Source organism: Lacticaseibacillus saniviri JCM 17471 = DSM 24301 (assembly GCF_001311785.1).
In the GTDB taxonomy this organism is placed as follows: Bacteria; Bacillota; Bacilli; order Lactobacillales; family Lactobacillaceae; genus Lacticaseibacillus; species Lacticaseibacillus saniviri.
On sequence record NZ_BBBX01000007.1, the window covers coordinates 1 to 57,671 of the forward strand.

The following is a 57,671-nucleotide window of genomic DNA, read 5'->3' on the forward strand; positions in this document are numbered from 1 at the left end:
GCACCCACAGCCAATCGACTGTGAGTGCTTTTTAATTGATTTCAATAACGTGAATGCAAGCCTAATTCAAAGCCGTCATGTCGTTATTATGAAACTTTTTCGTCTTCTTCAAAGTGAATTTCAATGGATTTGGTGAGGAGATCCGAGTAACTGTAAGATACTCGCTCGAAAGAATTCTCATCTTGATCCAAGTCAACCACGAAGATTGCGGGATAAGTCTCTTTGAGTGTCCCTTTGCGTCGGGTCACTTTCTTTCTACCTGCCTGTGCGACAACTGTTAAGTTCTCGCCGATCTTATTATCGAGTTTCTGTTTGATGCTTGCTAGCGTAATTGGCATGCACTTCACCCCTTGTGTGTCAAGTATAACACGAATGATAAAAATTTGCAATTATACCACGAGACTTTTAAATTCGCAAGCATTAAAAGTCAATCACAGCAAGGGTTTAATGGTTTTATCATTGTATTTAGTTGAAACTTATTTATTTGAAACCTTCAACTAATAACGCTTCAGTTAAGCGCGCAAAATCACTGATGCTGAGCTGTTCTGCCCGTTGACTGGGTTTGATTGTAGCGGCATCCAGTGCTTTGGTCAATCGTTCCTTGATCTCAGGTTCCTTACCGTACAAGTTCTGCAGATTATTCCACAGTGTCTTGCGCCGGGCTTTGAAACTCCCCCGCACCAATTGTCAAAAGCCTCTTGGTCACTGACTTGAGCACGTGGTTCTTCACGCGTTGTTAGCTTGATGATGGCGGAATCGACATTGGGTGCTGGAACAAATGATGTTCGCTTCACTTCAAAAGCCACGGCAACATCCATGGTTTGTTGCACACCAATACTCAAGCTGCCGTAATCCTTGGAGTTTGGTTCTGCCACCAAGCGATCAGCGACTTCTTTTGCATCATCACGACGTAACTTGCAATCGGCAGGTGTGCCTCAATCAAGTGCATCAAGATCGGTGTTGTGATGTAGTAAGGCAGATTAGCGACCACCTTGAGCGTGTGTTCCCCGTCAAAATGATCCCGGATCAGTGTGGCAAGGTCGGCTTGTAAGACATCCGCCTCGACCACCGTTGCATTGGGATAAGGTGCCAGCGTCTCAGCCAACACAGGAATCAGGCGTTCATCGATTTCGAGCGCCAACACCTGATGTGCCGCTTCAGCTAGATATTGTGTCAACGCACCGATACCAGGGCCAATTTCGATGACATCATCATCTGGACCCACATCACCAGCGGCCACAATGCGGCTCAAGATGGCGGGATTGGTTAGGAAGTTCTGGCCCAGGCTCTTCTTGAGCTTGAATCCATGGCGCTTTAGGATGGCGTTGGTTTCACTTGGGGTCGCAATTCGTGGTTGTTCAGCCATTGTTGGCCTCCTCTGCATTAATTCTCAAAACGGCTTCCGCAAACATCGTGCGGGGAATCTGGAACTGGGCTAATCGACGCTCGAGCTGCTTACCATTGGCGTAACCGATATGCAGTAATTCGCCTAACCGCTCCCGGCGTTTGCGAGACTCGGCACCACCGATAAAACCAGCGGTAATCAAATCTTCCTTGGTGATCAGCGGTTCAGCATCTGGCACCTCCGTAAAGAGATGGCTCAGTGCAGCCCGCAACGCTTCTGGATTGGCGTGTTCAACCCCAAGAGAACCTTGATGGTCAGGCACGGCATCCGCACGCGGTAAGAACGCGTGTGTCACCCCAGGCACTGCCTGCGAGATGGTGCGGCGAATCTTCTCACCCGGAAAATCGGGATCGGTCAAGACAATCACCCCTCGACTAGCCTGTGCGAGTTTAATTTTTCAAGTGTGGCTTCATTGATGGCACTGCCGTTGGTTTCAATCGTATCGATTGACCCAAACGCCTCGCGCAATCGCTTGGTATCGTCGCGGCCTTCAACCACGATCATTTGTTTAATCTGTCCCATTAGTCCTCAATTCCAAAATTCGATGTGCGTTTTGCCGAGTGATCGCTGCAATGTGTTCTGGTGTGCTCTCGCGCCATTTTGCGACGGCTTCAACCACATAACGCGTATACCCCGGCTGATTCTGCTTGCCGCGATAAGGAACTGGCGTCAAATAAGGCGCGTCCGTTTCGACCAACAAGCGGTCTTCCGGAATCGTCACGACGGATTCGTGTTCCTCAGGGGCATTCTTAAAGCTCACGATACCCGAGTATGAGATATACATGCCGAGATCTAAGAACCGCTTAGCCCAAGTCGCATCCCCAGTGAAGCTGTGCATGATGCCACCGAAATCTTCAAAATGCGCATCCTTCAATATGTCATAGGTGTCCTCAAACGCATCGCGACTGTGAATCGAGACGGGAATGTGGTGCTCACGCGCAATTGCCAATTGGCGCCGAAAAACACGCCGCTGAATCTCACGTGGACTGGTATTCCAGTGATAATCCAGGCCAATTTCACCCAGTGCGACCACTTTGGGATGCTCAAGTTGCTTGAGTAATGTCGCTTCAGCTTCTGGTGTGTAGTCGATAGCAAACTCCGGATGCCAGCCCACAATCGCATATAGCGGCGCAAACTTGTCCGCTAATGCAATGGCGTCGTGGTTCATCTTAGTGTCCGACCCCACGATTGCCATTTGGGTCACACCGAGTTCCTTGGCAGCGGCAATAAAGTCGGCCTCTTGCCCCTGATAAGGTGTGTCATTCAGATGTGTGTGTGAATCAAAAATTTCCATGCTCGACTCCCCTTTTCGTTCCTATAATTATACCAGTTATCCTACTGAGATGAAGCATCTCAAATGATTTTGGTGATTATGCTATGCTAAGGGGTATAATTTGAGAGTGAAAGCAATTATAACCCAGTGATCAAAGGAGTTCTCATGGCGACCAAATCGCAACACACTAAACATCGTAAAACCAAAAAATGGCAGTCAGCAGCATTATTTCGCTCAGTCTCATCGGTTTGATTCTGGTGGGGCTCATCGGTGGTGGCACGTTTGCCTACTTCAAGTATGGTGATTCCGTCAAAGCTTCCATCCGCGCCGGCTATAAAGTCGCTGATGGCATTCACGAGGCCGATTTCCACGCGACCAAGCCGACAACTGTCTATGGCCAAAATTCACAGGTGCTAAAGGAATTCAAAAAGGCACAGTATCGCTACCTCACCTACAAAGAAATGAAGCCTGACATCTATCACGCCTTGATTGCGATTGAAGATCAGCGCTTCTACGAGCACCATGGTGTCGATATTCAGGGACTGGTCAGCGTTGCCGGTAACTATGTGCTCAGTCGCGATAAGCGTGGCGCCAGCACGATTACCCAGCAACTGATCAAGAATGTTTACCTCTCAAGTGAGCAGACCCTGAATCGGAAAGTGACCGAAATGGTGGCCGCTCAAGCGCTCGAGCAGAAGTTCTCCAAACAGCAAATTCTCGAGTTTTACCTCAATAACGTCAACTATGGTCGTGGCGCCGCGGGAATCAATACCGCCGCCTACATGTACCTGGGCAAATCCATCAATGATGCCAATTTGCTTGAAACGGCGACGCTGATTGGTGTGACCAACAATCCCGCTGCTCTCGACCCCATCACCCACACCGATGCGGCTGTGGCCCGCGGCAAGGTGATTTTGAAGGCGATGTATGATCAAAAATACATCTCCAGCAGCCGCTATCATGCAGCGCTCAACGAGACGTTCAAGCCCGACTATCATCCCAACAACGTCGATAACACCGTCAACGACAATCAGATTGCCGTGGCCTTATCGAGCGCCACCGAAGATATCATGCGGGCCAATCATTTTAAGTTCCAATATATTTTTCCTGACCAACAGACCCAAACCGCTTATCAGAGCCACTATTCAGCGGTCTACAAAAAGACCTACCAGCACTTGCTCGCGGGTGGCTACAGTCTCTACACCAACATTGATCCCAAGTTACAGCAATCGATGCAGCAAATAGTGACCCAAGCCATGGCGGGTTACACGGCGAAGAATCCGCAGACGGGTAACTTCACCAAGCAAGCCAGCATGACTGTGATCGATAATAAGACAGGTCAAGTCGTTGCCAGCATTGGTGGCCGCGGTGAGGCGACAAATAAGACTTATAACCGCGCCATTTTGTCACTGCGACAACCCGGTTCTTCCATTAAACCTTACCTCGCTTACGCACCAGCGTTTGATTCGGGCATGCTTGAAACGGATAAGATGTCCGACAAACGTCCGAACAACAACTATCCCAATAACTTCGGCAATATCAGCTATGGGACCATTACCCTCAAAAAGCGGTAGCCGTTTCGGATAACGTGATCGCCTACAAGCTTGCGCTAAAGCAACCAGATATCACGGCGCCTCTGACCAAAATGCGCTTCATCGGTCTGGACTATCGCGATAACAACCCGATCATCTCTGTTGGGGGCTTCACTCGAGGGGTTTCCAATCAAGATATGACGGCAGCTGTCGCCACGCTGGTCAACCACGGGAATTATCGTGAACCAACCAACGTGAATAAGCTGGTGCAACACAATGACAGTACCGATCAGACGCTCTATGATCATGCGGATGACGCGGCGACAAAAGTCTTTCGTGACGATGGTGCCTATCTGACGCTTGATGCTATGAAGAGCGTGCTCACCGACCCACAAGGGACTGGGGCCGCAGCCAAGGTGCCTGGGTATCGCTATGTCGCGGGTAAAACCGGGACGACCGATGACCGCAAGGATTTCTGGTTCACCGGTGCAACACCGTATTACTCGATTGCCGTTTGGATTGGTGATGATACACCGAGTGCGCAGGGCCAAGAAATTGCCACTGTCACCCAACAGATTTTCTCCCAGGCCATGAAACAGCTCGTGGCTAATAAGCCTGTCGTTGATTTTGAACGCCCATCGAGTGTGCGTGTCGTCAAGAATCAACTCATCAGCCAGGCCAGTGATCAAGCCAAGCAACTTGCAACCCGCCAGCGCCAAAACGCCGCCGTGATTGCGGAACAAAAGACTTGGTTGGCCAATCACTTCGAATCGCTTCAGTATAAGATCAGTGCTGGGCTCACGCTTCTGCAGAAGAACAACGCGAACAACAGGTCTTAGCCGATATCGATGCCATGACGGCCTTCCAACTCAAGGCTGGTCCAACCACTGACAATTGGGACGTGTTCAAGACGTATTATTACCAGCAGGCCCTCGATGATTTGAGTCGCGTCAAGCGGACTTCAAATTACAATAGTCTGCATGAGCGTATCATTGCCGTCTACGCGTCACAGGAAACCGCGCTCGATAAGCTCAAAGATGAGGTCGCACGCCAGGCCGCAAAAGAAGATGCGGATGCCGCAACACCATCGGATACCGACGATACCGATATCAATCGTGATACCGGCACGACAACCTCCGCTTCCAGCAGTAGTCGCTCATCCGACCAAGAAGCTTCAAGCAGCAGCGAATCGAGTTCGACAACAGATGAAAGTAGTAGCAGCGATGACAATGCTGCCAATAGCAGCAGCGCTAATAACAGCGAGAGTAGCAGTAGCGACACAGAAAATAATTAACGCATAGCCAGAGGGACAGCGATAAAGCCAAATGGGTTTATCACTGCCCCTCTTTTGTTTCTTCCGACCACAAGGCCCGCCTAAACCAATCGCGATCAGGTTGTAGATGCGGCCTTTTTTGATGTGCATTGGTAAGGATACGTGGCGTCTTTTCACGCCATATCCGCCAAAATAATGGCATCAATGCCCAAAATTAGGCATTTATCATTTTTAAGCAATATGCCGTCGGGCAAAGAGGTGCGAAAAACAGCGTTGGATTAAGGTTTCGCTATAAAAGTTAGCCTACCCGAATTTTTTATCGAAAATGGGTTGACATTATTTCTGAAAAGAACAATAATAACCTTTGGAAATTAACTGAGCGCTCGTTCAAAAAATATCCAACCAAATTTCAGCAGTCCTAGAAAAAGAAAAGAGGTTGCAATATGAAAGCAGCAGAAGAAGCAAAGCAAAACAAGACGTTCGCTACCACAGACCAAAACAGCAAGAGCTTGAGTGAAGTCAACGGTAGCATCAAGGTTCCCGACAACAAAGGTTTCTGGCGAACACTGCTCGCCTACACCGGTCCCGGTGTGCTGATTGCCGTTGGTTACATGGATCCCGGTAACTGGATCACGTCAATCGCCGGTGGTGCCCAATTTAAGTACACACTCTTGTCCGTTGTTTTATTTCGAGTTTAATCGCGATGCTCTTACAAGCCATGGCCGCTAAACTGGGAATTGTAACCGGAAAAGATTTGGCTCAGATGATTCGAGAGAATACCTCAAAGACAATGGGCATCGTCCTCTGGGTCATCACTGAACTAGCCATTATGGCAACCGATATTGCCGAAATTATCGGTTCGGCCATCGCGCTCGAGTTGTTGTTCAAGATACCACTGATTGTCGGCATCATTATCACCGCTGCCGATGTCTTGATTCTCTTGTTACTGATGAAACTCGGGTTCAGAAAGATTGAAGCGATTGTGGCCACGTTAGTGATTGTGATTGTTCTCGTCTTCGCCTACGAGGTCTTCCTCGCTCGGCCAGAGTTCAATCAGATTCTCGCTGGCTACGTGCCAAGTAGCTCTATTCTCACCAACAAATCCATGCTCTACCTGTCATTAGGGATTGTCGGCGCGACCGTCATGCCCCACGACTTGTTCCTGGGATCATCCATTTCACAAACCCGTGAAATCGATCGCAACGACGAAGCTAACATCGCTAAGTCCATCAAGTTCACAACCATCGATTCTAATATCCAATTGACCATTGCCTTTGTTGTGAACAGTTTGCTCCTGATTCTCGGAGCCGCATTATTCTACGGTACTAACAGCCCACTTGGGAAGTTCGTTGATTTGTTCAACGCCTTACAGAATCCACAGATCGTCGGCGCCATTGCTAGCCCCATCTTGAGTATGTTGTTCGCTGTCGCCCTGCTCTCTTCTGGCCAGAGTTCAACCATCACCGGAACATTATCCGGGCAGATTATCATGGAAGGTTTCATCAACCTCAAGATGCCAATGTGGTTGCAACGTCTCGTGACACGACTGTTGTCTGTCACTCCCGTTCTCATCTTCGCCATTTACTATCACGGTGATGAAGCTAAAATCGAAAACTTGCTGACCTTCTCCCAAGTTTTCCTCAGTATTGCCTTACCATTCGCTGTCATTCCATTGGTCAAGTACACCAGTGATAAGAAAATCATGGGCCGGTTTGCCAACCATACTTGGTCTAAGGTGCTTGCATGGGCTTCCGCCATCATCTTAGTAGTACTGAACCTCTACTTGATTGTTCAAACAATTGGCCTCATTTAGAACTTGTCAACACGACGTCAGGAGTAGATTAAATGTCTCAGAAGCAAACGAATAAGACGCTACACCAACGTGAAAAAATGCTTGTCGTCGCCAGGAAACTGTTCGCCACTAAAGGCTACGAAGCGACCACAACCCGCAAAATTAACGAGGGCGCACACACCTCTGACGGTTTGCTGTACTACTACTTTCCCGGTGGCAAAAAAGAACTGTTGGACGCCATTCTATCAGAGGCCCGCGACAAACGAACAGCCGCCATTCACGCCTTCACTTTCGCACCCGTCACGGATCTGGCCGGTACTCAAAGTGAGATCATGCGGTTCTTCAAGTTTGTCTGGGCAACCCTGATTGAGACGGAAAATTATCAGGTCTTCAATATCACCATTCAGGAAAAGACACTGTTGACCGATGAACAGACTGACTGGTTGCATCAGCTAAACCTATTGATTCTGGAGCAACTGACCGGTTTCCTCAACACGCAACGTCCATGTCTTCAGACCACGGCGGATGTGATTCCTATCATGGCTCAGAACCTTGTCGCCAACCTGCAGGCAACTATCTTCACCAACCTGGTGATGTTAGATCGACTGCATCTCCCCGATGAGAAATGGGAAGAATTGAATCAGCGCATTAGCTTCATTCTGCATAAAAACTAAAGCAAAAAAGTCCCAAGGTAAATCATTGGTTTGCCTTGGGACTTTTTTGGTTTCATGACGTGATTGAATTGCATTCCCCGTCCAATACTTGCATATTAGAGATAGCAATGACCCAATCAAGGAGGCAACATCATGCCGATTTATCTCGAAATGCCACACCTCAATCCTGACTTTCCATTCAGGTTTCTCAAAAATGATGGCAGTATTCTCACTACACCACACTGGCACAAAGAATACGAGTTACTACTCATCACACAAGGTGAAGCAAACCTCGCCATTAACGATCAGCAGTTTCATATCTATGCCGACCAGATTGCTTTTTTCAATAGTGGTGACGTGCATTACGTCGTGGCCTCTCCCAGCAGTGAACGCTATGTCTATCAGTTCGACCTCAGTTTTTTAGTGACGTACTCAGCCAACAACCCGACCTCGATTTGACACAAGCCTTCAGCCACCTCACACAGATTAGCACCTTGTGGCCCAAAGCCACACAAGAGCGGCTCGTCACCCTCTTATATCGCCTCGCCAAAGAAGCGCAAAATCCGGCACCTGAGGCAATGCTTGCTGTCAAAAGTCTTATCTATCAGTTGGTGGTCACCATGATTCGTGAGATTCCGGCCAAGGACCATCAACAAACGCCACTGGCCGCCATCCGCAGCCACCAGATTCTTGAGACCTTGAATCAAGTGTTTGGCTTCGTCGAAAAAACTACACACACAAGATTACCTTGGCTGAAGCCGCGGCATCAGTGAACTTCAGCGAATATTATTTTGCCCGCTACTTTAAAAAGAATGTCGGCCAAACCTTCATCAACTTTCTCAACGACTATCGCCTCGATAAGGCCAAATGGGCATTGATTAATACGGATGACTCAATTACCGATATCCTACTCAACGTGGGCTTCACCAGCAACAAAAGCTTCTACCGGCTTTTCAAGGATCGTCTCGGGGTCTCACCCAAGCGCTACCGGGAAGCACATAAAATCAACAGTTGAGGATGGGGCGCAATGCTCGATCCTTTTTTAGTATCCCTGCATCACACGCACTGCTATATTAGCTAATCGGCAAAAATGTAAGGCAATATATGAGAACAATTGCGCAAGCCACCGAATTGTAAGCCGTTACAGTGACGGCTACGATGAGTATGTAAATAAATAAAGCGCTTTAATATCAAACTTGAAGGGGAACACAACAATGAAACAACCATTCTTATGGGGTGGCGCGATCTCTGCGAACCAAACAGAAGGTAACTACCTCGCAGACGGCAAAGGCCCATCCAACTTCGATCAATTACCACTCGATGACCGACGACTCAAACCTGTGTATCTCGATGATCCTAATAATATTTTTAATACTGAAGAAGCGGACTACCATCCAAGTCATAATGGTATCGATTTCTATCACACCTACGCTGATGACATCGCCTTACTCGAAGAACTCGGCGTCAATTCATTCCGGTTCTCCATCTCCTGGCCACGATTGTTTGCCACTGGTGAAGAAACCACTGCCAATCCAGCGGGACTGGCCTACTATCACGATCTCTTTGATCGACTCAAGCAAGCCCATATCGAACCCATCGTGACACTGAGCCACTTTGAACTGCCATTGCAACTGGTGACCAATTACGGCGGCTGGGCAAGTCGCCACACCATGGACATGTACGTCCGCTATGCCGAATTCGTCATGAATGAATTCAAGGATGACGTGCGCTATTGGATTCCATTCAATGAAATGAACATGATCATGCACATTCCATTCATCGGTGGTGGGCTCACCTTTACCAAACAAGACAATATGCTCCAAAAAGAATACCAAGCAGCACACCATCAACTACTGGCCAATGCCCATGTCGTTGCAATCGGCAAGCGCATCAATCCTGATTTTCAATTTGGCTGTATGTTGGCCGCGGGTCGCACCTATCCATACACGCCTAATCCTAAAGACGTCTGGGCAGCCAACCTCAGTGATCGCACCGCACTTCTCTTCTCAGACGTGCAGGTACGCGGTCATTATCCAGCATACTTTGATGCCTTGTGCCGCAAGAACCACTTCACCATCGACATGGCACCAGGAGATCTCGACTTACTCGCACAAAACACCGTTGATTTCGTTTCCTTCAGTTATTATTCCAGTGCTTGTTCGGCCGCTGACACCGACGCGCTCGATACCATCGCCACTAACGGCTTCACGACACTGAAGAACCCCTACTTGGAAAACACCAACAGTGTCTGGCAAGTGGATCCACTGGGACTACGCATTACCCTCAATCAACTATACGATCGCTACGAAAAACCCATGTTCATCGTTGAAAATGGGATTGGCACCACCGACGATCAACTGGTTGATGGTCACGTCCATGACCCATATCGCATCAAGTATCTGAGCGATCACTTTGATCAGATGCAACTGGCGCAAGAAGAAGATGGTATTCCACTGATTGGTTACATGATGTGGGGCATCATCGATCTCGTCAGCGTGAGTGAAGGCAAAATGTCTAAGCGCTACGGTGTGATTTACGTCGATCGCGATGATCATGGCCAAGGATCCAACCAACGCATCCGCAAAGACAGCTATTATTGGTATCAAGATTATTTAACCCAACACATTAATCAAGGAGGATATTCCGATGAGCAAAAATTATCAACCATTGGCTAAAGCCATTATTGAAGACGTTGGTGGTCAAGCCAACATCAATTCCTTAGTCCACTGTGCCACCCGTTTACGGTTCAGTCTCAAAAAACGACGAAAAGGCCGATAAAGCCAAAATTGAGGCACTCGATGGAGTGGTTACCGTCAACATCACGCCAACACAATATCAAGTCATCATCGGTAATGAAGTTGCTCATGTCTTTGATGCGATTATCGCTGAAGGTGTGACTAATGGGGATGTTGATGACAGCGCTACCGAAACGAGCACACCAAAGAAAAACAAGGTGTCTTCGGCCAGATCGTCGATGCCATCACCGCCTGCATGACCCCAATGATTCCAGCATTAACTGCCGCTGGGATGATGAAAGTTATTTTGTCCTTAGCAACCACCTTCCACTGGATGGCAACGACGAGTCCTACCTACCGCATCCTCGATATCATGGGTGACTCCGCCTTCTTCTTCATGCCATTATTGCTCGCTATCAACGCGGCTAAGCGCTTCAAGGTCAATACGTCATTGGCCGTTGTCGTAGTTGGTATCTTCTTACACCCCGCATTCACTGCTTGGGTGACTTCCGGCAAAGCGATTTCCTTCTTATCTATGCCGATTGCACCCGACACCTATGCAGCAACTGTGATTCCCGCGCTGTTGACCGTTTGGTTGATGAGTTATATCGAACGCGGCGTCGACAAAATCACACCAAGTGCACTCAAGATTATTCTCAATCCAACACTCGTGTTACTGATCAGTGCGCCACTTGCACTCATCGTCATCGGACCTCTGGGTAGTTACGCCGGTGCTGGTTTAGCCTGGATTATCAACCTTTTACAAGGTCGCTTGGGCTTTATCATGGTCACCTTCCTCGCCGCTGCAATGCCATTCATTGTCATGACCGGGATGCACCATGCGCTTACACCTATTTTCTTATCAACTTTCGCCGCAACAGGTCACGAATCATTGATCTTAGTTGCTCAAGTTTGCTCTAACCTCGCCCAAGGTGCTGCCGCATTGGCATTTGGGTTGCGTAGCCACAAGCCAAGCGTGAAGTCATTGGCCACCGCAAGTGGGATTTCCGCGATTATGGGAATTACCGAACCCGCGCTTTATGGGATTAACCTGAAATACAAGAAACCACTGATCGGTGCGGTTATTGGCGCCGGTGTCGCTGGCTTATATGCTGGGATTGTTGGTGTCACCCTATATGTCCCCCAAAATAGTTTCATGGCTATCTTGGGCTTCTCCGGTGACAAAGGTATCGCCAATGTCATCAACGGGATTGCCATGATGGTCATCGCACTGGGCACTTCATTCATTGCTTCCTTCATCATCAGTGGCAAGCAAGATCGCGCTCAAGTTGCGACAACAGAAACACAAAAAGCCGAAGCACCTAAAGAAGCCGTTAAATCAACGGTTGCTGAAGCCTAGTGAATTAAAAAAGGAGTTTGTTCGTTATGACCGTACCCGCAATGCTACTCTCACTCAATCACGTTGCTAATCGTGATGCCGCTTATCTAGAAACCATCTTCGCACTGTCTAATGGGCACTTTGGCCTCCGGGCTGGTGATCCTTTCACTCCTTCGGCAACTGCCGGCACCATTATTAATGGCTTGTACGAAACCACCCCGATTCAATACGGTGAATCCGCGTTTGGGTACGCCACCCACCATCAAACCACACCTTTACTCCCAGACTTGCGCCAGATTGAACTGACCACCACAACTGGAACCACCTTTAAAACACAAACGTTAGTCGATAAGACGCTCGACTTGGAAACGGGCCAACTGAGTGAAACATGGCGTGTCAGTGACGGCCATCATCAGTTACTAGTCACCCTGGCAAGTGTGGTGAGCCAACAGGAACAAACCAGTGCCAGTTTGGTCTACACGATTCAGTCGGTCGACTTTACAGGTGAACTCACAATCAACAAGTCGCTCACTGCGCCAGCCCAACAAGCTGATAGCGATGATCCACGTCAATCACGACAAGTGCAAACACTGACAACCACCACTGAGCATCCTGACGGTAATACCATCGCAATGTCGATTCGTACCGAACACAGTGATCAAAGCATTGATTTGCAGCTTCAAGCCGACACCGGTTTGACCACACATGTAACCATGAATCCTGGCGCCACCTTCACTTATCAGGTGGTTGCCCAAGTGAGTCAGATTAACACCGTGATGCCTGCGGTTTCGGCAACAAATATCGCCATTGAGGAAGATGCCAAGGCCTACTGGCATGAGTTCTGGAACAGCAGTGATGTCACGATTGAAGCCAATCCCGAGTTGAATCGGGCCATTCACTACAATCTATTTCAACTCGCCGCCTCTGCGGGTCGTGATGGACGCACCAATATTCCTGCCAAAGGGTTGTCCGGTACCGGCTATGAGGCCATTACTTCTGGGATACCGAGATGTACATGTTGCCATTCTTCACTTACACCAATCCCGCGATTGCCAAACAGTTGCTTCAGTACCGACACAGCATCTTGCCACAGGCCAAACAGCGGGCCCGCACACTCGGTGTCGATCACGGTGCCCTATTTGCCTGGCGCACTATTAACGGCGAGGAAGCCAGTGCCTATTACCCTGCTGGTACAGCACAGTATCACATCGATGGTGATATCGCCTATGCAGTTGATCGCTACTACAATATCACGGGCGACCACGAGTTTATGGTCACCACTGGCCTTGAATTAATGATTGAAACCGCCCGCTTCTGGCAAGACTTCGGAAATTGGAGTCAGATCAATGGTAAGCGCCAATTCGGCTTTTATGATGTCACCGGGCCCGATGAGTACACCGCGATTGTAAACAATAATTACTACACCAATCGTCTGGCCAAGTTCAACTTGCAACGTGCAGCTGAACTGGTGACAGAATTTGCCGATCAAGCCACGGTACTGGGTGTCAAAGCGGATGAAGCAGACCAGTGGCACCAAACAGCCGATAGTGTCTACCTACCTTACAGTGAAGAACGACAAATCAATGAACAGGATGACAGTGCCTTTCAAAAGCCAGTCTGGCCATTTGAAACCACGCCTAAACAGAACTACCCATTGCTACTGCACTATCATCCACTGAATATCTACCGCTATCAGGTCAACAAACAAGCCGATACGCTGCTTGCTGATTATCTCTTCATGGACTTGCCACACGCTCAGCTCAAGCGTGAATACGCCTACTATGAGGCAATCACGACCCATGATTCATCGTTGTCTCGCTCAATCTTCAGTGTGCTCGCGGCACAATTGAATGACACCAAAAAGGCAACCGATTACTTCATGGATACCGCCCAAATGGATTTAGTTGACTTACAAGGCAACGCCAGCGACGGTCTGCACGTCGCCAATCTTGGCGGCAGCTGGTTGAGTATTGCGACAGGCTTTGGTGGCATTCAATTCAAAGATCAGTGTTTGCACATCGATAATCATTTACCGACAGCTTGGCCAGCGCTCACCATCCGGTTTTGTTATCGTGGTCGCCTGCTCGCCGTTCGCTATACCCATGAATCAACCGATGTTGCGCTCATCAAGGGCGAACCCGTTGAACTCATGGTCAATGGTAAGCGGCAGCAGATAACGACCGCAGAAAGGAGTTCACATTGAACTTATTCAAACGACACAAAACACTCAACTTATATGCACCTGTCTCAGGTCATCTGAAACCAATCACAGACGTTGCTGATCCTGTCTTCTCACAACGCGCTGTCGGTGATGGATTCGCCGTTGAACCAACGACTAGTGACATCTATTCACCCATTGAAGGCACAGTCACCTCGATTTTCCCGACCAAGCACGCGCTCACGCTGAAGGCCAAATCAGGTCAAGAAGTGTTGCTGCACATGGGTCTCGATACCGTGGAACTCAATGGTGAAGGCTTCACCATCTTGGTCACACCTGGTGAAAAAATCGATCAGTCAACCCAACTCGCGACGCTCGATCTCGCAAGTATTAAGGCGCACGACAAAATCACTGATATCTTAACTGTAATCAGCGATACCGACGTCAAATTACCTGATATCACTGCAGCAGATGTGAAGCAAGGCGATGTTATCGTCTCACAACCACTTTAAGTATCAGTCAACGTTCTTACACATACAAACAGCCTATGACAAAACCAATTTGGCTTGTCATAGGCTGTTTGTTTTACGGTCATTGTTGATTAACTGAGTTCCAAAAGGCAGAGAATTCCAGTTAACTAACATCACGCCAAATCCTAAATTCGGGATTTAGTCATGAAGTCCCTTAATCCTCACTCTCTAAACGCCTTTTGCCACATCTTCTTCCTATCAATTAGTCATCCTGACTCGAGATCGATACATCACGTGAAGACGAGCTAGAAGATGAAGAGGAAGATGAAGACGCAGACGATGTTTGTGAACTGCGATCAGCCGCCGCTTTTTCGCTGCTGCGCTTTGCTTCAGCTGAACTGACATCATCCGCAATCTTCTTGTCTGCTTCAGCCTCTGCCTTCTGGCGATCAGTCGTCAACTTATCCTGATCCGTTTGTCGCTGTTGCTGATACGCTGTCGTAACCGGTGTGAGCTTGGCCTGCAGCTCCTGGCGATAAGTCTCATCGACCAAAGCGGCCAGATCAACTTGGGCCTGCTCGTAATCCGTTTCATCCACTGGTGTTTTCACGACCCCGGTCACATAGAGTTGCGCGATGGCGTGCTTGGCCGTGGCGTTCAATTGCGCCTGCTTCTCGCCTAAAGTGATCAGCGTGGCCATATTCTGATGCCAGACGTCCTCGCGTTCCACAGCGCCCAACTTATCACGCATCGCTTGAAATTTGCTTTCCGTCATTGTGTGCTTGATCAAACGGTCGCTATGTAATTGATCGCCTTCGAGCACCGGCTTTTGAAAGGCTGCATTCAGCGTGGTTTGCAACTCAAAAGCAGTCTTGGCCTGCGTGTATCGATCTTGCAGCGTTGCTTGCTGATCACTTTGGCTCAACTTATCGAGATTCTGCGCGATGGCAGTCAGCTGTGTCGCTGTTGTCGTACGCTTAAAATAGCCCAGCTTGGGATCTGTATACAGTTGTGTTAATTGTTGATCGACGCGTTTTTCTGTTTGCGTCATCTGTTGTTGCTGAAGTGTGTTGACCTGTTGCCGCCAGTAGTAAAAGCCACCTGCAACGCCCGCAACGACAATCAATCCGACCAGCACCCACAGCCACGTTTTCTTTCGCATAGTGAACTCCTTTATTGATGGAATGACTTAATCTGTTCCGTTAACCGGTTATAATCAACCGTCACAACCAGTGGCGTTTGATTCAGCCGTGGAATCTTCACCTGATAGTGCACCAAGCCGTCTGTCGGTGTGTTGGTCAGTGCATAGCCGGTAATCGTCATCCGACTCAGATCCCCTTCACTGGCGACAAAATAGCCGCGAGGGTGCTCTTATCGCCATATGGCATCCCGTTCACGTAGGATTGTACATTGGGGTTATCGGGTTGAACCGCAGCTTTGCCCGTCAATCCTTGATAACGTTCACGATTGGTGTACTTATCAGCAAAGGCAGTCAATAGACTCGCAAATTGACTCTGACTCGCGATAAACGCATCATCCTTTGCCAACGCGATTGGATACGTCGTCGCCTTGTCTTGTGACGCCGTTAAGCCCACCAAGCGCTGATTACGCATCGATAACTTGGTCGTCAGCAATAGATATTGATCGCTATCTGCCGCAAACACACTTACCAGAGTGATTTCTTGGGTCGTCTGTTCTTGATCACGATAGATACCGGCTTCTTTGATGATTGTTTTAATGAATTTGAGGTCACTGTTGGTATTCAACACCGCGAGTTCTGTGCGCAATTGATTGAGGACGACAGTGGAAGTCGGCTGAAAATCACTCATCGCTTGTTCCAACTGACCGTCTTGCAATAACTGCGACAAGGGTGTACCAAACACGGTTGTCATCTGAGATCGAATCGTTTCTGCCTGGCTGAGTAAGGTTGCTGGCGGATTCTGTTCCAGATTCAGCGCATCAATCTTCGGCAACGTTTGAACCTGCTTGGTTTGCTGCTTCTCTTTTGGGACCAGCCACTCGAATGGAATTCTGAATTCTGGCAGATTACCGGTTGCGGCAACGGCACCACCGCCTGCCACCAACACAATAATGAATCCCCAAAAATAAACCAGCGATTGCGTGTTTTCAAATCCTCGCCTCCTCCTCACGTTGATATCTAGACAATATTATACCCGTTTTCAAGCGAAAATACTGCTCACCATTGACCATATCCCGGTAAAATAACACATCTTTTTCAGAAAAACGTTTTTTATTCCGATGCCGCGGTGATTTCCATGAAAATCGATAATGATTGTCACCATTTTAATCTATCCAAAAATGAAACGTCCTCTGGAAGCGCTTGACACAAGACTGGCGCAATGCTATTTTAAGGATGTAGTTGATTTTAAAACCCACTGGTAAAACAGGGGTATACCCTTAGGAGGAATTCTATTCATGCTTAAGTTAACAACCGGTCAACGTGCACACTTGGAACAATTATCCAATGACAACAACGTCATCTCCGCTTTGGCTATCGACCAACGGGGATCCATCAAGAAGATGATTGCTGCCGCAGCAAACAAGCCTTCCAATGAAACTGAAATTGTTCACTTCAAGGAAGCTGTTTCTGAAGAACTCACACCATACGCAAGCTCAATTCTTTTGGACCCTGAATATGGTCTGCCAGCAAGCAAGGTTCGTGCCGACAATGCCGGTTTACTTTTGGCCTATGAAAAGACAGGTTACGATGCAACAGAACCTGGTCGCTTCCCCCGATTTGATTACTGACCAATCCGCACTGCGCATTGCTGAAGAAGGCGGCGACGCAGTTAAATTCTTACTCTATTACGATGTTGATGAAAGTGATGATATCAACGATCGCAAGAAGGCATTCGTTGAACGTGTCGGGGCCGAAGCTAAGGCTAATGACCTGCCACTCTTCCTCGAATTAGTTTCTTACGATGGCACAATGGATAACGTGGCTGACGCTGCTTACGCCAAGGTTAAGCCACACAAGGTTATCGACATGACACGTGAATTCAGCAAGCCTCGCTACAACGTTTCTGTTTTGAAGCTTGAAGTGCCTGTTAACCAAAAGTTTGTTGAAGGCTTTACTGATGATGGTGTCGACGCTGTTTACTCACAAGATGAAGCAGCGAAGTACTACAAGGAACAAAGTGAAGCAACCGACTTACCATTCATCTTCTTATCCGCTGGTGTTACCAACGACTTATTCTTGAAAGAATTACAATTCGCCAAGAATGCTGGTTCAACCTTTAACGGTGTCCTCTGTGGCCGTGCCACATGGGCCGATGGCATCAAGCCATTCGCTGTTGACGGTGAAACTGCTGGCCGTGAATGGTTACGCACCGTTGGTAAAGGCAACATCGATCGTCTGAACGAAGTCTTAGCTAAGACAGCTACACCTTGGACTGACAAGGTTAGCAAGTAATTAATGACACTAAAAAGCACGGTAGCAATCTCATTGTGAGACGCTACCGTGCTTTTTTGATTCTAGTAGATGGCTTTCTCGTTCACTGAATCGTATACTAGAATTACCATAGGAGGATGATTCAATGAAAAATTATCAGCTTTATTGGTTGGCGCCGCAATTCTGGGTGGATTCGCGCTGGCACCAACTGTGAACCCTCAAGCGGCCAACACCGGCTACAATAAGATTAAGGGCTCACTGTCTGCCTTGAACGTCGATCTCAAGGTCACCGTAGCCACACCAGCTAAGAAAAAGGTGCAAACCTATACGGCAAAAGGCAAGCCTTCCAAGGTGTTACCGGCTAATACACGCTGGAACATGGTCGGGGAACAACTCGTTGGCAAGAACGATGTGCGCTATGACTTAGGCGGCGGTTACTGGGTCAAGGCAACCAGCGTAACGCCATCCATTACACCAGTCAGCTTATTCAAGAATTTCAAGACGACAACCTTTGTGGCTGGTGGCAATGGTGCAATGATAGAACCTGAGATTGGCGGCGTAGCTGGCACCCGGATTTTACGCGCCGGTAGTCAGTGGAAATACTATCAAAAGGTCTATCACAATCACAACCTCTGGTACAATCTCGGTGGCAATCAATGGACAACAAGTTTTAACTCATTCGAATAATATTTAGACAACAAAAAAGGTGTTGAGCTGCGACTAAATCGCGTCTCAACACCTTTTTTGTTAACCGACTAAACTGCCGTTTTCAAGTTGATTAGGCACTTCAATTAAAGTGATATCGCCGTCTGCGCTTTCCGCACTCAACAACATCCCTTCACTGACTTCACCGCGCAATGTCCGTGGCTTCAAGTTGACCACTGCCATCACCTTTTTGCCGACCAGTTCTTCGAAGTTAGGGTAGTACATCGCAATCCCAGAAAGAATCTGACGTGTGCCCTTATCCCCCGCGTCCAATGTGAACTTCAGTAGCTTATCGGCCTTCTTAACCTTCTCGACATTCAGGATCTCGGCCACACGGATTTCGCTCTTATCGAAAGTATCAAAATCGATTTCTTCCTTACGAGTTGCTTCATCCACGGTCACCTTATCAGGTAACTTAGGTGTCATTTGATCCTTGATGTAGGCAATCTCTTCCTCAACATCCAAGCGAGGGAAAATTGGTGTTCCCTTTTCAGCAACCTTAGCGCCTTCAGGCAAGTGCCCGAACGCCAATTGCATCTGATCGGAATCGGTTTGATCGAAGCCTAATTGACCAAAGATCTGAATTGGGGCGTGAGTCATCACTGGTTGAATCAGTAAGGCCACAACACGCAGACTTTCAGCTAAGTGTGCCATTACGCTTGCCAGTTCATCCGCTTTAGTGTCATCTTTAGCGAGTACCCATGGTTCGGTTTCATCGATGTACTTGTTCGCACGAGCGACTAAGCGCCAAACTTGATCCAAGGCATCAGAGAATTGCAGGTTGTTCATCAATTCGTGATACTTGGCGACAACATCTTCAGCAACGCTCGTCAAATCAGCATCAAACACTGTCACATTTGGCTTCAGTGCTGGAATCACACCATCTTCGTACTTGTTGATCATCGCAATTGTCCGGTTCAACAGGTTCCCCAAGTCATTGGCCAAGTCGTAATTGATCCGACCCACAAAATCTTCAGGGGTGAAGATGCCGTCGTTCCCGAATGGAATCGCGCGCATCAAGTAGTAACGCAACGCATCAAGACCATAACGTTCCACAATCATTTCAGGATAGATGGCATTGCCCTTGGACTTACTCATCTTGCCGTCCTTCATGACTAACCAGCCGTGACCATAGATCTTGTCAGGCAATGGCAAATCGAGTGCCATCAAAATAATTGGCCAGTAAATGGTGTGGAACCGTACGATTTCTTTACCAACTAATTGCACGTTAGCAGGCCAGTATTTATCAAATAAGTGTTGATCGTTGGTGCCGTAGCCCAGTGCGGAGATATAGTTCAGCAGCGCATCCACCCACACATAAACCACGTGCTTAGGATTACTTGGGACAGGCACACCCCAGTTGAAAGTGGTCCGACTGATAGCCAGATCTTCCAAACCAGGTTTGATGAAGTTATTGATCATTTCATTCTTGCGTGAAACGGGTTGAATGAAATCAGGATGCGCATCGTAGTACGCCAACAATTGGTCGACATACTTGCTCATTTTGAAGAAATAACTCTCTTCCTTGACCAATTCAACTTCGTGACCGGATGGGGCCTTCCCACCAATCACATTGCCATCATCATCGCGATAAACTTCAGCTAACTGGGTTTCGGTGAAGTATTCTTCATCGTCCACAGAGTACCAGCCGACATATTCGCCGAGATAGATGTCACCTTTTGCAATCAGCTTTTCAACCACTTTTTGAACGGTCACCATGTGTTCCTTATCGGTGGTCCGAATGAACTTATCATTGGTGATTTCGAGTAACTTCCAGAGTTGCTTGATCTGGGTTGCCATCCCATCAACATAAGCTTGAGGGGTGATGTTCAAGGCATCCGCCTTTTGTTCAATCTTCAAGCCGTGTTCGTCAGTTCCCGTAAGGAAAAAGACATCGTAGCCCATCAAGCGTTTGTAGCGCGCCAAAACATCGGCCGCGATTGTGGTATACGCGTTACCGATGTGAAGCTTGCCTGATGGATAGTAGATCGGCGTCGTAACATAAAAAGTTGGTTTTCCTGCCATAATAGTGCCTCCTGCAACAAGGTATCGTTTTAATGAGATTGTGTTAAGTATAGCATAGCTGTGAAAAGAGTGACGGAGGAATTCACGGCAAAACCAAGTTCTCGCTGTGTTTCATCAAAATAATCCCATTTGTCTGGGACCCAAGTGGTCAAAGTGAAGGCCCAGCAAGTCGATGAACTGCAGCGCATTGTCGGCCGCATCACCGCCACCATTGTTATTAAAAATAACCGTCACTTGTTTTGATGTGAGCTGCTGCGCAATCTCCCCCAGATGTGTGAGCTCATCCGTTGCATAGCGGTAATTGGTCCGTTCTTTGCGCCACTGCGCGGATCGATTCGCCCACCCGACCAAATTATGGCCGTGCAGGCGCATGATTGTCAGCTCAGAATTGGTGGCAACGGGCACCAGTGGCACACTGCCACTGACTGTCTGTGGTTCATCGACCACGACATGAATGAAGTTCAAGTGTTGCAATAAGTCGAGCGTCGATTGGCGATAGACGTCACTATACCAGCTGTCGTGACGAAACTCGATGGCAACCGGTAATGTGGGATAGAGCTGTCGCACCAGTCGCAGATAGCGAACTGATTTTTGATTTACACCAAAAACGGTGGCATCTGAAATAGAATAGCGCGCAGCTGCTTGCTTTGAATCAATGGCTGTAAGCTTGATTCCAGCGCCTGGAATTGTTCGGGCAACGTCGGTGAGTCCTCATCCATTTTGGTTTGGCCCGTCATCATGCCTGTGGCTTTGACGATAAACTGAAACTGCGGTGGCACCTGTTCCTGCCAGCGCCGCACCACATCAGGTGACTTGAGTCCGTAAAACGTGGTGTCGAGCTCCACCACAGGAAAATATTGCGCGTAATCGACCAAGGTGCTGGTCGATTTGCCCGTGGCCGAGAGTTGCGGGTGTTCAGCGACACTCGTCAGACCGACATCAATCATCTTCAATCACCAACCGTTCAAAGTGTTCACCGCGGAAGTCCGACCGATACGTGTGGCGTTCACCAGCAAGCAATGTGGGGAGCACCGCCGACAAATCCGGCACAACGCCCAAATTATCCGTCAGCAACCAGTCGCGACTCACCGTAGCCAGAATCCCCTCACGCGTTTGCTTGGGCTGGGGCAGTGACCAGTCCGTCTGCCCAGTAAAGAGATAGAGGTCGCCACGCAAACTGCCATCCACATACCAATGAATCAGGCCACGGTCATGCAGCGCAACATCAGTCAGGCCACTTTCCTCCATTAATTCTCGGTTAGCGCCCATCATTGGCGATTCATCTGCTTCAATTTTGCCACCTAACGCGTTCCACATGCCGCGATATGGCGGCTTTGCGCGATTAATCAGTAAGAAGCCACTGGCCGTTTCGACAACAATCAATGTGTAAGCTTTCGTCATTTTGGTCACTCCTTTACTCTTATGAAAGTGTACCACATCGGACATTAGAAACCGTTTTCGGCAATGTGGCGAAAAACCCGCACGCTTTTTGGGCACGTTGCCATACCGAATTAAACCGCTTTCAAATATACTGAGGGTATCAAATCGAAAAAGGAACGGTGAAACTCATGGTTGATATCGCCTTAGATCATATTTATAAGAAATATCCAAATGCTGAAAACTACTCTGTTATGGACTTCAACTTACACGTCAAGGATAAGGAATTCATCGTCTTCGTTGGCCCTTCTGGGTGTGGTAAGAGTACCACATTGCGGATGATTGCTGGCCTTGAAGATATCACTGAAGGGGAACTCAAGATTGGCGACCAAGTCATGAATGATGTGGCACCTAAGGATCGTGATATTGCGATGGTTTTCCAAAACTACGCCCTGTATCCACATATGACCGTGTTCGACAATATGGCATTCGGCTTGAAGCTGCGTAAGTATGAAAAAGAAGATATTCAAAAGCGGGTTGATAACGCCGCAAACATCCTGGGCTTAACCGAATTCCTGGACCGTAAGCCTGCCGCATTATCAGGTGGTCAACGTCAACGTGTGGCTTTGGGCCGTGCGATTGTGCGTGATGCGCCTATCTTCTTGTTCGATGAACCATTATCTAACTTGGATGCCAAGTTGCGTGTTTCCATGCGTGCTGAAATCGCCAAGTTACACCAAATGTTGAACACGACCACCATCTACGTTACCCATGACCAAACAGAAGCGATGACCATGGCTGATCGGGTGGTTGTTATGTCCGTTGGTAAGATTCAGCAAATCGGGACACCTGCCGAAGTTTATGACAACCCTCGTAACGAATTCGTTGCTGGATTCATCGGCAGTCCCGCAATGAACTTCTTCAACGTGACTTATAAGGACGGCACAATCTCTGATGGCCAAGGGCTGACCCTGAAGTTACCAGAAGGCCGTGCCAAAATCTTGAACGACCGCGGCTACAACGGCAAAGAAGTTGTCTTTGGGATTCGTCCAGAAGATATCCATACTGAACAAGCCTTCCTCGAAACTTGGCCAGGCGCCAAGGTCGAAGCCGAAGTTGTTGTTTCCGAATTACTCGGCGCAACCTCACAACTCTATAGCCGTGTTGATGGCACTGAATTCGTTGCAACTGTTGATGCACGTGACTTCCACAACCCTGGTGACAAGGTTGAAATGGGCTTTGATATCAACAAGGCACACTTCTTCGATAAGGAAAGCACCAATGCCATTGTGACGAAGGAATCCGAAGAAGCCATGACAACGGAACAGGCACAAGCTTAATAGAGTGCGAACTCACATGTTTTGACTGTGAGCACTAACGGAACCAGCGTTAAATTGCGATTTGTGCAATTGACGCTGGTTTTTGTTAGGCGGAACAGGCAGTGTGAGTGAGCACGTTTAGAGCGTGACAAGTCCCGGGTAGCAATCGAGTACTAGCAAATTTTGAACGTGGTGCCAGCCATGGCACGAGTGAAAAGTGGCTAGACGGAAATTGTTGGGACTGGGAACGCGTTTAGAGTGCGAACCCACACGCTTTGGCTGTGGCAAGTCCCGCTCAGAGCAAACAAAAAGAAGGTCCGACATTTGCCGGACCTTCTTTTTGTGCGCGTTATGGTCAGCAATCATCAACGAGTGGTGGTCTCACAAGTCATTGAACGCTATCCCGCGCAAGTAAGTATCGTCATTTCTAACCCAAACACAACCCAAGCTTTGTCATCAATCTGTCTCCAAAATCCAGATCGACTTTTCTGAGCCAGTCAGTGTGCCGCACTGTTACTCAAGAAAATTCAATTAAATCACTACCCCTAATGATCCAATTAACATCACCTAATTTACAGGGTTTCCCGAGCTTTGTCAATCACATAAAATACCGCTAAAGATTGTTTAAAAACGAATAATATGCATAATAAAAATGAAATTTTCAACCCCAATAATTCAAAACGCTGTTAATCCGGTATATCTCACTTAAAATCACCAATAATACGACACTAAGGGACACATGCGGCCTGCTTGCAAGGTAAAAATATACTCAAAAGTATCGTGACACCAATTATATGACAGAGTGATTAATTGAACTGGTCGGCGCGCGCCCATTGATGCCCACCAAGATGATAGAAGAGAACGCCATTGAATTTTTCTGCAGCAACATGCCACTTCGTTCCTGGCTGAAGCACTTTACCGGTACCATTGCTGGAATAACTTGCGCCATTCAAGACGGCGACAGGTTTTGCTCCTACCGTCACCGTTTTATCGACGGCGATATTCACATAGTTTGCAACAACCCAACGATTGCCACCCAAATTATACCAAGCCATATTGTCATACCAGTATTGATCTTTAAAAGTTGCCACACTGAAAACACGCCACTTAGTCCCATGCTTCAATGTCTGCCCCGTAATGGGTGTTCCGGTGAGCGGCGCATTCCATACCGCCACGCCATAGCCTGGCACATAATCCACTTGGCCAACAGCTTGATTGGTGTGACTGTCAGCTTTCCTGATTTCACTGCTGATGTAGTCACAGTCGCAGGTGTCGCAGCGTGAACTGGTTCGCTATGTACGGCTGCGCCAATACCTGATAAACCCAATAACATTGCTGCAATCATCATTGTCTTTTTCATCATAATTCTCTCCTTTTTTGAACACAGTTCTTCTTTCGTATACAACTAAGGAAGTTCATTTGAATCATAGACGCTTGTCTGGCGTTCATTGGCTGATGGTACCGAGCGGAAATGCGCTCATGTGGCTTTATTTAAACTGATCAGCGCGTGCCCACTGGTTCCCACCAAGATTATAGAAGAGAACACCACTGAACCGTTCTGCAACAACGCGCCACTTGGTTCCTGGCTGAATCACTTTACCAGTTCCCTTGCTTGAATAGCTCGACCCGGACAGAATGTTTACCGGTTTTGCACCAACAGTAACGGTTTTGTTAACAAAGATATCCAAGTAGGTGCCGTCAACCCATTGACCGCCGCCAAGATTATACCAAGCAACGCCATTAATCATCGCTTTTTCGAACAACCGCCATGTTGTGCCAGTCTTTAATGTCTTTCCTTTGTTGACAATCACATTAGGCGAACCCCATACAGCAATCCCATAACCTTTGACGTAATCAACCCGGCCTACAGCCTTGATTGATGTCACATCTGCTTGCCAAGGCAATACCTTCGATGGATTCACAACCCCTGTTGTTGCCGCATTCACTTGCGCTCCCTGCATTGCGGCGCCCACACCTGACAAGCCGAGCAAAGCAGCGGCAATAACCAGTGTCTTTTTCACAATAATTCCTCCTCGTTTTCGAACAAGTTTAGATGCCTCGCCATTAGCATCTCTCGTTCAACACAATTTAGATTACCGCTTTGTAACATAATTGTCAAATTACTGTAACATAAAACAAAGCCCAATATTTAGGAATAAGTGCCTATAAATAGGCGTTTATAAAAATTAAAAAATATAATCGTTTTTGTGACAAAAATGTTACAAAAAGATGCGTTGCAACAAATTGTTACAACGCACCGGTTGATGAGTTAGATGGCATCATTCAGCTCGATTGTTAATATCACCGTGAACCGTGTTGGCTTCACCTGAAATTCCGCAAAAATCGCGTCATTTTGCGCCAACAACTCACTGGCACTAGCGAGACCGACGCCGCGATTATCACCTTTGGTCGAATAGCCCATGGTTGCAAGTCGATCGAGTGCAATCGGTTGATTCGCCGCGTAGCTATTCTCAATGATGATTTCGAGTGTCTGATCAACCTCAATTAGCGCGACATTCACTTTTTTATCACTGCTCTCAGCTGCAGCTTCAATCGCATTATCAAGGAAGATGCCTAATAACCGATTGACTGTCACAGCTTGGGCTGCCAGTGATTCGATTACCATATTGGTCTCGACATCAAAATCGACCTGGTCCTGTTGGGCCGCCATCATCTTGGCCACAATCAGCCCATGAATGGCGCTATCATGGATCTGGTCAACACGAGTATCACTCACTGTTGTGGTATCTGTCTCAATCAGTTGGTCAAGTGTCTGCTCAATCTTGGCCACATCATTTTTTTGCGCCATCGCGTACAAACCGACCAACAAATTTTGATTGTCATGTTTGAATGCACGCAGTTTTTCATAGCTGTGTTCCAATTGCTGCACGTAATGTTCATTCGCAGCTAATTGTTGTGCTTGATGTTCACGAGTCACACTCGCCAAATGCGTTGAAACCACCGCCATCACCAGTAAGAGCCCCACGGTGACAATGATTGCCATCCAGAAGATGATGAGTCCCCACTGTTCAATCATGAGCCCGAACCAATCAAACATCTGCCGCAACAAGATGAAGAGTAACAACAACCCACTCAGAAGGTTCAAGAACACGCGCTCTGTCCAATCATCGATATAACGCGCCAAACGCGGTCGCACGCGATGACTAATCCAACGCACCAAGGCGTATCCAAGCGCCAATACCAGTGCAAATAGCAATGTATTGATACCAACAAACAACTTATTGTAGGCAGCCGTCGTCAAGTGCGCACGTTTGAAAATCACTTGGGTGAGTACACCCACAATATTGACAATCACGAGGTTCGCCAGCATTGCCCGCACATAATTCATGAACGTATATATCCCTGGACGCTGATGCACTCGGAATAATCCCGCATAAGTCAGGGCAAGCAAGAAAATACTGGCGCTAAACCACCAGTAGTCCGCGTACATGATGATTGGGATTGAGACGAGAGCCACACCAAGGTTCCACGAGGTTCGAATCGTCTTTGATTGTCCAAACAAAATGAGATAGAAGAAACCAATTGTAATGCCATCAATGACTGTTAACGTCAACGAGCCATAATCCACCATCTACCTTACTCCTTTTAATGTCCGCCTGGATACATGATATCATCTCCTTTCGGATCAGTGTTTCATATCTTGTAATGCTTGGTGTAATAATTTGATTGTTTGCTTAGAGCCGATCAATTCGCTGCCATCGACAAATACAATGCGATCCGTCGCCATGTCAACACTCGCAATCCGCTTGGTGTTGAGCAACGTTTGCTTGTCCAGTCGATAGAATTGTGGCAGTGCCATACTGATACGCTTCAGTGTGTCGCGAAATTCAATGACGGTGTTTGTCGCATGCAGGACAACCTTGTGAATCGCACTATCGCCGGTGGTGAAATAGTCGATTTCAAACACTGGGACGCGACGCACACGGGCCCGATCCGATATGATAAAGTAGTCCGTTTGATCATCACTGGGATGAATCTGGCGTTCACGGGCCAGATGCATATCTTTGATCAACTCTTGCTCGATATGCTTAATACCGCGATCCTTCTCTATCATATCGAGTGGTTCCACTTTATACCGGAAAATTGTTGGTGCCAACTCATCGTGGGTCGTGATAAAGACAATCTTCGCTGTCGTGTCAGCTTTACGGATTGCCATCCCGAGATCGAGTCCTTTGACCAGCGAATCAGAAAATTCTATATCAAGAATATATAATCGCGAGTTTTCTGGATCTGGGGTCTGTTCAATCAATTCCAAAACATCCGTTGGATTACTGGTGGCGAGAATCAGATCGCCAGGAAACTGATTGGCGATAATCTCATTATTCACAATCAGTTTGTAGATATTCAGCAATTCCGTGTTATCTTCACACATGACAATTTCTAGCATTTGACTCGCCTTCTTTCCAAATATACTTTTTAATGCTCATGACGCTTTCCTATCCTTTAAACGGATAGTTAGGTGTGGTAAACTTAATTCAATTAATCTAATTGAGGTGATCATCATTTTTTAGGGCAAACTATGGCCAAAGTACGTAAAGAACAAGGCTTCACGCAAGCAGAACTCGCCGATGGTATCTGTAAGCAAAATACGATCAGCAAAATCGAACGCCACAATATCGCACCCACCATTCGGACCCTTATCGCGCTATGTCAGCGTCTGGGGTTAACACTCAATGATGTTTTCTCCGAATTCTCTGCCGAATTGCAGCAAGAGCAACGCAGCCTTTTTGCGAGCGTTGAACACGATATTCTCGCTGAACAACTCACCGATGCGAACGACAAGCTCAGCTTGGTTGATCCCGCATCACTGTCACAGACAGATCAGGCCACTTATCATATGTATCAAGCACTGTTGATTACACTCAACCATCAACAACCATCTGCGTTCATGTTGGATCAAATTCTAACAGAAACGCGCAGTGATCCCTACAATATCAACACATTGATTGCTTACTTACTGAAGGCACAAAATTACGTGCAATCCAATCAACAAGAAGAAGCCCAATACTTTATTTCAATTATTGCCGATGTCACGCAGGAGAATATTGCCATTCCTGATGCCAATACTTTCCAGCGTATCACGCTATGCGAAGGCATGGCCGCCTTCTACTTGGCAGCGAATAACCTTGAGCAAGCCAATAAGTATGCGCAATGGGGGGTGGATATCAATCTCGAAACCCACCAGACCCTTTTACTCGATCGTCTCTTGATGATTCTGTCCAAGACAACGACCGATAAAGCAACCGCGAAATTACGGGAACAACAAGCTACAAGTTTAGCACAGCTGTTTCAATAATCATACGGGCGGATAACAAAAGTCATCTATTGTGACACAAATAAATAGAGGTATCTCAACATTCTCGTTGGGATACCTCTATTTTAGTTCATTTTTTAGCATTTAGGCCGCTAATGCATTATTTTGGGACTTCTTTATTGCGTCTGGCGACATGCAATTCAATCCGACGTTCAGGAATCACCCAGAGCAGCAACAACAAACTATCGATAATGATGGTCAACGGTGGCCATACCAGGGCAAAAAAAGACGGCCACAATGTTGCCAGCAATCGAGATAAACGGTTTGTTGTAGCCTCGGCCCAATAGCTTGTTGATCTCAGAGTTGGTCCCACTTGCCTTAATCAGGGACCGAATCAAAAAGTAAAACATGATATTGGTCACCAACACGACAGCCCCATACGTCATTTCTGGCGCGTAACTGTCGATGTGATGTTCGCCAACCCAGGCGGTGACAAAGGGGAACATTGAAATGACTAATAGGAATAAAATGTTACTCCACAATACCCTACCGTTAATTGATTTCACAATTTGAAACAGGTGATGATGATTGTTCCAGTACACGGCAAGGGTCAAAAATGAGACCAGATAAATGACGAAGGTATACCGCAGACTCCACAGGGCGGAAAAGCTTCCACCATCAGGTGGCGTCAATTCCAATACCATAACGGTGATAATGATGGCAATCACACCATCCGTGAACGCCTCTAAACGATTTTTAGGCATAAGCATCCAACTTTCCAAAAATTTCATCGAGCTCACCCAACACGAGTTCGGCCCGCGCCGGTAATGTGATCTGTTCGCGGTTGATGGCGACCAATTGCGCTGATGGATCAGCGTATTGAATCAAGCCCGCAAATGGATACACTTGAAAGCTGGTACCGGCAACGATGACCAAATCTGCGCGGGAAACAGCATCGATTGCGGCTTCAACGACGGGTTCCGCAATCGGTTCACCATACAACACAATCCCTGGCCGATAAATACCGCCGTCTTCTTCATGGCGGTCCGACTGCAGATACTGGGCAACGCTAGTGATATGACCACAGGTTTGACAATAGATATTGCCCAGGTTCCCGTGAAATTCGACGAGATGTTCCTTTCCGGCCAAGCGATCCAAGCCATCCACATTCTGGGTCACCACCGCACCTTTTTGGTTAGTGATACGGGCCATAACACGATGCACCACATTGGGTTTGGCGTCCGGATAGTACATGTGATCTGCCACGAAGCGATGAAATCCCTCATGATCGGTCACCAAGTGCTCGTGCGACAGCGCATATTCCGGCTGCATCTGTCCCGCATACAAACCCGTTTTGGAGCGATAATCAGGAATCCCGGACAATGTCGAGACCCCCGCTCCGGTCAAAAAAGTCACAAATTTAGCCTGATCAATCGCATGCTTCAAATCAAACATAACCTAGCCTCCTAGAGATAAGTTATCTGATGGCGTAGTCCAAGTGATAGGCTGTCAGAATGTCTTGCAGCGAGCGTTGATACAATTGCTGGAAGGCTTCTGGCGTTGTCTGCGCCTGTGTGAGCGGTAAAACAAAGGCATTCTGTTGGTCGCTCTTGCCAACTGCGACATAAGCGCGTTCCTTCGTGTCACGATCGCGATACTCACTGTGCTTGAGTTCAAACACCTGATTTAAGGTCAACCGCAATTGACGTTCGGACAAGACCGGCGGAATCGTCGCAAATTCTGGATTATTGGTCTCTTGGTAGCCAAAGCGTGTAATCATCGTGTCAAAATCAGCTAGCAAGCGCACGGCAGCACGGCGAAATGCAAATGGCGTGTCTGGTGCCTTCTCAATGATGCCTTGATACAACGCCTTAGCCTGTGGATAGGCAACTGGAAATGCCGCCTGCCATTGTGCTTGTTGCGCCTCATCACCGCCGTTCATGAAGACCAAGTGATCGGTCAGGGATAATACCCGGAAAATAAACAATTCTTCGCTATCAGGTGTTTCCGCTGGCACCGCGTCCTCAAACGCAGCGGTGACCTGGTCAACAACCTCTGGCGTAATCAAGCCATGCTCACGTTGCCACGCCACGACTAAGACATGCGCCACGGTATTATACAGGGTGGTGCTGGTCGCGTAGAGTTGATCATCTAATTGCGGTTGGCCGGTTAACAGATGATATTGAAGCTGTGGGAAATTCTTGAATTGTAACATCATGTGCATCAATTCATGACTCAAGGTGTAATCGACATTTGTGGTGTCGGTCACTTGAATCTCGATGCTGCCATCAGGTTTGATCACTTCTTGGCTATCTTCATGGCGCAAGTAGCCGCTCGCATCCCCTGAGATGACCACGTTGATCTCACCATCGTAATGCGTCTTCAAATCGTTTAATAGTGTCGCTACTGTTTCTGAATACATGGTTTTCCTCCTAAATTGACACGGCACTGGGGCGGTGATTCTGATAAGTCACGATGTGGTCAACACCCAATTCGTGCAACATCGCGACCGCATCATCAAAATGCGCGGCATATTTGCTGGCTTCGTGGGCATCACTGCCAATCGTGAACAGCTCACCACCCGCTTCCAAATACCATGGAATCACGGTCGCATACAGGGCCTGATTGTGCCAGCGATACATTGACTTAGTGTTGAGCTCAAAGGCCAGCTGCCATTCCACCATGTGCGCAAACAACTGCATCAGTTGCGGTTTGGCCCAGTCAGTGAGCTGTTCTGGGTTCACATCCAAGACGCGAAGGCCGTAATCAAAATGCGCCAACACATCCGCATCATGAAATTGTGCGAGGCCGTCGAGCATCCGCTGATAATAGGTCTGCACGTGCTGCTTTGGGTCCAGTGTCCTAAATGACGCATGTTGATAATCATGTTGCCCATCGTGATGGAAACTGAGTAATGTCAGATCGTACTGGTTAGCCGCCAGATAGGCCTTGATCTGTGGCAGTGCCGGCTGGTAGAAGCCGACTTCAATGCCCCGCAGCAGTTGATTCGGATATCGTTGCTTCATCCGCGCCATTTTGGCGAGATAAGCCGCATAATCAGGTTGACTGTCCTGAAACTGCGCGTCCGGGTTATGGAATTCCAAGTGTTCCGTGGTCACCACTGGCCGCGTGGTTTGGGTCAAATACTGTTCCAAGTCGGCGTCCGAATCAAATGAAAAATTGGTATGCAGATGCTGATCGTAATAAGTCATAGCTCCCCCTTATGGCGTGTCAAAGTGCTACCATTAAGATAACCTTACTAAGGAGGAATTTCAAATGAGAGTAGCCGTTCCTTTGAATGCGAATTATCTAGATGACCGGTATGGTAAATACGCGATTGGCGCTGACCTACATGCCGGTTACCCTGTTACCAGCTTCCCTATCAGCATCTCAAACGTGCCCGATGACACCGTCACATTTGCCCTCTGGTTGGTGGACTATGACGCGATTCCCGTCTCGGGGTTCACTTGGATTCACTGGAACGTGGCAGACATTCCAGCCACCGTCACCGAGATTCCAGAAGACGCGAGCCGCAGTGGTATCGTGCCAATGGTCCAAGGTAATAATTCGAATGCCGGCAGCCTCGTCCATGAGACTGATCCTGCCATCACGCAACATTATGTGGGACCACAACCACCCAATGGCGATCACAGCTACACATTGACCGTGTTTGCATTAGACACCAAGCTCAATCTCAAACCTGGCTTCTGGTTGAATGAGGCACGGCATGCGATGGCGGGCCACATCTTGGCACAAACGAGTGTGGAATTGAGATCAAGAGCGTGAGAAAAGAGCGTGAACCCACACGGGTTGGCTGTGAGCACTAACGGGACTCGCGAAACAATCGTGGTTTTGACGATTGTCGTGAGTCTGGTTAGGCGGAACAGGCAGTGTGGGTGAGCGCGTTTAGAGCGTGACAAGTCCCACTCAGCAATCGAGTACTAACTGAACGATTCAAATAGCGGTGCAGCAAGTTGTTGCACCGCTACTTTTGTGTCCTAAGTCCCTCCTGTGATTATTTTCGTCGTTGCTTATATTGTAAGCGCTTTATGATATAATTAGACCGTAGCGAACGAGCCACCAGCACTAGGACTAATTTTAGGAGGAATGGTTTATGACAACGCGAAATGTGATTTTATACTTAGCAGAAAGTCTCGATGGCTTCATCGCTGATAAGGACGGCAGCGTGAACTGGCTGCAAAAACGAACTCGAGTGCAGCGGACGCTGATTACCAACGCTTTTATCATTCCATCGACACGGTATTAATGGGTCGTAAAACCTACCAACAAGCACTGCGACTGGCCGGCAATTATCCTTATCAAGACAAGGACAGTTATGTCTTTTCCACCACCTTACATAATACCGACGATCCCAGCACCGTGGTCGCCGGCAACATCGCAGAATTCGTGCGCAAGTTGAAGGCCCAACCCGGCAAGGATATCTGGTTGGTCGGTGGTGCCGATATCTTCACTGATTTGCTTGAAGTCCAACTCATCGACAAAATCGTCATCACGATTGCACCCGTCTTGCTGGGTGAAGGCATTCCACTGGTCACCACACAGTTGACCAACACCCCCCTCAAACTCGAAACAACCACGCAACTCGATCAATTTGTCAGCCTCACCTATTCCGTCCTACCCGCATAAAATCCTTTCATATGATTTATCTTCCTTGAAAATATACTAAAACGCGTGCATACTGAGAGGGAACATTTATCAAGGAGGGGTATTATGAAGAAATTATCAGGATGGCTGCTGGGTGCTGCTGCTTTAAGTCTCGGGTTGATGGCACCAACGACAGCCAACGCGGCAACCACAAAACCTGTCACCACGGTTGCTAGCATTGAAAAGCCAGCATCAGGGATTGTCACCATCAATTATGTCAAAGGGTATGGCATCGCGCTGTGGAACAGTTACCAGGCGAATCGGCATGTGATCGCTAATCGGCATCTGATGACCGGCACACAATGGCGCTATTCCGCAACAGCCACGGTCAATGGCCAAGTGTGGTACAAACTGGGCACAAACCAATGGATCCAAGGGCAATACGCCAAAGTGGTTCAACAACCAAGTGTCAGCTCACCAATGGGCAAGCCTGTGACAGGTGTCGCCACAATCAATTATGCCAAGGGATACGGCATTGCGGTTTGGAATAATAACATATCATCACGGCACATTATTCCTGGCAAAAACTCATGAGTGGTACAAGTTGGCGTGTCGCCAGTGTTGCTGGCATCAACAACCAAACCTGGTATAACCTGGGTGGCCAACAATGGATTGATGGTCGCTATGTGAATTTCAAAGCCGATCAACCTTTGACGGATGCGCAATTCACTCAGCGGGCATTGCAAGATGCTGCCAAAACTTATCACATCAAATCTGGAAATCTCATCACGATGGGAATCACAACTGATGCCTCTGGTACTCGCGAGGTGGGTGTCTACGAAGATCAACACGATGGTCTCCACGTCGTCGGCTTCACACGCTATCGCCTCACTGCAAATAACGCCTTACTGCGTTACGATGCAACCAAGAATACTTGGGCAACGATTCAAACCAATGTTATCCAATAACTACAAAATAGAGCGTCTATCGAAATCTATAATTTCGGTAGACGCTCTTTATTGTTAATGGAATAAACTGGCAACCCAGTCCACAATCGCTTGGAAGAAACTGACAATGCTGTCCCAAATCTTTTGCAGGAAGTTGCGGTTTTCTTGGGTATCTAATTTGTTAGAAATCTTATTGAAGATATCCTTGGCACTGCTTTGAATACTGTTAGCGAGCTTACTTGCTTGATTCTTGAAGTCGCTGCTATCGAGCGCACCGGACTTTTGAATCTTAACCAGCAAGTTGATAATCTGTGTCCGCTGATCATTTGTGATGATGTTCTTGATATTGTTTTGCGTCAACTGACTGTCCACGATGTTACCAATCTGATTTTGTGACAGGGTTTGACTCCCATTATTGGATTGGCTGGCCATCTGTTCCTTCATCCCAGCCACCGCATTATTGAGCTGCTTATCGGAATAACCGGACTTATCCTGGTTCGCCTGCGTGATACCAGACAGTGTGTTCACTTCTTGTTGTGCCGCATTGATCTGCGAGCTATTTAAGGTTTGGCCGTTTTGCGCAAACGCGGCATAGACCCCTGCCAACGCACCGGAACCATCAATCTTGACGGCACTGGTAATGTACAAGTTGGCGTTCGCAACGCCGGCTGTCAGGGCTGCATTACGGTACTGATCAGCGGTGATGGTTGTGATGTTGTTGTCTCCGTTATAAGGCACGATTTTGACATTGATCCCACCGTTATCGGTTTTTTGAACCAACGCACTGGACCAAACACCAGAGTTGCTGGTGAAGTTACTTCCTGATGGATTGAGATACTTCACCAAAGTATCACCGTTCACTGTCAGTTCTTGCGGATTACTGGTACCAGCCGCTGAGTTCAGTGTGGATAATGTCCCTGATTTTTGTTCCTCTGTTAATGACGTCCCTAATGTTGCCACCGGTTGTGACCAATCCGCAGCAGCCACGTGCTGTTGCTTCATTGTTCCCAAGCCAAGCACTGTCACTGCTAAAAGGCCTAAACTCAAGAATAATTTCTTCATGCTTATGCTCCATTCTTATATTCTATTCGAAGTATGGCTCAATTATCGCAAAAAGGTGGTACCTGTATATCAGCACCACCAAAACTTAACGATTTCGTGAGAAGTCCAAAGATGGGACAAAAACGCGCTCCAAAGGGCAAGACACTCCGGTTAGTTCAGCTTTGCCGAATCCACAACCCGGATTCTAGCCAAGCTTTTGCTAATCCTCGTGTCTTAACCGCCCTTTGTCGCGCTCTCTTATTTCCTATCCTGTTCCGTTTGTGTGAGGTACTCAAACAGTGCGCCTTCACGCAGCCCATTTTGTGAGAAAGTCAGTCGATCAGAATCTAAGAAACCGAGCATCGTTACAACAGGCACCAATCCACCGACAATGATATCGGCCCGGACCTTGGAGAGGCCTGGAATGGCCTTGCGTTCCTCCAGATTGCTACCGAGAACTTGATTAAAGATGGCATCCACCGCTGGTACACGCATGCGATAGCCGTGAATATCTTCAAAGTTCACAATCTGTTGCTTGCGCCGTTCGATTTTGGCCAATGTCCGATTACTGCCACCCAGCGCCACAATCGGTAAATTCTGGGCTTGCCGCAACCACCAGATGCCATTGAAAATCTGGTTGACGGCCGCAATCAAATTGAAGACCTCAGTCGCCTGAATCACATCGGGATTCAAATACTGCTCAGACAAATTAACCGAACCGAACGGAATTGAGATGAGGTGACGCAGTTTGCGATTTTGAACCAGAATCAACTCGGTGGACGCACCACCGGTATCCATGATCAGTGCATTTTGCACGGGCAAGGTGTTGATGACACCCAGGTAATCGTATTCGGCTTCCTTACTGCCGGCAATCACTTCAATATCGATGCCGACTTCACGCTTCACGCGCTTCAGGAAATCCTTTTGGTTCTTGGCCTGGCGCACCGCCGCTGTGGCCACGGCCCGCAATGATAACTGTTCAAATTGATCCATGTCGGTCTTGAAGTTCTGCAAGGCGGTGATGGTACGAACCATTGCGGCTTCTTGCAAAACCTTATCGGGACCCATGCCCTCTGACAGCCGCACCATTTCTTTGAGGCGACTGACAACATGATACGTCCCATCATCCTCAATCTGCCAAACCGTCAAGCGCGCTGAGTTACTACCCAAGTCAATGACTGCAAAATGTGTCATGCTAATCCTCCTGATCTGATTGTTCCGGTGCCTTCATGGGAATGAACCGCCGCGTGTCTTGCACCTCTTCTTCTGGTGCCGCCACTTGGTTCAGTTCATCGCCCAATTCCTTGGCATGTTTAATCAAATACGCTTGTACATCGAGTTTCTCAACACCGCGCAAATCCAAGTGTTCCCATGTGCCATCCGCTTGCAGCACGCGTGTTTTGACGTTATCCGCCCACATCAAGCCGTACAGACTCAAGATGCGTTCGCGAATATCATCCTGCAAAATTGGGAAGAGCAGTTCAACGCGACGACTGAGGTTCCGGTTCATCAAGTCCGCACTGGACAAAAAGACCAGCTCCTCGCCATCGGCATAGAAACTATAAATTCGACTGTGTTCGAGCAATCGACCAACGATGGAGTGCACCGTGATGTTTTCCGAAACGCCAGGAATGCCAACTTTAAGATTACAGATACCGCGCACAATCAATTGAATCTCAACCCCTGCGGCTGATGCCTCGTATAATTTCTCAATCATCGCGGTATCGGACAGCGAATTCATCTTCATCTGAATTAAGGCCTTGCGACCCGCCTTGGCCGCGCGAATCTCCCCGTCGATACGATCGAACAAGAAGTCGCGGATACCCAGTGGGGCGATGACCAATTGATGGAAGTATGGTGGTTCCGAGAATCCTGACAACATGTTGAAGATGTTGCTGGCATCGATTCCCATGTCGGGATTAGCGGTGAATAGGCCCATATCGGTGTAAAAATGCGCCGTGACATCGTTATAGTTACCCGTTGCCATGTGCATGTACCGCCGAATACCGTCTTCTTCGCGCCGCACAACCAGTGCCAACTTACTGTGGGTCTTGAGCCCAACCAGGCCGTAAATCACGTGACAGCCCGCGCGTTCGAGCTCTTGAGCCCAGTGGACATTGTTCTCTTCGTCAAACCGCGCCTTGAGTTCGACCAGCACCGTAACCTGCTTGCCATTCGCCGCTGCTTGCTTCAAGTACTGAATAATCGGCGACTTACTGGAGACACGATACAGCGTCATTTTGAGCGCCAATACCGCGGGATCGGTGGCCGCCTGCCGAATGAATTCAATCACGGGATTGAATTTGTCATAGGGATGATGCAAGAAGAGATCGCGTTCGCGAATCATATCAAAAATAGACCGTTCACTGTATTCAGGGTCCATGTAGGCGGTGTAACTCGGGAATTGCAACTCTTCATGGCCGCTGACCTGCTTCACTAATTGATTGATAAAGGTCAAATCGATGGGGCCTTTGATTGCATAGACATCCTCTTCATCCACGTCTAACGCCTTAATCAGGCGCTTGCGGATATGTTTGTCGGTATTGCTCTCAATTTCAAGCCGCATGACCTTCCCACGTTGACGCTTCTTCAATTGTGATTGGATCTCTTTCATCAAGTCGGATGCATCCTCTTCGGCCACATCCATATCCATATCGCGCGTCACTCGAAACATTGCCGTCTCTTGAATCGTCGCCCCGACGAATAATTCGCCGACATACTGGCGCACCACATCATCGAGCAACATGAACTGATTGTCGCCATCGGGCAAACGCAGCACTCGTGAATAGACGGCCGGAATCTGCACCATCGCAAACGAACGGCGCTTATCGCCTTCCTGTTCAGGCCGTGAGAGTCGCAGGGCCAGATTCAGCGAGTTGTTCGCTAAGAATGGGAATGGCCGCGTCGGGTCAACACCCATTGGCGTGAGTACGGGATACAGTTCTTGGTGGAAATAATCATCAACAAATTGCACCTGCTTGGCCGTCAAATCCTCAAAGTGTTTGAGGTTAATGTTGAGTTCAGCGAGTTTAGGTTGCAAGGAACGACTCCATGTCGAAGCCTGCTTGTCGACCATGGTGTGTGTCGCTGCCGCAATGGCCTTGAGTTGTGTTTCTGGACTCATGCCTGCCGCATCCGGTTTGTCATAACCGACCGTCACCATTTTGCGTAATGATGCCACACGAATATTGAAGAATTCATCCAGATTGGACTGCGTAATCGCCAAAAATCTTGCGCGTTCCAATAATGGATTATTCTTATCGCGCGCTTCTTCTAACACGCGATCATTGAATGCAATCCAGCTCAATTCACGATTGGTGAAGTATTCTGGTCGCATAATTGATTCGATTTCATTAGCGAGTGTTCCTCCGTTTCAATTCAATCTCACGTCCAAAGACCTGCGTGAAAAATTGTCCCTTGAGCGCCAGCGTCCAGCGCTCCAATTCGATATCATCATTGGCACGTGCCGATAACACAACCGTATCGGGCCGCAGTGAGACACTGAGTTCTTGAATCTTCTGTTGTCGGGATGCATCCAAGCTGTCAGCAACCCGCAACAGGGCGGATAATTTCGCAATCCGCAGCCGGTCCACTGCATTGACCTCGGGCAGATTCGCCAGGTCCGTCTGTGGCGTATCACTACTGTGGAAGTGCGCAATCGTGCCGACCATTTGATGCTCAGTGGCCGTTAAGCCGATGATTTCAGAAGCCGCAATCAGATAATCCGAGTGCGCATAGTGCAGATGGGTATCGATATAGCTACCGATATCATTCACTGTGGCGGCGACTTGTAACAAGAGCCGATCACGTTTGCTCATTCCATGCATCTTTTTCAACCGGTCAAACAGTGTCAGTGCAAAATCAACCGTTGTCGCCATGTGTTTTTGATCGACCTGATACCGTGATGCCAGGTTTTGCGCGCTGGTAATAATCTCTTCATTGGGATCAAAACTGACCGCCTTGTAGCCTTGCACCAAAGAGGCATTGATTTCAACGCCATCGAGCAACTTGAGATTGGAGACAAAAATCGTCTGACTGTGTAAGGTCTGCACCAGGCGATTGATCAACAGCACGATGGGTAAGACCTGCGACACTTGATTGAGTGGCAAGTCGTATTGTTCCATCAAGAACTGATCACTGGCATGAATCACTTGGTCATAGAGCGTTTCAAACCGCTCACGGGTTGCCGCGACCGCATTTTGACCCGTTGGAATCAGGGTTTCAAGCACGGACAGACTACTCCCCATCAGAATCATGTTGGTGTAAGTCACATCGTCTGGTAGCAGCCGCATGAAATCAATGAGGCGACTATCGATAAAGTCGCGCAGGATTTCAACATAATTAGGTTCGGTGCGCTGCACATCGCGCATCACCTCATAGACCCGCAATGGGCCCAAACTAAAATTACGCGAAAATCCAAACTCACCATTGGCAAATGTTGTGAGTTCAACGGATCCAGAACTCACATCGATCAAAACCGTGCCCGTCTGCGTGACCGCTTCAAAATTAGGAAAACGCGCCATCACCGCTTGATTGCGGTAGAACGCCTCTTCAGATAAGGATAAGTGACTCACTTGCCACCCGGTGCGATTGAGCAATTGGTCTCGCACAAATTCTGCGTTGGGCGCCTCAAACACACTATGGCTGCCGACAACGTGAATCGTTTCGACACCATAGTCCGTGAACAATTGTTGAATGGCGAGCAATGCGGACACAATGGTATCAACGGTTTCAGGCGAGATCACTTCATTAACAAACACATCTTCCCCTAAACCGATGGGATATTTACCCCGCTCAATTTCTGTTAACGTTCGTAAATTGGTAATACTAAAAAAGACATTTTGAGCCCCGATGACTACAAATCCCTGTGTTGCTTTTGCCATCCCCAACACCTCTGCTTTACTTCAATTACTTCAATCATAGCACGCAAGCCAGAATGTGGGTATCGATAGCATTGGCCTCTCACTGAAAATATGGAAATCGTTTTCAAACACAACCTCAATGTGCTATGCTCGAGGTGTTAATCGGCTCAGAATTAAAGGAGGAATTTCGAATGCGAATGCTCGATTTAGGCGGTTCAGGACTGATTAGTTCCGAAATCGCATTAGGCGTGATGCGAATCACGAAGCTCGACCATCAGGGTGCCGTCAAATTATTGGAAAGTGCCCACAACGCGGGCGTCAATTTCTTTGATAACGCAGATATTTATGATGGCGGACATGCAGAAGAAGTCTTTGGTGCGGCCTTAAAAGATGCCAGTTTTGACCGTAGCGATGTGCTGGTCCAAACCAAGGTGGGGATTGTGGATCACCGCTATGATTTCTCCAAGCAACACATCTTGGAGGCTGTGGACGCGAGTCTGGCACGCTTAGGTACTGACTATGTGGACAGCTTATTGCTGCATCGTCCCGATCCACTGATGGAACCCGATGACATTGCCGAAGCTTTCTTGCAATTGCAAAATAGCGGCAAAGTCCGTCAGTTTGGGGTCTCTAATTTCAATCCAATGCAAGTCGAATTATTGCAACAAGCTGTCCCACAGCGGCTGATTGCAAACCAATTACAACTTTCCATCATGCATACTGGGATGATCGACTTTGGGTTACACACCAATATGTCCGATCCACGTTCAGTGAACCATGATGGTGGCATTCTCGAATACAGTCGCATGGCTGGCATGGCCATTCAGGCTTGGAGCCCTTATCAATACGGCTTCTTTGAAGGTGTCTTCATCGACAATCCAAAGTTCCCAGAGCTCAACAAGTTGCTGCATGAACTGGCAGACAAGTACAACACCAATGTGAACGCCATCGCCTCTGCTTGGATTCTGCGGATTCCTGGTGACATTCAAGTCATCGCGGGAACCACCAACGCCGACCGAATCGCCCAAATCGCTGAAGCGGACCAAGCACCGCTCACCGCGCAGGAATGGTATGATGTCTACTTCGCGGCAGGCAACGATTTACCATAAAGAAGAGCGTGAACCCACGCATTTGGCTGTAAAACAATACAAAAAATAGGCAGTGCCACACACCCCATGCGGGTGATGTCGCACTGCCTATTTTGGTGCTGCTTATTAATTGTTTGTTGCTCCTAATTTCACGTAGACAATCATGTCTCGTGGTTGGCCGTGTTCCCAGAGATAGTGTTTTAAAACGGCCTCTTGCTCAAAGCCACGGCGCTTGGCCACAGCTTGACTCGGTTCGTTCTCGGTATCCACAAAAATGGCGAGTCGGTCGATGTGATATTCCTCAAAAGCAATCTGTTCGACACTTGCCAACGCCTTGGTCATCACGCCACGACCCTGAAACGCACTTGCCAGCCAGTAACCCACTTCGGCCCGGCGGTTTGTGGCGTCAATCGCGTGCAGATCAATCATGCCCGCAACCTGCTGATCAACCACAATGACGGCGCCCCAGAGTTCATACCGCGCCATTTTTTCGCGGAAGGATTGAATAAACTCACTTTCATCTTGCACAGACATATTTTCTGCCCACGGCAACCATTGTGCCAAGGCACTGCGGTCAGCTTCAACTAACGCGTATAGCGCGGTCGCATCCGCCACATCTAGCATTCGGAGTTCAATGTGTGCATCAATTCTTTGGCTAAACATCTATATCGCCTCGCTATCCAGTGTTTCCAATTCCTTCTTCTTCAAGTCGCGCATGGTCTTCACATATGAGCTGACCAGCACAACCACGGAACCGAACCATGCCAATGGATTGGCAAATGACGCCCCCGTGAACGCGAACAGGTGAACTAGGACGATCCCAGCAAACGCCCGCATAAAGAGTTCAAAGAAACCGGCAATCGTTGGTACTAGGCTTTGACCCAATCCCTGCAAGGTATTCCGAATCGTGAACAGAATCGCGAGCAGCCAATACATGCTGGCATTCGCTCGGAAATAAATCTGAGCCAAGTCCGTAACCGCGGGTTGATTAGGCCCCAGGAACAGGTTCACTAACGGCTTCCCAAAGATGATAATTAAGGCACCTAAAACAGTGGACAGACCCACATTGAGTGCCAGCGTCTGATAGATGCCTTGGCGAATCCGTTTGTACTGTTTGGCGCCCAAATTCTGCGCAACATAGGTGGCCATCGTGACCCCGAATGACGATGCGGGCAGCGTTGCCAGCTGGTCAATTCGGCCGGCCGCGGTATAAGCAGCCACGGCATTGGTTCCCAGTGTATTCAGCATCACTTGCAGAATCACAGAACCAATCGCGATAATCGACATCTGGAAGCCCATCGGTAACCCAACCTTTAAGTGCCGCACGATTTCAGACCAGTCAAAGGTCAAGTCAGAACGGCGCAACACCAACAAAGGAATGCGGCGTTTGATGTAGATCCAACACAACAAGGCTGAGATGAATTCAGCCGTAATTGTCGCCCAACCGGCACCAGCCACACCCATGTGTAGGCCCAAAATAAACGTGAAGTCCAAGATGATATTGATGACAGTCGCGATAATCAGGAAGAACAACGGCGTACGACTATCGCCTAACGCCCGCAACATGTTACTGAGTAAGTTAAACGCCATTGATGCGATCGTCCCAATAAAAATCACGCGGACAAATGCGATGGCATCCGGCAAAATGGCTTTTGGCGTCTGCATCAAGGTCAATAGCGGCGCCGTAAAAAGCAGCGAGAATATCGTGATCAAAATGGCAATGATCAGACTAATCCAGATACTTGCACCAAAGCTCTTACGAACTTGGCGATCGTCCCGCGCCCCATAAGCCTGCGCGGTCAAAATGGCTAACCCTGCTGTCGTTCCTTGGGCAAACCCGATAATTAAAAATGTAATACTACCCGTAGCACCGACCGCAGCAAGCGCATCTTTACCGATCGTACGACCAACAATCAGGGCATCCATAAAACTGTAGAGCTGTTGAAATACATTCCCGATTAACAGCGGAATGGTGAACTGAATCACGAGTTTCAACGGATTCCCTTTTGTTAACGTATGCATAATATCCCCTCCAATCATTACTAACCAGCTTACCTTACCCAATTAAACCGGCCTTGCCAAGAGGGTTTTGACAAAATGTTCGCGAATATAGGTTACAGTTTGATGACAGAAAAGAGGAGAGCGTGACCACCCCGTTTAACAATCGAGTACTAACAAACTTTGAAGGTCATGGCAGGCTTTAGCCATGAGCGAAAAGTAGGTTAGACGGAGATTGTTGGGGTGGGAACGCGGTTAGAGCGCGAACCCACACGGTTTTGGCTGTGAGCACTAATAAGGCTCCCGAAACAATCGTGGTTTTAACGATTGTCGGGGGTCAGGTTAGGCGGAACGGGCAGTGTGGGTGAGCGCGTTTAGAGCGTAACCACAGGCGGTTAAAGCATGAGGACCAGCAAAATCTTCGGTAGAATCCGATCTTGGGATTCGCCGGAGATGAGCTGGCCGGAGTGCTTTGTCTGTGGGAGCGCGTTTAGAGCGTAACCAGCCCGTTTTACAATCGAGTACTAACGGACAAGTTGTTTATCGCAATGCCAAGTCCATCATGCGCGTCGGTAATAGGTGCGCCATAGGTAGTGTCATTTTGGCATCCATGCCGAGAGAATAACGTGCTTTGACACGCGCTTTGGTTGCAATTTTTGCAATCGTTGCACCCGCTTTGGATGCGGATAACGCATGTTTCAAAAAGCGGTCTGAGAACCTACTGCCTTTGAAATCATGGCACCGTATAGTGCTTTTTGATCCGATGACATTTGCTCAGCAAAAGCCAGCGATAGATCACCACTATAGGCAGCCATCTCAGTCTGTACGCCACCGGGTTCAATGACAACCACGTCAATTCCTTGGCGCGCAACCTCGCGACGTAGTGCATCACTTGCCGCTTCAAACGCAAATTTACTGGCAGCATATGCCGCATAATTGGGTAAAGCAACCTTACCACCAACTGAAGTGATATTAATAATTCGGCCCCGACTTTCCCGCAAAAGTGGTAGCAGTTGTTGCGTCAGGGCAACTTGACCGAAGAGATTCACATCTAATTGTCGTCGCCACTCTTGTAATGGCAACAGTTCGAATGGCGCATTGAGTTCAACCCCTGCGTTATTAATCAATACCTGTAGCAAACGATGGTCCGGATCTTGCCGAATGCGTTGCACTAACAGCGCGATTTGCTGATCATCAGTAATGTCGAGGACAAAAGGCTCAATGTTCTCACCTTGTAACTGCTCAGCCTCCGTCATCGACAAGACGCCTGCGATGACGTGATACCCCATTGTTGCTAACTTGATTGCTGTTGCCTTGCCTATGCCGCTCGAAGCCCCAGTTACAACCACTAATTGTTTTGTCTGAGTTGATGTCATCATTGCGCTCCTTTTTATTTATTGGTGCTAAATATACGCAATTCGCTCAATGTTGTCAATGACAACATTGAGTTGTGCTTAAAAATAGACTGTGCTAAATTTGACACATGACAAACACATCAACGAATCACAACTATCATCATGGTAATCTGCGGGCAGAATTATTGCGCGTTGCTGAAGAAAATTTGCGGGCTGATAAGCTTGATGCACTCTCATTGCGCGAATTAGCGCGACAACTCGGTGTCAGCCACGCAGCCCCTAGTCGCCATTTTAAAGACCGGCAAGCGCTCCTCGATGCTTTAGCTGAAGATGGGTTCAATCGCCTTGCAACAGCCATTCAAGAAGCGCTACAGCCCCAGAAGGTCGACTTCCAGACTGAGTTACTGCAGGCAGTCATGGCATTTGCCACCTTTGCCACAGAGAATGCCGCACTTTTTCACTGATGAATACCGGCAAACACCAGTCCAATCAATCCGCAATTAATGTGGCCTCTGAGCACGCATTTGCGCCCATTCTCGGCCTGATTATCGCCGGACAGGCCCAAGGTAGGATCAGTGCCGGCAATCCGCGCGATATCGGGTTAATCCTATTTGCGACCATTTTAGGTATCACAACAATGGTCAACGGCCAAATGATTGCTGCAAACCAACTCACCCCCTTGGTGACCACCGCGGTAGAGCAATTCCTGCGTAGTATGCAGTGAACCTTGTGCCGCAACAAAAAAAGCGTTGTAACAAGCCATTTAGGCTGTTACAACGCTTTTTATCGTTTCTGACATTAGTTTGGGTGATTAAACATCGGCACCGCCGCCACCACTGGAGCCACCGCCCCAGTCATTGCCGCCACCACCGAAGCCACCGCCGGATCCGCCTCCGAAACCACCGCCACCAAAGCCGCCGCCTCCCCAGCCGCCACGATTGTTGCGACCAGAAGATGCTAACAAGCCTAAGATGAACCAGAGTAAACCAGAGCCGCCGCCACGACCGCCACGGCCACCGCGTCCGCCACCAAATATCAGTGCGAGCACGATGATTAACGTGACGATAATGCCGAGAACCGCACCGAAGAGCCCGGAATTACCGTTCTCATTGCTGCTATTGTTATCTTGATAGCTCTCGATAACTTCGTTCGATACGCCCTGTGGATCTTTTTTGAAGCCATATTTCTTATCGATGATGGTTGTCACCGTATTGAAGACTTTCAGAATGGCTTGATCCACTTTGGCTGGGTCTTTGGACTTGATGTTACTCAGTGAATCGTTCAGGATTTGACCCGCGAGCGCATCAGGAATATCGCCTTCAAGGCCATATCCGACTTCGATACGCATGTATTCTTGCCACCGTTCTTGGCAAAGACAATCAATACACCGTTATCCTCGCCCTTTTTACCGATCTGCCATTTTTGAAAAAGATCGGGCGCATAACTACTGATAGCATCGCCATTCGTTGACTTCACAACGGCCACGGCTACCTTAGGACGTTCACTCGTTTCGCTGTATTGCCGGCTCTTATCATCGATGCGCTGCTCGGTACTCGTACTCAAGATACCGACCTGATCGAGATAGGCATGATCCATGGGCCGACTTGGGAGTGCCTCGGCCGCGTGTACGGCTGTCAGTGGTAGGAAGAAGCTGATGATGGCCATCACGATCAGCGGCCACTTGAAGCGCCTAATTTGTGTTGCCATCAGCGTTCACCTACTTTGATGAGGAATCGCCTGTCAGATCAACCGTTGGCGCTTTGGTTGCGCCAGGATCAGCCTTGAAGGTTTCCTTAGTGCCTAATCCCATCATATTCGCAAAATATTGGTTGGGAAAGAGACGACCTTTTGGTTATACGTCTTCACTTCATCGATGTAACGCTTGCGTTCAACCGAAATCCGGTTTTCGGAGCCTTCCAACTGAGTCATCAACGTGCTGACCTGATTATTACTCTTCAAGTCAGGGTACTTTTCATTGATGACACTGATCAACGTCCCGACACTTTGGCCCAACTTAGCATCGGCATCCGCCTTATCGGCCGTCGATGTCGCATTGTTATAGTTCTGGCGTGCCTTAGCGATATCACCAAACACGGTCTGTTCTTGCTTCATTGACCCCTTAACGGCATTCACCAAGTTCGGAATCAAATCTGCCCGTCGTTGCATGACATTTTCGACCTGACTCTGTTGGGCGACCACATTTTGATTCTCTTTGGCAAGTGAGTTGTACGTGGAAACCCCAAAAATACCCAAGATGACCACCACAACACCAATTACAATCCCTGTGATTGCCAGTGGACTCATTTTCTTTTGCATACGGTTCTCTCCTTTATCGCGTGTGACCAGTCACACGTCGTTGTATTCGAGTCGTCTACGATTGCGTGGCCACCCGTGGTAACCACCTTTTTCATAACGTGCTGCGACGGCAACACTCCTCGATAAGCATATTGTATCATGTTGGTCTTAGGCAGCATCAGTCTCAAGCATGAACTTAGAAGTAGTTCACACCGATTGCATCCCGGACTTCTTGCAAGGTCTGGTTAGCCACTTCATTGGCCTTTTGGCTGCCCACTTTCAGCATTTCTGCCACAGCACCCATATCCTTGGCGTATTCCAGACGGCGATTCCGGATTGGTGCCAAGACACCATCCATGACATCGACTAAGTAGCGCTTAATCTTGACATCACCTAACCCACCGGCTTGATATTGGGCCTCAATTCAGCGACCTTGGCCTTGTCATCATCGAACACGTCCAAGTAAGTGAAGACCACGTTACCTTCAACCTGACCAGGATCTTCCACATGAATATGGTTAGGATCGGTGTACATGCTCATGATCTTTTTCTTCATGGTGTCGGCATCATCCGCCAAATAAATCCCGTTGCCCAGTGACTTACTCATCTTCGCATTGCCATCAATCCCGGGCAGGCGACCTGAACCCTTTGGTGGGAAGTAGCCTGTTGGTTCAACTAAGACATCCTTGTTGTAGGTGTGATTGAAGGTGCGCACGATTTCGCGAGTCTGTTCTAGCATCGGTTCTTGGTCGTCACCAACCGGCACAGTATCCGCCTTAAAGGCAGTGATATCGGCAGCTTGGCTGACAGGATAGATCAAGAAACCAGCGGGCACACTCTGACCGAAATCCTTTTGCTTGATTTCGTTCTTAACTGTTGGATTGCGGTTCAACCGTGATACGGAAACCAAATCCAAGTAGTACATGGTTAATTCATTGAGTGCGGGAATTTGGGATTGAACCAGAATGGTCGACTTTGCGGGATCGATGCCAACAGCTAAGTAGTCCAGCGCCACTTCCAGCAAGGAATGGCGAATCTTTTCGGGATCGCGCGCATTATCAGTCAATGCCTGCATATCCGCAATCATGATATAAGGGGTATATTCCCCAGAGTTCTGAAGCATCACGCGATTGCGCAATGAACCGATGTAATGCCCGATGTGGAGCCGACCCGTTGGCCGATCGCCTGTCAAAATAACTTTCTTGTCTGTCATGAATATATCCTCCTTGGATTATCTATTACACATTATGTTGACCTAATTGGGTTCAAAAAAGGCGCCCTATGATAAACATAGGACGCCAATGCGCGGTACCACCTAAGTTGTCGCAAACACGACCACTTGCTGGCTTAAGGCGCACCCACCGTATCTTCCCATGTAAGCCAGTTTCACTACCATTGCGGTCGACATCGCAGTTTCAGCCGACTTCCTGAACACAATCCGGTAGCTACCCATTACATGCATTGAAGACTTTCGTATCAACACGTTCTCGTTGTCTTAAATCATAAGCAAGAAAACAGTCAGTGTCAACCGGCTTACTTCTTCAAAATCGCGTAGGTGCTATCTAACCATTGATTGCCACCTAGGTTGTACCAAGCGTGGCCATTAACCGTGGTCTTAGCAAAGACTTTCCAAGATGTACCGTGTGCTAACTTCTTAGCCAATGGGTACTTACCAGGTTGCTTCCAAACAGCAATCCCGTAACCCTTGACGTAGTGCACTTGAATCACACCCTTGATGGCCTGCACCTTACCATTGTTACTTGGTTGACTGGCTGGCGCTTTACTCATCACGACTTCATTTGGTGTGGTCATCATCATGTACTTCACACCGTTGGAACCCACCGTGTTTTCAGTTTCACGAGAACCAGCTAATTGATTGACTTCAAGGTTCATCCAGCTATTAGCGCTTGAGGCTGCACTTGGTGTGTATGCGCGACTCAAGTAGGCATTCAAGTCAAGGCTCAGATAAGCTGAGTTACTTGCGATGTACAAGCGGTTGTGATCGATTGAGATGCCCTGTAATTGGTTAGCCAAAATAGGCTTGATGGACATGCCCATTTCGCGAACACTGTAGCTATTACCTTGGCGAACACCTTGAGTCAACAGATAGGCCAAGCCATTTGTAGTGGTTAAGCTAGCTGCGGCTGCGGTGTAGAAGTTACCATTGCGGTCAAAAGCCAAGGTGTTAGGGCTTGAGTAGTGGTGGCTGCCAGCATCATACAAGTAGAACTTGTCGGTCTTTTCACGGACCAATGATGTTGGGTTCACTGTTGCCATCTGAACAGGGTGATTCGATAAGAATTGATCAGCTGACTTGTTACCAAAGTTATAGGCAACCAGGAACTTAATCTTTTGTGTTGCGGGATCAAAAGCAAATGCCCCACTGGAGAAGCTACCATCAATGATGGAGAAACGCATGTGGTTACCCAAAGCATTTGGATTTGTCCGCAATAATGTTGGGTTCTTCATCAACATGCTGATGGCTGTTGTATCGAGCCGCATGATGTAGCCTTGATAGAGATAACCCGTTGATGCGCCGTTAGCGTTACGACGAGATAATGCAAAATACATATTCCCGGCATCATCCATTGTGAACCCTTGTGGTGCGGCATTGGCAAAGTAAGTAATCTTCTTGCCACTTGGGTTATTGGCGCTCACGATATCGTGATTGTGCAGATAAAAGCAGTGTGCCATTGGCTGCCCGCTTGTGTCCCTGCTGTCACCTTATAACTCTTAGGTGTTGCATTACCTTGCAAATACTTCCCGTTTTCAATCCCCTTCACGCCGCGGGTATTAACCACCGCATTGGAACGGGCACTGTAATCAGGCATTTGATAGATGTTGCTGGCAGCTTGAACAGTCACCGTCTTGACAGCATTAGGTGCACTCAACACCCCAACCGTCACTAATCCTAGTGTTGCCACTAAGGAACGTGTAATTAAGCGATTTAATTTCATTTTACTCATCCTCCTGAATACACTATACCGCAAATGAATTATTTTTCACATAAAAGCCCGCTTAAAAAGCCAAAATTTCAAGCAAAATAAGTATGACTTACTATACCAATCCCCCATAAATACGGCCTAAAGCGTACGCAATCCGATATTGAATATGATTCAAAAGGGAGTGTGACCTCACCAACTGGCTGGTCGCACTCCCTTTTTGAATCATGCTAATAATAGTAAGACAGATCACTGATCGGTGTTGGGTAAGCATAAATCTGTCGGTTTACGGCATCGCTCGAGAGCTTCTGATTAATAATCCCCGTGAAGGCATTAATCATCTCATCCGCTAATGTCGACACGACAACCGCACCCACCAAATGTCCCGTTGTTTTGTCCACAATCGTTGTGGTTTGGGCAATCGGATCCTTAATGCGGTTATAGGTATACCAAGGCGTGGTATTATTGGTGACCACTTGATAACGTGTCACATCCTGTTTGGCCTCATCCAAAGAGACACCCACTTGAGCGACCTTAGTGGCGCTAAACACGATTGTTGGAATCACCGGATACTGAATCGGATCAGTTTGACCGAGAATGTGTTGCGCGACATAGCGGCCTTCAAAGCTTGAGACCGGCGTCAACTTAGGTTGTGTCTTGGCAATCACATCACCGATGGCATAGATGGAATCCACGCTCGTCTTCAGATGATTGTCGACATGAATCCCTTTGTGGTCATACGCAACACCCACAGCATCGAGATTCAAATCCGTCACAGCACTGCGACCCATTGCCGCAAAGGCACGATAGACGGTCAGTTCAAAATCATCAGCAATTAACTTCACTTGATCGCCGACTGCTTTGACTTCAGTCAGACTGACATTCTCGTGAATTTGAATCCGTTTTTGTTTGAGTTGACCGATCAATGTTTTGACGGCTGATTCGGGGAACGCCCGCAACAGGCGATCGGAATGCACAATGAGATGAACTTCCGCCCCGGCCGTGGCCGCGATATTGGCTAACTCAAGCGCAACATAACTGCCCCCGATAAACGCCATGGTGCGTGGCAATTGATCCAGATCCAAGAAATCCGTGCTGGTACCTAACAACCCAACACCGGGAATATCCGGCATAGTTGGGGTTTGCCCCGTCGCAATCACAATGTGATCCGCCGTATAGTTCTGGCCATCCACGGTCACTGTATGGGCATCCACAAGCTGGGCCTTGCCATCCACGGTGACGATACCCGCCTGGTTCAGACCAGTCTTGGTGCCACCGGGAATGCCGCTGGTGTAGCTGCGCTTAAACGCCATCAACCGCGGCCATGAAATATCAGGGATACCAACCAGCCCATTACCAGTCATGCGTGCACTCCAGTCTCGCGCTTCAACTGCTGAATACAACATCTTCTTGGGGTCGCAGCCAAAGTTTGGACACGTGCCACCCCACCAATGATTCTCAATCACTAATACGCGCTGTTCATCTGCTAATGTGTATGCGGCTGCTAACCCACCTGGGCCGCCACCAATAATTATTGTGTCGTAGTCCATTTGACGCTCCCCCTCGCACTATTGTTTATCCGCGACCAACCGTTCGTTGAGATATTGCAACACCTCTGCTGCCGAAACACTGAACGCGGGGTCACTCGTCACATTCACCCGCTCGTGTACCTGTAGCTGTGCAATCACTGTTTCAATCGGTTGCTCCGACTTTACAGATACCGTACCACTGATTGTCGCTTTGCCAAAAGTTTTTAGCTCACGAGCTGGTTGTTCCAAAATCCCATCGGAATTCGTCGTGCTGGCAAAGAATGATGAGACAAATTCATCGACCGGGTTGGTCTGAATCGCCTCTGGGGTATCGACCTGTAACAACTTACCGTGGCTCATCACCCCAATGCGGTCCCCTAACTTCACGGCTTCAGCCATATCATGAGTGACAAACACTACCGTTTGATGATACTTGTCATGCAATTTGAGCACCAAATCTTGCAGTTGCGTCCGTGAGATCGGATCCAGCGCGGAGAATGGTTCATCCATTAGAATCACTTGTGGTTGGCTCGCTAACGCTCGTAAAATCCCAATCCGCTGCTGTTCGCCACCCGACAATTCCTTGGGGTAGCGATGGCGATACTGTTCGTGTGGCAAGTCCACTGAATCCAGCAGCTCGTTGACGCGCTTGTGCACCTTGGCTTTGGGCCAGTGTTTGAGCTCCGGAATCAACGCGATATTTTGACCCACCGTCATGGTCGGAAACAGCGCAATCTGTTGCAGCACATAACCGATGTTGTAGCGCAATTCGCGCACAGGGTAGCTTTCCACGGGTTGCTTTGCAAAGAGCACCTGGCCACTGGTCGGTGTAATCAATCGGTTAATCATTTTGAGGGTTGTGGTCTTACCACTCCCAGAGGTGCCCACAAGCACAAAGAGCTCGCCTTCATTAATATCCAAATTGAGATCGTCCACCACTGTGGTGTCATCGTATTGTTTGGTGAGATGGTTAAATGTGATCACAGTCGGCACCTCCTTATTTGAGTAATCCTTGTTGCGTCAGATACTTTTTGGCCACAGTCGACGGCTTTTCCTTCAGCACATTGACCTCGTAGTTCATCTCTTGCATCTGTTTTTCGGTAATCTGATTGGTCAGCTTCTTGAGCTGTGCCACAATCGTCGGGTGTGCTTGGCAAATTTCTGCGACATCAATGGGGCACCACGATAGGTTGGGAAAAGCTTGCGGTCATCTTGTAAGGCTAACAGGTGGTATTGGCGCAATTGCGAGTCTGTTGTGTAGCCATCCGTGATATTGACCGTCCCCTTGGTCAGCGCCTGATACCGCAGCGATGCATCCAAAGACTTCACTTGGAATTGCAGACCGTACACATCTTTGATGCCGCGATAACCATCACGGCGATCAATGAACTCGAGATCAAAGCCTGCATGCAGTTGGCCGGTGACCTTATTCAGATCCGAAATAGTTTTGAGCTGATATTGCTTGGCGAACTTCTGTGTCACCACCACGGCATAGGTGTTGTTGTACTGCATCGGTGGCAACATCGTCAGTTGTTGTTTCTTCAATAAATCGTTGGCAATCTGATAGCTGTCCCCGGCGGCCGCTTGCTTGAGTTGGGTCTTTGTCGGCTTCGTGAGACTCTCAAGCACCGTTCCCGTGAATTCAGGATAGATATCGATTTGATTGCTCTTCAATGCATTGAACAAGAAGCTGGTCTGACCAAAATTCGGTTTCAGTGTCACCTTCGTATTCGGTGATTTGGCCGTAATCAATTCTTTGTACATATTAATCAAGATATCAGGTTCGGAACCCAACTTGCCGGCGATTACCACCTCTTCTTGTGGCTTCACAACGGCTTGATAGGTCGCCACACCACCGAATCCCAGCAGGATCGCGCCCAGTGCCATCACACTGTAGCGCCAACGCACTTTTTGCAGGAGCTGTAACCCAAATGAAAAAAGAATCGCGAGCAACGCGGCAGCCAGTGCCCCCAATAAGGTGAGTGCAGGATCGTTACGATCGATCCCCAGCAGAATAAAGGTCCCCAAACCACCCGCACCGATCAGGGCCGCCAGAGTTGCCGTCCCAATAATTAACACGGTAGCCGTCCGAATCCCGGAAATAATCACGGGCATCGCCAACGGCAGTTCCACGCGCACTAACTTCTGCAGGCGCGACAAACCAAACGCGGTCGCCGCCTCTTCATATGACGGATCGATTTCATCGAGACCCACGTATGTATTTTGGAAAATAGGCAATAGCGCATAAACCACTAAGGCAATGATGGCCGGTAGATTGCCAATCCCCACGAATGGAATCAGCAGTCCCAGCAGTGCAAGTGAGGGAATGGTCTGCAGAATCCCGGTGAGTTGGAGCAAGACGTTCGCAATTTTTTTGTGCGGTTGCACCCAGATTGCTAATGGCACCGCAATGATGGTGGCAATCAATAGGGCGAGCAATGATAACTGTAAGTGTTGTAGCAACGCGGTCCACAATTCACCACGTCGCGTCATGAGGGTTTGAATAAAGGCGTTCACGGTAATCTCCAATCTTGGTTCATAATCAATTGATTCACGTTATCTTCATCTTACTCGGCTAACAAAAGGTGTGTCTAGCAAAGCAGATATTTGCTGAACATCAGTACCCATTAGTGTACTCTTTTCACTTCTTGACGTCAGCGCGAATGCTTTACTTTTGGCAGAAATACGCCTACACTATTAGTCAACTTATTTTTACGGATGACGCATATAAAGGAAGGATTCGCTTGAAAAATAAAACAAAAAAGCTGAACAAGAACGCGTCAATCATGTGATTCAACGAATCGATTCACGGCTCGATGATATTGTGACGCAAATTGAATCAGCGCACCAAGAAACCAGCCGGATTGAACAAGATTATGGTGACAACACCAAGGTCAATGTTTTTGAAGTCGATGATCGCATGGAAACCAATGCTGCCGTGCAACAACAAAAGCAAATGGTCGCACGTGCTGTTGAAAATGAAACGATTTTGAAGAATGAACAGCAACAGCTCACACGGCTGCAAACCAGTCCTTACTTCGGCCGCATCGACGTTGCAGAAGATGGTGACACCGATACCCTCTATATTGGGACAGCCACCTTCATGGATCAGAATGATTTTCTGGTTTACGATTGGCGCGCCCCCGTTGCTTCTATTTATTACAACGGGACGCTGGGGCCAGTGAACTACGACACCCCAACCGGTCAAATCAGCGCCGAGCTTTTGAACAAGCGCCAGTTCACCATTCAAGATGGCAAGATTACCGCGATGTTTGATACCAACGAAACTGTCGGCGACGAAATGTTGCAGGCCGTTCTCGGTGAACAGAGCGACACCGCCATGCAAAATATCGTGGCCACGATTCAAAAGGAACAAAACGATATTATCCGCGACACCACATCTGATCTCTTGGTTGTTCAAGGGGTCGCCGGTTCCGGTAAGACCAGTGCGGTCCTGCAGCGAGTTGCGTACTTGCTGTATCACAGCCGCAGCCAGCTCGATGCCGATCAGATGGTCTTGTTCTCACCTAACCAACTCTTCGCCAACTATATCTCCGCGGTTTTACCGAGTTTGGGTGAAAAGAATATGCGTCAGGCCACACTTGCGGAATTCTTCGCCAAGCGCTTCTCTGGCTTACACGTGCAGACCATGTTCGAGCGCTTTGAACGCGACCAAATCAGTCTGCCTGAAACCACAAAGACGATTCGCCGCTTCAAGGAATCACATGAATTCCTGACGGCCATCGATGGTTATCTCAAGGCCAACCGCGATACGCCATTCTTTGTCGATATCGAATTGAACGGTGAGGTCTTCTTCAGCGCCAACACCATCACGCGCATCTATCAGCAACAACCAAAAATGCACTGGCCGCCGATAAGTTCCTGGCGACAAAGAATGCCCTGATCAAGCGTCTGAACCAACGCATCGGCATTGAGATTCATCAGGATTGGGTCCAAGAGGCTGTCACCTTGTTATCCGATTCAGAGTTGCGTGACTTGTTGAATGGTCACCACTTTGAATCCGGTGACGATGAAGCGCGCTTCATTTCTCGTCAAGTCGTCGCGGATGCCTTTGCTCCCGTGTACGACGCCATTTATAATGACTATTTCTTTGACAGCTATCAGGAATACGGGCGTTTCTTGACCACCATTGAGACCCCAGTTGATGCCAGTATCTGGCAGACCATGGTCGAAAGTGTAATGGCGGGGTTGGAGCAGCATCAACTCAACCTGGATGATGCCGCACCGATTCTGTATCTGCGTGATCAACTGACCGGTAGCGGGATCAACCGCGGCATTCAGTACGTCTTTGTCGATGAGATGCAGGATTACAGCATGGCGCAACTTTTCTATCTCCATCACGCCTTTCCACGCGCCAAATTGACCTTCCTAGGAGACGCCAAGCAGGATGTCTTCACCAGTCACTATCAACCAAGCGATTTCATCCACGAGATCGGTGACGTGTTCAAGGGGATGCACGTGCGGCTGATTGAATTGAACCGCAGTTATCGTTCAACCGCGCCGATCACTAACTTCGGTAAGGCACTGCTCGATAAGAGTGACCACATTCAGGCGTTCAATCGTGATGGCGACAAGCCCCAAGTCATCACGACCAATCGCGATCAGGCCATTAGCACCCTCGCGCATTTGGTCGATGACCTGCTGACCACGCAGAGTACCGTTGCCATCTTGACCAAAGACCAGGCGGCGGCTAACCAGCTCTATGCCACCCTGCATGTCGATCAGCCGGTCACGCTGCTCAACTTGAACGATCATCAGCTCAAAACTGGCTGTCTGATTCTGCCTGTTTACCTCGCCAAGGGGCTCGAGTTCGATGCCGTTATTGGCTATGACATCTCAGCTGACACCTATCAAAGCGATGCGGATCGCGACATTCTCTATACACTGAGCTCACGTGCCCTACATTCACTGAGTTTGGTCTGTATCGACCAACCGAGTCCACTATTGGTCGATCTGCCGAGTGACCTGTACACGGAGATTAAGAGCGTGACAAGTCCGGTGCAGTAACGCGATTAATCGATTTTGTTCGGAAATCGAAAGAGGAGCTATGACAAAACAATGTTTTGTCATAGCTCCTCTTTTTTCATGCCAAGTTCAATTCATACGCTAAGCGCGCGTTGTCTTCATGATTCTCAGCGGGTTCATCCACGTAGATTTTGCCCCGATGCTGATAACCAACACGACCCACAACCGCCTGCATCCGCTTGTTCAAAGCATGCGTATCGATGCGGAAGTTGCGCACACCATCGCGATACGCGGCGCTGATTAGGTTGGAGAAGAAGAAATAGCTCAGGTGTTGTCCCGCAAACCATCCCCGATCGCAATCCGGTGAATCGTCGCATAAGGATCGACTTCATTGTGCCAGGCACCATCCCAGATTTCGGTGTAATTGCCGTCATTGCCCACAATCATCGTTGCGGTCCCCGCAATCACATCATCGACCATCAATAACCAACATTGCTGGGCCGAAATATCTTGGCGTAATGTTGCTGGATCCGGATAACCGTCTTGCCATTGTGGACTGCCATCTTTTTGAGCATGGCCTTGGCATGATCGATAATCGTCATGATGGCAGGCAAATCGCTCTGTACTGCACGTTTAATATAAATCAAACTCATCCTGGTGCCCCCCTTTAATCAATTGATTTCAGCATATCACGAATCAGTTTTGACCGACATCAAAAAATAAGTTTGTGAATTATTGAATACCTTTGACAAGCGATACAACGCGCGTATGATGGGGGTGTTATCAATAATCAAAATCATGGGTAAAGCTGGCGATATTATGGCAAATCAGCCATTAACAACAGACAACGCCGCACAAATGGCGCTCAACGATTTGGATCAACAATTAGGCACAACCGCGGACGGTCTCACACAAGAGGCGGCGGCCAAACGCCTCGAAACTGTGGGGCCGAACACCATTCAACACAGCCAAAAGCAATCACAACTGCTGCGCTTCTTGAAGAACTTCACCTCACTCATGGCGCTGCTACTCTGGGTGAGCGGCTTTGTGGCCATGTTTGCGGGCATGCCTGAACTCGGAATTGCCATCTGGGCCGTCAATATTATCAATGGCTGTTTCTCCTTCTGGCAGGAACACGCCGCACAAAAGGCAACCGATTCGCTGCGCAAGATGTTACCAACGTATGTGAATGTCATTCGGGATGGTAAGGTCACCCAGATCGATGCGGATGACTTGGTTCCCGGTGACGTCTTCCAGATTCAAGCGGGTAACTCGATACCA

Annotated in this window: 52 protein-coding genes and 13 pseudogenes (1 of these 65 running past the window's edge); 29 read left to right on the forward strand and 36 right to left on the reverse strand. The window is 48.3% G+C overall.

The window, feature by feature from the left end; translation table 11 throughout:
• Window positions 1-86: 86 nt before the first annotated feature.
• The 4 genes and pseudogenes from JCM17471_RS04950 to JCM17471_RS04965 all read right to left on the reverse strand — a co-directional run bounded on the left by JCM17471_RS04950 (window position 87) and on the right by JCM17471_RS04965 (window position 2,699).
• Complete coding sequence (locus tag JCM17471_RS04950; RefSeq protein ID WP_054777041.1) at window positions 87-338, reverse strand: Veg family protein; 252 nt, start codon at window positions 336-338, stop codon at window positions 87-89.
• Between the two features lie 142 nt (window positions 339-480).
• A pseudogene (gene rsmA, locus JCM17471_RS04955) lies at window positions 481-1,366 on the reverse strand (16S rRNA (adenine(1518)-N(6)/adenine(1519)-N(6))-dimethyltransferase RsmA).
• Window positions 1,359-1,927, reverse strand: a pseudogene (gene rnmV / locus JCM17471_RS04960) (ribonuclease M5). Before rnmV ends, rsmA begins: the two co-directional pseudogenes overlap by 8 nt.
• Window positions 1,914-2,699 carry a TatD family hydrolase gene (locus JCM17471_RS04965; protein ID WP_054777042.1) on the reverse strand — a complete coding sequence of 262 codons (786 nt, stop codon included), beginning with the start codon at window positions 2,697-2,699 and terminating at the stop codon, window positions 1,914-1,916. The pseudogene rnmV and the gene JCM17471_RS04965 overlap by 14 nt, the downstream one beginning before the upstream one ends.
• 188 nt (window positions 2,700-2,887) lie before the next feature.
• Here JCM17471_RS04965 and JCM17471_RS04970 point away from each other — a divergent pair, with 188 nt between their 5' ends.
• The 15 genes and pseudogenes from JCM17471_RS04970 (at window position 2,888) to JCM17471_RS05030 (ending at window position 14,672) form a co-directional block, all read left to right on the forward strand.
• The gene (locus JCM17471_RS04970; RefSeq protein ID WP_054777043.1) at window positions 2,888-4,252 is read left to right on the forward strand and encodes a transglycosylase domain-containing protein; all 1,365 of its coding nucleotides are present in this window, start codon (window positions 2,888-2,890) and stop codon (window positions 4,250-4,252) included.
• Between the two features lie 14 nt (window positions 4,253-4,266).
• Entirely contained in the window at window positions 4,267-5,049 is a 783-nt protein-coding gene (locus JCM17471_RS04975; RefSeq protein ID WP_054777044.1) for a penicillin-binding transpeptidase domain-containing protein, read from the forward strand.
• Window positions 5,050-5,063: 14 nt separating this feature from the next.
• The gene (locus JCM17471_RS04980; protein ID WP_054777045.1) at window positions 5,064-5,504 is read left to right on the forward strand and encodes a hypothetical protein; all 441 of its coding nucleotides are present in this window, start codon (window positions 5,064-5,066) and stop codon (window positions 5,502-5,504) included.
• 422 nt (window positions 5,505-5,926) lie between these two features.
• Window positions 5,927-7,296, forward strand: a pseudogene (locus JCM17471_RS04985) (Nramp family divalent metal transporter).
• 32 nt (window positions 7,297-7,328) lie between these two features.
• Window positions 7,329-7,949, forward strand: coding sequence for a helix-turn-helix domain-containing protein (locus tag JCM17471_RS04990; RefSeq protein ID WP_054777046.1), 621 nt, complete (start codon window positions 7,329-7,331; stop codon window positions 7,947-7,949).
• A 132-nt stretch (window positions 7,950-8,081) separates the two neighbouring features.
• Window positions 8,082-8,387, forward strand: a complete 306-nt coding sequence (locus JCM17471_RS04995) for an AraC family ligand binding domain-containing protein (protein WP_054777047.1) — start codon at window positions 8,082-8,084, stop codon at window positions 8,385-8,387.
• The gene (locus JCM17471_RS05000; RefSeq protein ID WP_054777048.1) at window positions 8,384-8,701 is read left to right on the forward strand and encodes a hypothetical protein; all 318 of its coding nucleotides are present in this window, start codon (window positions 8,384-8,386) and stop codon (window positions 8,699-8,701) included. The genes JCM17471_RS04995 and JCM17471_RS05000 overlap by 4 nt, the downstream gene beginning before the upstream one ends.
• On the forward strand, window positions 8,698-8,943 hold the full coding sequence (locus tag JCM17471_RS05005) for a helix-turn-helix domain-containing protein (RefSeq protein WP_054777049.1): 246 nt from the start codon (window positions 8,698-8,700) through the stop codon (window positions 8,941-8,943). The genes JCM17471_RS05000 and JCM17471_RS05005 overlap by 4 nt, the downstream gene beginning before the upstream one ends.
• A 199-nt stretch (window positions 8,944-9,142) precedes the next feature.
• Entirely contained in the window at window positions 9,143-10,603 is a 1,461-nt protein-coding gene (locus tag JCM17471_RS05010; protein WP_054777050.1) for a glycoside hydrolase family 1 protein, read from the forward strand.
• Window positions 10,575-10,706 (forward strand): PTS transporter subunit EIIB, encoded by a 132-nt coding sequence (locus JCM17471_RS15030; RefSeq protein ID WP_225354136.1) that lies wholly within the window; start codon window positions 10,575-10,577, stop codon window positions 10,704-10,706. The genes JCM17471_RS05010 and JCM17471_RS15030 overlap by 29 nt, the downstream gene beginning before the upstream one ends.
• The gene (locus JCM17471_RS15035; RefSeq protein ID WP_225354149.1) at window positions 10,657-10,923 is read left to right on the forward strand and encodes a hypothetical protein; all 267 of its coding nucleotides are present in this window, start codon (window positions 10,657-10,659) and stop codon (window positions 10,921-10,923) included. Before JCM17471_RS15030 ends, JCM17471_RS15035 begins: the two co-directional genes overlap by 50 nt.
• A 5-nt stretch (window positions 10,924-10,928) precedes the next feature.
• Complete coding sequence (locus tag JCM17471_RS05015) at window positions 10,929-12,023, forward strand: PTS transporter subunit EIIC (RefSeq protein ID WP_225354137.1); 1,095 nt, start codon at window positions 10,929-10,931, stop codon at window positions 12,021-12,023.
• 41 nt (window positions 12,024-12,064) lie between these two features.
• Window positions 12,065-12,640: pseudogene (locus JCM17471_RS15040) on the forward strand (glycoside hydrolase family 65 protein); the annotation flags it as partial.
• Window positions 12,641-13,017: 377 nt separating this feature from the next.
• The gene (locus tag JCM17471_RS15045) at window positions 13,018-14,205 is read left to right on the forward strand and encodes a glycosyl hydrolase family 65 domain-containing protein (RefSeq protein ID WP_263849418.1); all 1,188 of its coding nucleotides are present in this window, start codon (window positions 13,018-13,020) and stop codon (window positions 14,203-14,205) included.
• Window positions 14,202-14,672 carry a PTS sugar transporter subunit IIA gene (locus tag JCM17471_RS05030; RefSeq protein WP_054777053.1) on the forward strand — a complete coding sequence of 157 codons (471 nt, stop codon included), beginning with the start codon at window positions 14,202-14,204 and terminating at the stop codon, window positions 14,670-14,672. The genes JCM17471_RS15045 and JCM17471_RS05030 overlap by 4 nt, the downstream gene beginning before the upstream one ends.
• A 220-nt stretch (window positions 14,673-14,892) precedes the next feature.
• Here the strand turns inward: JCM17471_RS05030 and JCM17471_RS05035 are convergent, their stop codons facing one another.
• Genes JCM17471_RS05035 through JCM17471_RS05040 form a run of 3 tightly spaced genes read right to left on the reverse strand, consistent with a single transcriptional unit; the run spans window position 14,893 to window position 16,717 of the window.
• Entirely contained in the window at window positions 14,893-15,792 is a 900-nt protein-coding gene (locus tag JCM17471_RS05035) for a cell division site-positioning protein MapZ family protein (RefSeq protein WP_054777054.1), read from the reverse strand.
• A gap of 11 nt (window positions 15,793-15,803) precedes the next feature.
• Window positions 15,804-15,953, reverse strand: coding sequence for a hypothetical protein (locus JCM17471_RS13995; protein ID WP_156321606.1), 150 nt, complete (start codon window positions 15,951-15,953; stop codon window positions 15,804-15,806).
• A gap of 5 nt (window positions 15,954-15,958) precedes the next feature.
• Window positions 15,959-16,717, reverse strand: a complete 759-nt coding sequence (locus JCM17471_RS05040; protein WP_054777055.1) for a hypothetical protein — start codon at window positions 16,715-16,717, stop codon at window positions 15,959-15,961.
• 349 nt (window positions 16,718-17,066) lie between these two features.
• Between JCM17471_RS05040 and JCM17471_RS05045 the strand changes: the two are divergent.
• A pseudogene (locus tag JCM17471_RS05045) lies at window positions 17,067-18,063 on the forward strand (tagatose-bisphosphate aldolase).
• 144 nt (window positions 18,064-18,207) lie between these two features.
• Window positions 18,208-18,729, forward strand: coding sequence for a hypothetical protein (locus JCM17471_RS05050; RefSeq protein ID WP_054777056.1), 522 nt, complete (start codon window positions 18,208-18,210; stop codon window positions 18,727-18,729).
• A 60-nt stretch (window positions 18,730-18,789) separates the two neighbouring features.
• On the opposite strand, the gene metG is transcribed toward JCM17471_RS05050, so the two are convergent.
• The 3 genes and pseudogenes from metG to JCM17471_RS05065 all read right to left on the reverse strand — a co-directional run bounded on the left by metG (window position 18,790) and on the right by JCM17471_RS05065 (window position 22,173).
• Window positions 18,790-20,772, reverse strand: coding sequence for a methionine--tRNA ligase (gene metG, locus JCM17471_RS05055; protein WP_054777057.1), 1,983 nt, complete (start codon window positions 20,770-20,772; stop codon window positions 18,790-18,792).
• Window positions 20,773-20,886: 114 nt separating this feature from the next.
• Window positions 20,887-21,719: pseudogene (locus JCM17471_RS05060) on the reverse strand (DUF72 domain-containing protein).
• A complete protein-coding gene (locus tag JCM17471_RS05065; RefSeq protein WP_054777058.1) occupies window positions 21,712-22,173 on the reverse strand; it encodes an NUDIX hydrolase in 462 nt (153 codons plus the stop codon). Before JCM17471_RS05065 ends, JCM17471_RS05060 begins: the two are co-directional and overlap by 8 nt.
• Window positions 22,174-22,340: 167 nt before the next feature.
• On the opposite strand from JCM17471_RS05065, the gene JCM17471_RS05070 reads away from it, so the two are divergent.
• Window positions 22,341-23,489 carry an ABC transporter ATP-binding protein gene (locus JCM17471_RS05070; protein WP_054777059.1) on the forward strand — a complete coding sequence of 383 codons (1,149 nt, stop codon included), beginning with the start codon at window positions 22,341-22,343 and terminating at the stop codon, window positions 23,487-23,489.
• A 785-nt stretch (window positions 23,490-24,274) separates the two neighbouring features.
• Here JCM17471_RS05070 and JCM17471_RS05075 read toward each other — a convergent pair.
• The 5 genes from JCM17471_RS05075 to JCM17471_RS05095 all read right to left on the reverse strand — a co-directional run bounded on the left by JCM17471_RS05075 (window position 24,275) and on the right by JCM17471_RS05095 (window position 27,876).
• The gene (locus JCM17471_RS05075) at window positions 24,275-24,559 is read right to left on the reverse strand and encodes a hypothetical protein (RefSeq protein WP_162208356.1); all 285 of its coding nucleotides are present in this window, start codon (window positions 24,557-24,559) and stop codon (window positions 24,275-24,277) included.
• Between the two features lie 29 nt (window positions 24,560-24,588).
• Window positions 24,589-24,831 (reverse strand): hypothetical protein, encoded by a 243-nt coding sequence (locus tag JCM17471_RS14430; RefSeq protein ID WP_162208357.1) that lies wholly within the window; start codon window positions 24,829-24,831, stop codon window positions 24,589-24,591.
• Between the two features lie 124 nt (window positions 24,832-24,955).
• Window positions 24,956-25,489 carry an SLAP domain-containing protein gene (locus tag JCM17471_RS05085; protein WP_054777062.1) on the reverse strand — a complete coding sequence of 178 codons (534 nt, stop codon included), beginning with the start codon at window positions 25,487-25,489 and terminating at the stop codon, window positions 24,956-24,958.
• Between the two features lie 248 nt (window positions 25,490-25,737).
• Window positions 25,738-27,060 carry a sensor histidine kinase gene (locus JCM17471_RS05090; RefSeq protein ID WP_054777063.1) on the reverse strand — a complete coding sequence of 441 codons (1,323 nt, stop codon included), beginning with the start codon at window positions 27,058-27,060 and terminating at the stop codon, window positions 25,738-25,740.
• A gap of 54 nt (window positions 27,061-27,114) precedes the next feature.
• Window positions 27,115-27,876, reverse strand: a complete 762-nt coding sequence (locus tag JCM17471_RS05095) for a response regulator transcription factor (protein ID WP_054777064.1) — start codon at window positions 27,874-27,876, stop codon at window positions 27,115-27,117.
• A gap of 132 nt (window positions 27,877-28,008) precedes the next feature.
• Here JCM17471_RS05095 and JCM17471_RS05100 point away from each other — a divergent pair, with 132 nt between their 5' ends.
• Window positions 28,009-28,785, forward strand: coding sequence for a helix-turn-helix domain-containing protein (locus JCM17471_RS05100; RefSeq protein ID WP_054777065.1), 777 nt, complete (start codon window positions 28,009-28,011; stop codon window positions 28,783-28,785).
• 118 nt (window positions 28,786-28,903) lie between these two features.
• Here JCM17471_RS05100 and JCM17471_RS05105 read toward each other — a convergent pair.
• The 4 genes and pseudogenes from JCM17471_RS05105 to JCM17471_RS05120 form a co-directional block, all read right to left on the reverse strand.
• A pseudogene (locus tag JCM17471_RS05105) lies at window positions 28,904-29,507 on the reverse strand (TMEM175 family protein).
• A complete protein-coding gene (locus tag JCM17471_RS05110; RefSeq protein ID WP_054777066.1) occupies window positions 29,500-30,198 on the reverse strand; it encodes an NAD-dependent protein deacylase in 699 nt (232 codons plus the stop codon). Before JCM17471_RS05110 ends, JCM17471_RS05105 begins: the two are co-directional and overlap by 8 nt.
• Before the next feature lie 22 nt (window positions 30,199-30,220).
• Window positions 30,221-31,165 carry a hypothetical protein gene (locus JCM17471_RS05115; RefSeq protein ID WP_054777067.1) on the reverse strand — a complete coding sequence of 315 codons (945 nt, stop codon included), beginning with the start codon at window positions 31,163-31,165 and terminating at the stop codon, window positions 30,221-30,223.
• 10 nt (window positions 31,166-31,175) lie between these two features.
• Window positions 31,176-31,955 carry a PHP domain-containing protein gene (locus tag JCM17471_RS05120; protein WP_054777068.1) on the reverse strand — a complete coding sequence of 260 codons (780 nt, stop codon included), beginning with the start codon at window positions 31,953-31,955 and terminating at the stop codon, window positions 31,176-31,178.
• A gap of 64 nt (window positions 31,956-32,019) precedes the next feature.
• Between JCM17471_RS05120 and JCM17471_RS05125 the strand changes: the two genes are divergently transcribed.
• The 5 genes from JCM17471_RS05125 to JCM17471_RS05140 all read left to right on the forward strand — a co-directional run bounded on the left by JCM17471_RS05125 (window position 32,020) and on the right by JCM17471_RS05140 (window position 34,316).
• Window positions 32,020-32,529, forward strand: a complete 510-nt coding sequence (locus JCM17471_RS05125) for a YbhB/YbcL family Raf kinase inhibitor-like protein (protein WP_054777069.1) — start codon at window positions 32,020-32,022, stop codon at window positions 32,527-32,529.
• Window positions 32,530-32,857: 328 nt separating this feature from the next.
• Window positions 32,858-33,010, forward strand: coding sequence for a hypothetical protein (locus JCM17471_RS15050; RefSeq protein ID WP_225354139.1), 153 nt, complete (start codon window positions 32,858-32,860; stop codon window positions 33,008-33,010).
• Window positions 33,010-33,390, forward strand: a complete 381-nt coding sequence (locus tag JCM17471_RS05130) for a dihydrofolate reductase family protein (protein WP_263849421.1) — start codon at window positions 33,010-33,012, stop codon at window positions 33,388-33,390. Before JCM17471_RS15050 ends, JCM17471_RS05130 begins: the two co-directional genes overlap by 1 nt.
• Before the next feature lie 84 nt (window positions 33,391-33,474).
• Window positions 33,475-33,942 (forward strand): hypothetical protein, encoded by a 468-nt coding sequence (locus JCM17471_RS05135; RefSeq protein WP_054777070.1) that lies wholly within the window; start codon window positions 33,475-33,477, stop codon window positions 33,940-33,942.
• Window positions 33,939-34,316, forward strand: a complete 378-nt coding sequence (locus tag JCM17471_RS05140; RefSeq protein WP_054777071.1) for a hypothetical protein — start codon at window positions 33,939-33,941, stop codon at window positions 34,314-34,316. The genes JCM17471_RS05135 and JCM17471_RS05140 overlap by 4 nt, the downstream gene beginning before the upstream one ends.
• A 54-nt stretch (window positions 34,317-34,370) precedes the next feature.
• Here JCM17471_RS05140 and JCM17471_RS05145 read toward each other — a convergent pair whose 3' ends face one another.
• The 4 genes from JCM17471_RS05145 to JCM17471_RS05160 all read right to left on the reverse strand — a co-directional run bounded on the left by JCM17471_RS05145 (window position 34,371) and on the right by JCM17471_RS05160 (window position 40,219).
• On the reverse strand, window positions 34,371-35,357 hold the full coding sequence (locus JCM17471_RS05145; protein WP_054777072.1) for a DUF1002 domain-containing protein: 987 nt from the start codon (window positions 35,355-35,357) through the stop codon (window positions 34,371-34,373).
• 237 nt (window positions 35,358-35,594) lie between these two features.
• Window positions 35,595-36,530 carry an exopolyphosphatase gene (gene ppx, locus JCM17471_RS05150; protein WP_054777073.1) on the reverse strand — a complete coding sequence of 312 codons (936 nt, stop codon included), beginning with the start codon at window positions 36,528-36,530 and terminating at the stop codon, window positions 35,595-35,597.
• Window position 36,531: 1 nt separating this feature from the next.
• Entirely contained in the window at window positions 36,532-38,673 is a 2,142-nt protein-coding gene (locus JCM17471_RS05155; protein WP_054777074.1) for an RNA degradosome polyphosphate kinase, read from the reverse strand.
• A 16-nt stretch (window positions 38,674-38,689) separates the two neighbouring features.
• Window positions 38,690-40,219: a Ppx/GppA phosphatase family protein gene (locus tag JCM17471_RS05160; RefSeq protein WP_054777075.1), complete on the reverse strand. Its 1,530-nt coding sequence runs from the start codon at window positions 40,217-40,219 to the stop codon at window positions 38,690-38,692.
• A gap of 170 nt (window positions 40,220-40,389) precedes the next feature.
• Between JCM17471_RS05160 and JCM17471_RS05165 the strand changes: the two genes are divergently transcribed.
• The gene (locus JCM17471_RS05165) at window positions 40,390-41,307 is read left to right on the forward strand and encodes an aldo/keto reductase (RefSeq protein WP_054777076.1); all 918 of its coding nucleotides are present in this window, start codon (window positions 40,390-40,392) and stop codon (window positions 41,305-41,307) included.
• 105 nt (window positions 41,308-41,412) lie between these two features.
• On the opposite strand, the gene JCM17471_RS05170 is transcribed toward JCM17471_RS05165, so the two are convergent.
• From JCM17471_RS05170 to JCM17471_RS05180, 4 genes are all read right to left on the reverse strand, one after another.
• Entirely contained in the window at window positions 41,413-41,949 is a 537-nt protein-coding gene (locus tag JCM17471_RS05170) for a GNAT family N-acetyltransferase (protein ID WP_054777077.1), read from the reverse strand.
• A complete protein-coding gene (locus JCM17471_RS05175; RefSeq protein ID WP_054777078.1) occupies window positions 41,950-43,308 on the reverse strand; it encodes an MATE family efflux transporter in 1,359 nt (452 codons plus the stop codon).
• A gap of 516 nt (window positions 43,309-43,824) precedes the next feature.
• Complete coding sequence (locus JCM17471_RS15055; RefSeq protein WP_225354140.1) at window positions 43,825-43,986, reverse strand: hypothetical protein; 162 nt, start codon at window positions 43,984-43,986, stop codon at window positions 43,825-43,827.
• A complete protein-coding gene (locus tag JCM17471_RS05180) occupies window positions 43,983-44,660 on the reverse strand; it encodes an SDR family NAD(P)-dependent oxidoreductase (RefSeq protein ID WP_054777079.1) in 678 nt (225 codons plus the stop codon). The genes JCM17471_RS15055 and JCM17471_RS05180 overlap by 4 nt, the downstream gene beginning before the upstream one ends.
• 107 nt (window positions 44,661-44,767) lie before the next feature.
• On the opposite strand from JCM17471_RS05180, the gene JCM17471_RS15060 reads away from it, so the two are divergent.
• Window positions 44,768-45,103: a TetR/AcrR family transcriptional regulator gene (locus JCM17471_RS15060; RefSeq protein ID WP_225354141.1), complete on the forward strand. Its 336-nt coding sequence runs from the start codon at window positions 44,768-44,770 to the stop codon at window positions 45,101-45,103.
• Complete coding sequence (locus JCM17471_RS15065; RefSeq protein ID WP_225354142.1) at window positions 45,103-45,363, forward strand: hypothetical protein; 261 nt, start codon at window positions 45,103-45,105, stop codon at window positions 45,361-45,363. Before JCM17471_RS15060 ends, JCM17471_RS15065 begins: the two co-directional genes overlap by 1 nt.
• 87 nt (window positions 45,364-45,450) lie before the next feature.
• On the opposite strand, the pseudogene JCM17471_RS15860 reads toward JCM17471_RS15065, so the two are convergent.
• The 8 genes and pseudogenes from JCM17471_RS15860 to JCM17471_RS05230 all read right to left on the reverse strand — a co-directional run bounded on the left by JCM17471_RS15860 (window position 45,451) and on the right by JCM17471_RS05230 (window position 53,921).
• A pseudogene (locus JCM17471_RS15860) lies at window positions 45,451-46,304 on the reverse strand (TPM domain-containing protein).
• Between the two features lie 52 nt (window positions 46,305-46,356).
• Window positions 46,357-46,955: pseudogene (locus tag JCM17471_RS05200) on the reverse strand (LemA family protein).
• Window positions 46,956-47,130: 175 nt separating this feature from the next.
• A pseudogene (trpS, locus tag JCM17471_RS05205) lies at window positions 47,131-48,146 on the reverse strand (tryptophan--tRNA ligase).
• Between the two features lie 320 nt (window positions 48,147-48,466).
• Window positions 48,467-49,627 (reverse strand): hypothetical protein, encoded by a 1,161-nt coding sequence (locus tag JCM17471_RS05210; RefSeq protein ID WP_054777082.1) that lies wholly within the window; start codon window positions 49,625-49,627, stop codon window positions 48,467-48,469.
• The gene (locus JCM17471_RS05215) at window positions 49,588-49,890 is read right to left on the reverse strand and encodes a hypothetical protein (RefSeq protein ID WP_054777083.1); all 303 of its coding nucleotides are present in this window, start codon (window positions 49,888-49,890) and stop codon (window positions 49,588-49,590) included. Before JCM17471_RS05215 ends, JCM17471_RS05210 begins: the two co-directional genes overlap by 40 nt.
• Before the next feature lie 215 nt (window positions 49,891-50,105).
• Entirely contained in the window at window positions 50,106-51,425 is a 1,320-nt protein-coding gene (locus JCM17471_RS05220) for a dihydrolipoyl dehydrogenase family protein (RefSeq protein ID WP_054777084.1), read from the reverse strand.
• An 18-nt stretch (window positions 51,426-51,443) separates the two neighbouring features.
• Window positions 51,444-52,397: an ABC transporter ATP-binding protein gene (locus JCM17471_RS05225; RefSeq protein ID WP_414018121.1), complete on the reverse strand. Its 954-nt coding sequence runs from the start codon at window positions 52,395-52,397 to the stop codon at window positions 51,444-51,446.
• 4 nt (window positions 52,398-52,401) lie between these two features.
• Window positions 52,402-53,921: pseudogene (locus JCM17471_RS05230) on the reverse strand (ABC transporter permease/substrate-binding protein).
• 271 nt (window positions 53,922-54,192) lie between these two features.
• Here JCM17471_RS05230 and helD point away from each other — a divergent pair.
• Window positions 54,193-56,432: pseudogene (helD, locus tag JCM17471_RS05235) on the forward strand (RNA polymerase recycling motor HelD).
• A 76-nt stretch (window positions 56,433-56,508) separates the two neighbouring features.
• Here helD and JCM17471_RS05240 read toward each other — a convergent pair.
• A pseudogene (locus JCM17471_RS05240) lies at window positions 56,509-57,043 on the reverse strand (GNAT family N-acetyltransferase).
• A 166-nt stretch (window positions 57,044-57,209) separates the two neighbouring features.
• Between JCM17471_RS05240 and JCM17471_RS05245 the strand changes: the two are divergent.
• Window positions 57,210-57,671, forward strand: partial view of a cation-translocating P-type ATPase gene (locus tag JCM17471_RS05245; RefSeq protein ID WP_054777114.1) — the beginning only. 2,325 nt of this gene lie beyond the right edge of the window; the window shows 462 of its 2,787 coding nt (coding positions 1-462); its start codon is at window positions 57,210-57,212; its stop codon lies beyond the right edge, outside the window.

What these genes read in the sequence shown, in the direction of transcription:
- JCM17471_RS04950 (WP_054777041.1), bottom strand. Translation starts at nt 338, where the DNA reads ATGCCAATTACGCTAGCAAGCATCAAACAGAAACTCGATAATAAGATC.
- JCM17471_RS04965 (WP_054777042.1), bottom strand. Translation starts at nt 2,699, where the DNA reads ATGGAAATTTTTGATTCACACACACATCTGAATGACACACCTTATCAG.
- JCM17471_RS04970 (WP_054777043.1), top strand. Translation starts at nt 2,888, where the DNA reads ATGGCAGTCAGCAGCATTATTTCGCTCAGTCTCATCGGTTTGATTCTG.
- JCM17471_RS04980 (WP_054777045.1), top strand. Translation starts at nt 5,064, where the DNA reads ATGACGGCCTTCCAACTCAAGGCTGGTCCAACCACTGACAATTGGGAC.
- JCM17471_RS04990 (WP_054777046.1), top strand. Translation starts at nt 7,329, where the DNA reads ATGTCTCAGAAGCAAACGAATAAGACGCTACACCAACGTGAAAAAATG.
- JCM17471_RS04995 (WP_054777047.1), top strand. Translation starts at nt 8,082, where the DNA reads ATGCCGATTTATCTCGAAATGCCACACCTCAATCCTGACTTTCCATTC.
- JCM17471_RS05010 (WP_054777050.1), top strand. Translation starts at nt 9,143, where the DNA reads ATGAAACAACCATTCTTATGGGGTGGCGCGATCTCTGCGAACCAAACA.
- JCM17471_RS15030 (WP_225354136.1), top strand. Translation starts at nt 10,575, where the DNA reads ATGAGCAAAAATTATCAACCATTGGCTAAAGCCATTATTGAAGACGTT.
- JCM17471_RS05015 (WP_225354137.1), top strand. Translation starts at nt 10,929, where the DNA reads ATGATTCCAGCATTAACTGCCGCTGGGATGATGAAAGTTATTTTGTCC.
- JCM17471_RS15045 (WP_263849418.1), top strand. Translation starts at nt 13,018, where the DNA reads ATGTTGCCATTCTTCACTTACACCAATCCCGCGATTGCCAAACAGTTG.
- JCM17471_RS05035 (WP_054777054.1), bottom strand. Translation starts at nt 15,792, where the DNA reads ATGCGAAAGAAAACGTGGCTGTGGGTGCTGGTCGGATTGATTGTCGTT.
- JCM17471_RS13995 (WP_156321606.1), bottom strand. Translation starts at nt 15,953, where the DNA reads ATGACGATTACCGGCTATGCACTGACCAACACACCGACAGACGGCTTG.
- metG (WP_054777057.1), bottom strand. Translation starts at nt 20,772, where the DNA reads ATGGCAGGAAAACCAACTTTTTATGTTACGACGCCGATCTACTATCCA.
- JCM17471_RS05065 (WP_054777058.1), bottom strand. Translation starts at nt 22,173, where the DNA reads ATGACGAAAGCTTACACATTGATTGTTGTCGAAACGGCCAGTGGCTTC.
- JCM17471_RS05070 (WP_054777059.1), top strand. Translation starts at nt 22,341, where the DNA reads ATGGTTGATATCGCCTTAGATCATATTTATAAGAAATATCCAAATGCT.
- JCM17471_RS14430 (WP_162208357.1), bottom strand. Translation starts at nt 24,831, where the DNA reads ATGATGAAAAAGACAATGATGATTGCAGCAATGTTATTGGGTTTATCA.
- JCM17471_RS05090 (WP_054777063.1), bottom strand. Translation starts at nt 27,060, where the DNA reads ATGGTGGATTATGGCTCGTTGACGTTAACAGTCATTGATGGCATTACA.
- JCM17471_RS05095 (WP_054777064.1), bottom strand. Translation starts at nt 27,876, where the DNA reads ATGCTAGAAATTGTCATGTGTGAAGATAACACGGAATTGCTGAATATC.
- JCM17471_RS05100 (WP_054777065.1), top strand. Translation starts at nt 28,009, where the DNA reads ATGGCCAAAGTACGTAAAGAACAAGGCTTCACGCAAGCAGAACTCGCC.
- JCM17471_RS05110 (WP_054777066.1), bottom strand. Translation starts at nt 30,198, where the DNA reads ATGTTTGATTTGAAGCATGCGATTGATCAGGCTAAATTTGTGACTTTT.
- JCM17471_RS05115 (WP_054777067.1), bottom strand. Translation starts at nt 31,165, where the DNA reads ATGTATTCAGAAACAGTAGCGACACTATTAAACGATTTGAAGACGCAT.
- JCM17471_RS05120 (WP_054777068.1), bottom strand. Translation starts at nt 31,955, where the DNA reads ATGACTTATTACGATCAGCATCTGCATACCAATTTTTCATTTGATTCG.
- JCM17471_RS05125 (WP_054777069.1), top strand. Translation starts at nt 32,020, where the DNA reads ATGAGAGTAGCCGTTCCTTTGAATGCGAATTATCTAGATGACCGGTAT.
- JCM17471_RS15050 (WP_225354139.1), top strand. Translation starts at nt 32,858, where the DNA reads ATGACAACGCGAAATGTGATTTTATACTTAGCAGAAAGTCTCGATGGC.
- JCM17471_RS05130 (WP_263849421.1), top strand. Translation starts at nt 33,010, where the DNA reads ATGGGTCGTAAAACCTACCAACAAGCACTGCGACTGGCCGGCAATTAT.
- JCM17471_RS05135 (WP_054777070.1), top strand. Translation starts at nt 33,475, where the DNA reads ATGAAGAAATTATCAGGATGGCTGCTGGGTGCTGCTGCTTTAAGTCTC.
- JCM17471_RS05140 (WP_054777071.1), top strand. Translation starts at nt 33,939, where the DNA reads ATGAGTGGTACAAGTTGGCGTGTCGCCAGTGTTGCTGGCATCAACAAC.
- JCM17471_RS05145 (WP_054777072.1), bottom strand. Translation starts at nt 35,357, where the DNA reads ATGAAGAAATTATTCTTGAGTTTAGGCCTTTTAGCAGTGACAGTGCTT.
- ppx (WP_054777073.1), bottom strand. Translation starts at nt 36,530, where the DNA reads ATGACACATTTTGCAGTCATTGACTTGGGTAGTAACTCAGCGCGCTTG.
- JCM17471_RS05155 (WP_054777074.1), bottom strand. Translation starts at nt 38,673, where the DNA reads ATGCGACCAGAATACTTCACCAATCGTGAATTGAGCTGGATTGCATTC.
- JCM17471_RS05160 (WP_054777075.1), bottom strand. Translation starts at nt 40,219, where the DNA reads ATGGCAAAAGCAACACAGGGATTTGTAGTCATCGGGGCTCAAAATGTC.
- JCM17471_RS05165 (WP_054777076.1), top strand. Translation starts at nt 40,390, where the DNA reads ATGCGAATGCTCGATTTAGGCGGTTCAGGACTGATTAGTTCCGAAATC.
- JCM17471_RS05170 (WP_054777077.1), bottom strand. Translation starts at nt 41,949, where the DNA reads ATGTTTAGCCAAAGAATTGATGCACACATTGAACTCCGAATGCTAGAT.
- JCM17471_RS05175 (WP_054777078.1), bottom strand. Translation starts at nt 43,308, where the DNA reads ATGCATACGTTAACAAAAGGGAATCCGTTGAAACTCGTGATTCAGTTC.
- JCM17471_RS05180 (WP_054777079.1), bottom strand. Translation starts at nt 44,660, where the DNA reads ATGACATCAACTCAGACAAAACAATTAGTGGTTGTAACTGGGGCTTCG.
- JCM17471_RS15060 (WP_225354141.1), top strand. Translation starts at nt 44,768, where the DNA reads ATGACAAACACATCAACGAATCACAACTATCATCATGGTAATCTGCGG.
- JCM17471_RS15065 (WP_225354142.1), top strand. Translation starts at nt 45,103, where the DNA reads ATGAATACCGGCAAACACCAGTCCAATCAATCCGCAATTAATGTGGCC.
- JCM17471_RS05210 (WP_054777082.1), bottom strand. Translation starts at nt 49,627, where the DNA reads ATGGCACACTGCTTTTATCTGCACAATCACGATATCGTGAGCGCCAAT.
- JCM17471_RS05215 (WP_054777083.1), bottom strand. Translation starts at nt 49,890, where the DNA reads ATGAAATTAAATCGCTTAATTACACGTTCCTTAGTGGCAACACTAGGA.
- JCM17471_RS05220 (WP_054777084.1), bottom strand. Translation starts at nt 51,425, where the DNA reads ATGGACTACGACACAATAATTATTGGTGGCGGCCCAGGTGGGTTAGCA.